This is a genomic window from Clostridium cibarium (genome assembly GCF_014836335.1).
Taxonomy (GTDB): Bacteria; Bacillota; Clostridia; order Clostridiales; family Clostridiaceae; genus Clostridium; species Clostridium cibarium.
Genome location: NZ_JACSRA010000008.1, coordinates 115,344 through 166,177, shown reverse-complemented (window position 1 = coordinate 166,177; position 50,834 = coordinate 115,344). Strand labels below are relative to the sequence as shown.

Annotated in this window: 44 protein-coding genes and 1 tRNA gene (1 of these 45 only partly in view); 41 read left to right on the top strand and 4 right to left on the bottom strand. The window is 31.2% G+C overall.

What is annotated here, in order from left to right:
• Window positions 1–230: 230 nt before the first annotated feature.
• Window positions 231–977: a peptidylprolyl isomerase gene (locus H9661_RS07155; RefSeq protein ID WP_191768003.1), complete on the top strand. Its 747-nt coding sequence runs from the start codon at window positions 231–233 to the stop codon at window positions 975–977.
• Between the two features lie 64 nt (window positions 978–1,041).
• Here H9661_RS07155 and H9661_RS07150 read toward each other — a convergent pair whose 3' ends face one another.
• Window positions 1,042–1,686: an HAD family hydrolase gene (locus tag H9661_RS07150; protein WP_191768002.1), complete on the bottom strand. Its 645-nt coding sequence runs from the start codon at window positions 1,684–1,686 to the stop codon at window positions 1,042–1,044.
• A gap of 67 nt (window positions 1,687–1,753) precedes the next feature.
• Window positions 1,754–1,829: transfer RNA gene (locus H9661_RS07145), tRNA-Pro, on the bottom strand.
• Window positions 1,830–2,113: 284 nt separating this feature from the next.
• Between H9661_RS07145 and H9661_RS07140 the strand changes: the two genes are divergently transcribed.
• The 3 genes from H9661_RS07140 to rsmI all read left to right on the top strand — a co-directional run bounded on the left by H9661_RS07140 (window position 2,114) and on the right by rsmI (window position 5,084).
• Window positions 2,114–3,364 carry a C40 family peptidase gene (locus H9661_RS07140; protein ID WP_143315993.1) on the top strand — a complete coding sequence of 417 codons (1,251 nt, stop codon included), beginning with the start codon at window positions 2,114–2,116 and terminating at the stop codon, window positions 3,362–3,364.
• Window positions 3,365–3,483: 119 nt separating this feature from the next.
• Window positions 3,484–4,230 (top strand): tRNA1(Val) (adenine(37)-N6)-methyltransferase, encoded by a 747-nt coding sequence (locus tag H9661_RS07135; RefSeq protein ID WP_191768001.1) that lies wholly within the window; start codon window positions 3,484–3,486, stop codon window positions 4,228–4,230.
• Window positions 4,231–4,232: 2 nt separating this feature from the next.
• Complete coding sequence (gene rsmI / locus H9661_RS07130; RefSeq protein ID WP_191768000.1) at window positions 4,233–5,084, top strand: 16S rRNA (cytidine(1402)-2'-O)-methyltransferase; 852 nt, start codon at window positions 4,233–4,235, stop codon at window positions 5,082–5,084.
• Window positions 5,085–5,150: 66 nt separating this feature from the next.
• Here the strand turns inward: rsmI and H9661_RS07125 are convergent, their stop codons facing one another.
• Window positions 5,151–5,396 carry an AbrB/MazE/SpoVT family DNA-binding domain-containing protein gene (locus tag H9661_RS07125; RefSeq protein ID WP_143315991.1) on the bottom strand — a complete coding sequence of 82 codons (246 nt, stop codon included), beginning with the start codon at window positions 5,394–5,396 and terminating at the stop codon, window positions 5,151–5,153.
• 467 nt (window positions 5,397–5,863) lie between these two features.
• On the opposite strand from H9661_RS07125, the gene H9661_RS07120 reads away from it, so the two are divergent.
• The 37 genes from H9661_RS07120 to H9661_RS06940 all read left to right on the top strand — a co-directional run bounded on the left by H9661_RS07120 (window position 5,864) and on the right by H9661_RS06940 (window position 50,278).
• Window positions 5,864–6,454: a DUF1836 domain-containing protein gene (locus H9661_RS07120; protein ID WP_191767999.1), complete on the top strand. Its 591-nt coding sequence runs from the start codon at window positions 5,864–5,866 to the stop codon at window positions 6,452–6,454.
• A gap of 52 nt (window positions 6,455–6,506) precedes the next feature.
• Window positions 6,507–8,798, top strand: coding sequence for an ATP-dependent DNA helicase (locus tag H9661_RS07115; RefSeq protein WP_243129564.1), 2,292 nt, complete (start codon window positions 6,507–6,509; stop codon window positions 8,796–8,798).
• A gap of 52 nt (window positions 8,799–8,850) precedes the next feature.
• Window positions 8,851–9,699, top strand: coding sequence for a YihY/virulence factor BrkB family protein (locus tag H9661_RS07110; RefSeq protein WP_143315988.1), 849 nt, complete (start codon window positions 8,851–8,853; stop codon window positions 9,697–9,699).
• Between the two features lie 69 nt (window positions 9,700–9,768).
• Window positions 9,769–10,122 carry a single-stranded DNA-binding protein gene (locus H9661_RS07105; RefSeq protein ID WP_143315987.1) on the top strand — a complete coding sequence of 118 codons (354 nt, stop codon included), beginning with the start codon at window positions 9,769–9,771 and terminating at the stop codon, window positions 10,120–10,122.
• Between the two features lie 598 nt (window positions 10,123–10,720).
• Window positions 10,721–11,017, top strand: coding sequence for a DUF6514 family protein (locus tag H9661_RS07100; RefSeq protein WP_143315986.1), 297 nt, complete (start codon window positions 10,721–10,723; stop codon window positions 11,015–11,017).
• A 64-nt stretch (window positions 11,018–11,081) separates the two neighbouring features.
• Window positions 11,082–11,456 (top strand): holo-ACP synthase, encoded by a 375-nt coding sequence (gene acpS, locus H9661_RS07095; RefSeq protein ID WP_191767998.1) that lies wholly within the window; start codon window positions 11,082–11,084, stop codon window positions 11,454–11,456.
• Complete coding sequence (locus H9661_RS20000) at window positions 11,457–12,956, top strand: NAD(P)H-hydrate dehydratase (RefSeq protein WP_191767997.1); 1,500 nt, start codon at window positions 11,457–11,459, stop codon at window positions 12,954–12,956.
• 64 nt (window positions 12,957–13,020) lie between these two features.
• The gene (locus H9661_RS07085) at window positions 13,021–13,623 is read left to right on the top strand and encodes a germination lipoprotein GerS-related protein (protein WP_143315983.1); all 603 of its coding nucleotides are present in this window, start codon (window positions 13,021–13,023) and stop codon (window positions 13,621–13,623) included.
• Window positions 13,624–13,883: 260 nt separating this feature from the next.
• Window positions 13,884–14,117 (top strand): hypothetical protein, encoded by a 234-nt coding sequence (locus H9661_RS07080; protein ID WP_143315982.1) that lies wholly within the window; start codon window positions 13,884–13,886, stop codon window positions 14,115–14,117.
• A gap of 8 nt (window positions 14,118–14,125) precedes the next feature.
• Window positions 14,126–14,479, top strand: a complete 354-nt coding sequence (locus H9661_RS07075) for a type II toxin-antitoxin system PemK/MazF family toxin (protein WP_143315981.1) — start codon at window positions 14,126–14,128, stop codon at window positions 14,477–14,479.
• Window positions 14,480–14,769: 290 nt separating this feature from the next.
• Window positions 14,770–15,594: a transketolase gene (locus H9661_RS07070; RefSeq protein ID WP_143315980.1), complete on the top strand. Its 825-nt coding sequence runs from the start codon at window positions 14,770–14,772 to the stop codon at window positions 15,592–15,594.
• On the top strand, window positions 15,594–16,535 hold the full coding sequence (locus tag H9661_RS07065) for a transketolase family protein (protein WP_191767996.1): 942 nt from the start codon (window positions 15,594–15,596) through the stop codon (window positions 16,533–16,535). The genes H9661_RS07070 and H9661_RS07065 overlap by 1 nt, the downstream gene beginning before the upstream one ends.
• A gap of 258 nt (window positions 16,536–16,793) precedes the next feature.
• Window positions 16,794–17,642, top strand: coding sequence for a YitT family protein (locus tag H9661_RS07060; RefSeq protein WP_143315978.1), 849 nt, complete (start codon window positions 16,794–16,796; stop codon window positions 17,640–17,642).
• A 14-nt stretch (window positions 17,643–17,656) separates the two neighbouring features.
• Window positions 17,657–18,502 carry a YitT family protein gene (locus tag H9661_RS07055; protein WP_143315977.1) on the top strand — a complete coding sequence of 282 codons (846 nt, stop codon included), beginning with the start codon at window positions 17,657–17,659 and terminating at the stop codon, window positions 18,500–18,502.
• Between the two features lie 139 nt (window positions 18,503–18,641).
• Window positions 18,642–19,328 (top strand): cell division ATP-binding protein FtsE, encoded by a 687-nt coding sequence (ftsE, locus tag H9661_RS07050; RefSeq protein WP_143315976.1) that lies wholly within the window; start codon window positions 18,642–18,644, stop codon window positions 19,326–19,328.
• A complete protein-coding gene (gene ftsX, locus H9661_RS07045) occupies window positions 19,318–20,208 on the top strand; it encodes a permease-like cell division protein FtsX (protein ID WP_143315975.1) in 891 nt (296 codons plus the stop codon). Before ftsE ends, ftsX begins: the two co-directional genes overlap by 11 nt.
• Before the next feature lie 68 nt (window positions 20,209–20,276).
• Complete coding sequence (locus H9661_RS07040) at window positions 20,277–21,518, top strand: S41 family peptidase (RefSeq protein ID WP_191767995.1); 1,242 nt, start codon at window positions 20,277–20,279, stop codon at window positions 21,516–21,518.
• Window positions 21,519–21,531: 13 nt separating this feature from the next.
• Complete coding sequence (locus tag H9661_RS07035; RefSeq protein WP_143315973.1) at window positions 21,532–22,815, top strand: PDZ domain-containing protein; 1,284 nt, start codon at window positions 21,532–21,534, stop codon at window positions 22,813–22,815.
• A gap of 142 nt (window positions 22,816–22,957) precedes the next feature.
• Window positions 22,958–24,925, top strand: coding sequence for an excinuclease ABC subunit UvrB (gene uvrB, locus H9661_RS07030; RefSeq protein ID WP_191767994.1), 1,968 nt, complete (start codon window positions 22,958–22,960; stop codon window positions 24,923–24,925).
• A 29-nt stretch (window positions 24,926–24,954) separates the two neighbouring features.
• A complete protein-coding gene (uvrA, locus tag H9661_RS07025; protein WP_143315971.1) occupies window positions 24,955–27,783 on the top strand; it encodes an excinuclease ABC subunit UvrA in 2,829 nt (942 codons plus the stop codon).
• A gap of 90 nt (window positions 27,784–27,873) precedes the next feature.
• Window positions 27,874–28,311, top strand: coding sequence for an FHA domain-containing protein (locus H9661_RS07020; RefSeq protein ID WP_143315970.1), 438 nt, complete (start codon window positions 27,874–27,876; stop codon window positions 28,309–28,311).
• A 22-nt stretch (window positions 28,312–28,333) separates the two neighbouring features.
• Window positions 28,334–29,554, top strand: a complete 1,221-nt coding sequence (locus H9661_RS07015) for an FtsW/RodA/SpoVE family cell cycle protein (RefSeq protein WP_191767993.1) — start codon at window positions 28,334–28,336, stop codon at window positions 29,552–29,554.
• A 3-nt stretch (window positions 29,555–29,557) separates the two neighbouring features.
• Window positions 29,558–31,024 carry a peptidoglycan D,D-transpeptidase FtsI family protein gene (locus tag H9661_RS07010; RefSeq protein ID WP_191767992.1) on the top strand — a complete coding sequence of 489 codons (1,467 nt, stop codon included), beginning with the start codon at window positions 29,558–29,560 and terminating at the stop codon, window positions 31,022–31,024.
• A gap of 101 nt (window positions 31,025–31,125) precedes the next feature.
• Window positions 31,126–32,988: an excinuclease ABC subunit UvrC gene (gene uvrC / locus H9661_RS07005; protein ID WP_191767991.1), complete on the top strand. Its 1,863-nt coding sequence runs from the start codon at window positions 31,126–31,128 to the stop codon at window positions 32,986–32,988.
• Between the two features lie 134 nt (window positions 32,989–33,122).
• Window positions 33,123–34,037: a UDP-N-acetylmuramate dehydrogenase gene (murB, locus tag H9661_RS07000; RefSeq protein WP_191767990.1), complete on the top strand. Its 915-nt coding sequence runs from the start codon at window positions 33,123–33,125 to the stop codon at window positions 34,035–34,037.
• Window positions 34,038–34,207: 170 nt separating this feature from the next.
• The gene (gene rapZ / locus H9661_RS06995) at window positions 34,208–35,086 is read left to right on the top strand and encodes an RNase adapter RapZ (RefSeq protein ID WP_143315965.1); all 879 of its coding nucleotides are present in this window, start codon (window positions 34,208–34,210) and stop codon (window positions 35,084–35,086) included.
• Entirely contained in the window at window positions 35,083–36,432 is a 1,350-nt protein-coding gene (locus H9661_RS06990) for a gluconeogenesis factor YvcK family protein (RefSeq protein ID WP_143315964.1), read from the top strand. The genes rapZ and H9661_RS06990 overlap by 4 nt, the downstream gene beginning before the upstream one ends.
• A gap of 141 nt (window positions 36,433–36,573) precedes the next feature.
• A complete protein-coding gene (gene whiA / locus H9661_RS06985; RefSeq protein WP_143315963.1) occupies window positions 36,574–37,521 on the top strand; it encodes a DNA-binding protein WhiA in 948 nt (315 codons plus the stop codon).
• 29 nt (window positions 37,522–37,550) lie between these two features.
• Window positions 37,551–41,129, top strand: coding sequence for a DNA polymerase III subunit alpha (locus tag H9661_RS06980; RefSeq protein ID WP_423738978.1), 3,579 nt, complete (start codon window positions 37,551–37,553; stop codon window positions 41,127–41,129).
• 422 nt (window positions 41,130–41,551) lie between these two features.
• Entirely contained in the window at window positions 41,552–42,511 is a 960-nt protein-coding gene (pfkA, locus tag H9661_RS06975) for a 6-phosphofructokinase (protein WP_143315962.1), read from the top strand.
• 86 nt (window positions 42,512–42,597) lie between these two features.
• Window positions 42,598–44,016, top strand: a complete 1,419-nt coding sequence (pyk, locus tag H9661_RS06970) for a pyruvate kinase (protein WP_143315961.1) — start codon at window positions 42,598–42,600, stop codon at window positions 44,014–44,016.
• A 253-nt stretch (window positions 44,017–44,269) separates the two neighbouring features.
• Window positions 44,270–45,670 (top strand): glycoside hydrolase family 1 protein, encoded by a 1,401-nt coding sequence (locus tag H9661_RS06965; RefSeq protein WP_191767989.1) that lies wholly within the window; start codon window positions 44,270–44,272, stop codon window positions 45,668–45,670.
• Window positions 45,671–45,772: 102 nt separating this feature from the next.
• Window positions 45,773–46,480 (top strand): GntR family transcriptional regulator, encoded by a 708-nt coding sequence (locus tag H9661_RS06960; protein WP_143315959.1) that lies wholly within the window; start codon window positions 45,773–45,775, stop codon window positions 46,478–46,480.
• Between the two features lie 207 nt (window positions 46,481–46,687).
• Window positions 46,688–47,047 carry a DUF1540 domain-containing protein gene (locus H9661_RS06955; protein WP_185966754.1) on the top strand — a complete coding sequence of 120 codons (360 nt, stop codon included), beginning with the start codon at window positions 46,688–46,690 and terminating at the stop codon, window positions 47,045–47,047.
• A gap of 132 nt (window positions 47,048–47,179) precedes the next feature.
• On the top strand, window positions 47,180–48,553 hold the full coding sequence (gene rlmD, locus H9661_RS06950) for a 23S rRNA (uracil(1939)-C(5))-methyltransferase RlmD (protein WP_191767988.1): 1,374 nt from the start codon (window positions 47,180–47,182) through the stop codon (window positions 48,551–48,553).
• Between the two features lie 340 nt (window positions 48,554–48,893).
• Entirely contained in the window at window positions 48,894–49,223 is a 330-nt protein-coding gene (locus H9661_RS06945) for a helix-turn-helix domain-containing protein (RefSeq protein WP_063442202.1), read from the top strand.
• 2 nt (window positions 49,224–49,225) lie between these two features.
• Complete coding sequence (locus H9661_RS06940) at window positions 49,226–50,278, top strand: DNA cytosine methyltransferase (protein WP_035355261.1); 1,053 nt, start codon at window positions 49,226–49,228, stop codon at window positions 50,276–50,278.
• A 42-nt stretch (window positions 50,279–50,320) separates the two neighbouring features.
• On the opposite strand, the gene H9661_RS06935 is transcribed toward H9661_RS06940, so the two are convergent.
• On the bottom strand, window positions 50,321–50,834 hold the 3' portion of the coding sequence (locus tag H9661_RS06935) for a restriction endonuclease PLD domain-containing protein (protein WP_082831366.1). 443 nt of this gene lie beyond the right edge of the window; 514 of the gene's 957 nt are visible here — the last part of the coding sequence; the start codon falls outside the window, past its right edge; it ends in the stop codon at window positions 50,321–50,323.

Here is a 50,834-nt window from a genome sequence, read left to right as displayed (position 1 = left end):
GCTCGATAGCTCAGTCGGTAGAGCAGAGGACTGAAAATCCTCGTGTCCCTGGTTCGATTCCTGGTCGAGCCACCAGGATAAGCACTAACTTAGGTTAGTGCTTTTTTATATAATGTTAGAATAAAATATATTTATATAAGAGATAAAAGGAAAAAAATTAAGTTGTTGTTATAATCAATATATATTGATAAAATGTATCTATACTATTTTAAATAAAAAGGAGATAAACAATGGAGAATAAAGTATGGGCAGTTGTTGCAGGAAATGAAATAACAGATAGGGATCTTGATGAAATAATTATGAGATATCCAGAAGATAAAAGGATGTATATGAATAACGAACAAAGTAAAAAGCAATTATTAGAACAAACTATAGCTTTTGAATTATTCGGAAAGTTTGGGGAAGAAATAAAATTAGATGAAACAGATGAATATAAAGAAACTGTAAAAAAGTTAGCTAAAGAAATTCTTATTCAAATGACAATTAATAAAGTTTTATCAGAAGTAACTATTACTGATGAAGAAGTTCAAAACTATTATAATGAAAATAAAGAAAAGTTTATGGATCAACCAACAGCAACAGCTAAGCATATATTAGTTGCTACAGAAGATGAAGCGGCTAGTATTAAGGCAGAAATAGAAGAAGGTAAGATAACATTTGAAGATGCAGCTAAAAAATATTCAACTTGTCCATCAAAAGAGCAAGGAGGAGATCTTGGATCTTTTGGTAGAGGAATGATGGTACCTGAATTTGAAGATGCAGCTTTTGGAGCTGAAATAGGAAAAGTAACAGATGTTGTTAAGACTCAATTTGGATATCACTTAATACTAGTAGAACAAAAAAATGAGCCAAAGGAAAAAAGTTTTGAAGAAGTTAAAGAGACTGTTACAGGACAATTAATTCAAGAAGCTCAACAAAGAAAATATCTTGATGTGGTTAAAGAATTAGAGACGAAATATGGTGTAGAAAGAAAATAAAAAAAACTCCTTTACAGGAGTTTTTTTTGTACATGTATATAAGTTACATAGTGTTTTTTTACAATTATAAAAGTTCTCTAAAATCATATATGTATTTGTCAGCATTTGATATTAATTCATTTTTTTGATATGATGAGGATTTATCATAAACAGCAACTACCTTCATATTAGCTAACTTTGCTCCTTTTACAGCTTCTAATATATCTTCAAATACAATACAATTTTCAGGAGAAACATTTAATTTTCTTGAAGCCAATAAATATACATCGGGCTTACTTTTATTACTTTTTGTTTCGTCGGTAGTTGTAATTGAATCAAAATAATGGTCAATACCAGTAGATCTTAATGCTGCATTTAGCAAGGTAGTATTATTACTTGTGGCTAGGGAAATTTTAATTTTTAAGCTCTTAAGGTAATTTAAGAATTGTATTACTCCAGGTTTTAAAGTAACATCATTAGAATAATATTCATAAGCCATGTTATTCCAAGTGGAGAGGATTGTCTCTATGGAATCATCTAAATTAAATCTTGATTTAAAATATATTGCAGTTTGTTCAAAACTTAGATGACTAATTTCATCTTTAAGGTTAGGAGGAAGATCAATGCCTTTTGAATTAAGATAATTAACATCAATCTTCTCCCATATCCACATTGAATCAATAAGAGTTCCATCTAAGTCAAAAATTGCAGCATTCATATTTCTTAACATATTTCACCTCAAATATTTTATTATAGTAATATAATAAAAAAGGCAGACAAATTGTCTGCCTTTTTTATGGTCGGGGTGACAGGTCTCGAACCTGCGACCTCATGGTCCCAAACCATGCGCGCTACCATCTGCGCCACACCCCGTGGTACATATATCATTATATATTGATGAGTATGATATGTCAAATGGAAGTTATAAGATAATTTGAATGAAAAGTGTCATAAATAAATGATGAAATTATTTACAATATAGAGGATATAGTAGAATTTCATAGGATAATGGAATATATGTAGGGTAATAAAAGATAAAAAAGGCTCATAAATACTTAGACAAGTTGTTTGATAATGAATATAATGATATAATCTATTATATAATTAAGAATATACTGAGTTTAGGAAGGGAGGGATGGTCTAAAAGACCATTGTGAATGAAGAAAAAAATATTATCTGCATTTATAGCAGGAATACTTGTTCTTACAACAGTAGTGCCGCCGATTCAGGTTAGCGCAACACCTACAGATCAGGAGTTAACTAACGTACATGATGATTATGAAAAGTTACAAGCAAAAGTAAATGAAACAAATCAAAAGGTTCAAGAATTTGATAATCAAATAAGTGGGTTAGCTATAAAAATTAACGATAATAATAGTCAAATTGATAACATAAATAAAGAAGTGAAAAACACAAATAAAGAAATTGATCAAGCTAAGGTAGATATTTCTGAAAAAGAAGATGTATTAGGAAAAAGATTGAGAGAGGTATATAAGTCTGGTGGACAAACTAGTTATCTTTCTTTAATATTCTCAGCAGATAGTTTTAGCGATTTAATTAGTAAGATTGATACAGCTGGAAGACTAGTTAGCATAGATAAAAAAGTTGTACAAGACCTAACTGATAATAAAAAGAAGCTTGATGAGAAAGTGACTTCATTAGGAACAAAGGCAAATGAGATTGAAGATCTTAATGAAGATATACAAGAACAAAAATCTAAGCTTGATGAGAAGAGATCAGAACAGCAAGTTTTTGTTGAGCAAGCTAAAGCAGAGCAAGATGAGTTTAATAAAAAGTTTATGACTCCAATGGAGCAAGCAATTGTGCAGGGTGACATTGATGCGCTGAACAATGCAATGAATGATCCAAATAGTACATCTAGCTCAATTATGGATATTGTTACTAGATTAAGACTAGTTAGAGATAAACAATTGAAGAGTGAATCAGTTATTAAAAATGTAAATGATATTATAGAAAAAGCTAAAGATGTAGCTGCAAGAAAGAAAAAGAATGAAGAAGCTGCAAGAACAAACAGGGGAGTAGTAGTAGGTGGAGTACGTCAATCAGGTAGTACATCAGCTATTGTAAACTATGCATATCAATTCTTGGGATTAGCATATATATATGGAGGAACAACTCCAGCTGGGTTTGACTGTTCAGGATTTACACAGTATGTATATTCACATGCAGCTGGAATTGATATAACAAGAACTACGTATACTCAAATTAATCAAGGAACACCAGTTTCAAGGGATGAATTACAACCTGGGGATTTAGTATTTCCACATGCAGGACATGTAGGAATATATATAGGTAATGGTCAGATGATACATTCACCACAAACAGGAGATGTAATTAAGATATCTCCAGTATATGCATTTATGGCAGGAAGAAGAATATTAAATTAGTATTATAAGGATAAGCTATTTCAAATGAAATTGATATTTCATTTGAAATAGCTTTTTTATTTGTGACTTTCAGAGTATTAATGTATAATAATATGTATCATTTTTGCGGAGTTGATTAGATGTATAATAATGAAATATATAAAGATGAATCCATTGATGATTTACAGTTAAAGGGATTAAAATTAATCCAAAAAAAAGATGCATTTAGATTTGGAGTTGATGCAGTTTTATTATCAGATTTTGCTAATGTAAAGAACAACTTTAGAGTTATTGATCTATGTACAGGCACAGGAATAATACCATTTTTGATATGGGGAAAATATTCGCCTAAAGAAGTTGTAGGGATAGAAATACAAGAAGATATTGCTAATATGGCTCAAAGAAGTACAGAACTTAATTCAGTTCAAGATAAAATTAAGTTTTATGCTGAAGATTTAAGAGATTTGGAGTTCTTAAAAAGCTTGGGAAGATTTGATGTGGTTACAGTTAATCCACCATATAAATTAAATAGTACAGGAATAGTTAATCCATCAGATAAGTTAGCTATAGCAAGACATGAAGTTATGTGCACGCTAGAAGATGTCATAATAGCTTCTAGGACCTTACTGAAAGATAATGGCCGCATCTATATGGTTCATAGACCAGAAAGGTTAGTAGACATACTAAATCTTATGAGAAAGCATCGTGTGGAGCCTAAAAGAATAAGAATGGTCCATCCTAATACCAAAAAAGCACCAAATATAGTTTTAGTAGAAGGGCAAAGGGATGGAGGAAAGTTTTTAAAGTGGGAAGCCCCTTTATATGTTTATAACGATGAAGGTGGATATAGCGATGAAATAAATTCAATTTATGGAAGGAACGAATAGCAATGAGTGAAGGAAAAGTGTTTCTAGTACCTACGCCTATTGGAAATCTAAAAGATATGACATTAAGAGGGTTAGAAGTGTTACAAAATGCCGATATTATAGCAGCAGAAGATACACGTCAAACATTAAAATTATTAAATCATTTTAGTATACGAAAAACTTTAATAAGTTATCATAAACATAATGAACAAACTAAAAGTGAAGAGATATTAGATTATGTAGAGAAAGGTAAGGTAATAGCTATTGTAACTGATGCTGGAACTCCGGGGATTTCAGATCCAGGGGCGGTCATCGTTGAAAAATGTATAGAAAATAATATAAATTTTGAAGTTCTTCCAGGAGCGACAGCGATAACAACTGCTCTTGTATACTCTGGTTTGGATACAACAAAGTTTCAATTTAGGGGGTTTATATCAAGGGAAACCAAGGAGAGAAAAAAATTATTTCAAGATATTAGAGAAGTAACAGAGTCTTTGATTTTTTATGAATCCCCACATAGATTACTGAGCACATTAAGTTTATTATGTGAGGAATTAGGAAACAGAAGAATAGCTGTTTGTAGAGAATTGACCAAATTGCATGAAGAAATAAAAAGAGGACGTATAAAAGAAGTTATTGAGTACTTCTCTGAAAAGGGGATAAAAGGTGAATTTGTACTAGTTGTTGAAGGTAAGCAGCAGGAAGAGATAGAGAATGAAAATAAAGAGAAGTGGAGAGATTTAACTATAGAAGAGCATATAATACTACTTGTAAAAGAAGGATTAAGTAAAAAGGAAGCGGTAAAAAAGGTGGCAAAAGATAGAAGCTTAGAAAGAAATATAGTGTATAAGGTCTCAACAGAATTAGAAATATAAAAAAAGTACCTCTAGGGGATAGAGGTACTTTTTTTATATTAAAATATTAATATATGTATCTGTATATTATCTTCCGTTCTTCATTTCTTCAAGACAATTTTTGCAGATATTCTTACCTTTATAGTTTATAACATCTCTAGCATCACCACAGAAGATACAAGCTGGTTCGTATTTCTTTAATATGATTTGTTCACCATCTACATAAATTTCTAAAGCATCTTTTTCTGCGATATCTAAAGTCCTTCTTAATTCTATAGGAATAACAATTCTTCCTAATTCATCCACTCTTCTTACTACACCTGTTGATTTCATTTAAAATTCCTCCTTATATTTGCATTGTTCGACATTTTACTATGTTATGTTACCAAGTTTGTAATATAAAGTCAACTAAAAATGTGAAAAATATTTTTATATTTACAAATTTCTCTCTAAACTATGTCTAAATTGAATATACTACCATTTTTTGAAAATGTCAATAGTTTACATTTAAAAAATATATTTATGATTAGTTTTTTTTTTAGATAAGAACCTATAATTACAGCAATTCAGCAAAAACCAAAACATGGAAATAAAATCATAAAAAAAGCGATAAAATTAAAAATGATAAAAATTGACATTGGCTTATGAAAACAAAGAATATTTGTCGAAATATGTATATGTATAATATACTATTAATTTAAAAAAATAGCAATAAAAATAATATAGTTAATGTAACTTGTAATAAGTTTTTTTGTACTATATAATATAATTAACGATAAACATTTAAAGGTGGGATATATATGGGTAATAAATTTGATTCTAATTATATAGAAGAACTAGCAAATGAGCCATCAAGTAGTAGTACAATTCCATATAGTGATTTACCACAATATGATTTGTTTTTGTCACAAGTAATTGATTTTTTAAATGATAAATTTCCTAACGATAAGTATACCAGCAATGTTGTTCAAAATTATATTAAAAGTGGAGTTATAACTAAGCCAGAGGATGGTAAGAAGAGAGGTTATACTAAAATACATTTGGTGCAACTTGTACTTTTGAGTTATATGAGACCAGTATTGACAACAGAAGAAATTAAGAAAGTATTTAGTTTAGCATTTAATGAAATAAATGATAGAAATGATGATATAATATCATGGGAGTCTGCATATAAAATATTTGAAGAAATTCAGCAGGAAAGTTATGGCTCGATTTTAATGAATTCTACTGGGGATTTAGGAAAATTAGATAAAATTATGGACTCGCTTGAATTGGATAAAAAAGATGAAGAGCGTATAAGAGTGTTTGTTAGTGTGATGGCTTTGCTTTCACAAGCAAGTGCAATAAAAAAACTGGTACAAAAAATTGTTAATGACTACAGTACGGAATAGGAGAGCGTAGTTCTCCTATTTTTTTATTTATATAGAATTAAGGTGAAGAATGATGGCAGTTGAAGTAAGAAAGTCAGTACGAGAATTTGTTGAAGTAATTTTAAAATCAGGAAGTTTAGATAATAGATTTAAAACCAATGCTAGAGCTTTGGAGGGAGTAAGAGCCCATCAAAAATTACAGAAAAGTAATGAAGAAATTTATAAGGAATATGAAAAAGAAGTTTATTTAAAGACAGACATAGATATGGATGATTTTATTTTACATTTAGAAGGTAGATGCGATGGAATTATAAAAGATGGAGATAATATAATAGTTGAAGAAATTAAATCTACATATGTACCGCTTAGAGATATATATGATGATTTTAATATTATGCATTGGAGTCAAGGAAAAATATATGCGTATATGATAAGCAAAGAAAGATGTATCTCTACTATATATGTTCAACTAAGTTATTATAATTTGGAAACAAATGAAGTTAAGTCGTTTTTAAATAGATATGAATTTGAAGAATTAGCAACATATATAGAAGAGTTAGTAGGTTACTATAAGAAATATGTACTTGTTGAAATTAAACATAAAGAAATGCGAAATAAAACTATAATGGGCATTATATTTCCTTTTAATGAATATAGAGCAGGACAATTAGATCTTATAAGAGCTTGCTATGGAACTATAAAAGAGGGAAAAAAGATATTTCTGCAAGCTCCTACAGGGATTGGGAAAACAATTTCAACTCTTTTTCCAAGTATTAAGGCAGTAGGGAAAGGTTTAGCTGATAGAATATTTTATTTGACTGCCAAAAATGTAAATAGAAAAGTCGCAGAAGATACATTGGAGGACTTAAGAAGACAAGGATTAGTATTTAAATCAATTTCACTAACAGCGAAAGAGAAAATATGTCGCAATGATAAGGTTGAGTGTAATGAAGAAATGTGCCCTTATGCAAAGAATTACTATGATAAAGTGAAGAATATTATTTTCGAAGTGTTAGAAAATGAAGATTTTATTTCGTATCGGGAATTGATTTATTATGGAGATAAATACAAGATTTGTCCATTTGAATTATCTCTAGACTTAGTCAAATGGTGTGATGGGGTAATTTGCGATTATAATTATATATTTGATCCAAAAGTTTATCTTAGGCGCATAGTTGATGATGAAGGGGAAAATAATATTATTCTTGTGGATGAAGCACATAACTTAATTGATAGAGGAAGAAGTGGATATAGCACTAAATTAAGTAAAAGTGAATTTTTGAATTTACGAAGAGAAGTTAAGGGAGTATTACCTAATATATATAAGATTATAAATAAAATTAATAAATTATTTATAGAAGAGAAAAGAAATTGTGAAGCTCAGGATAAAAATTCAATATTTTATAAGGAAGTACCTAAAGAACTTTGTAAAATATTAAGAAGCTTTCATAGAGAGTCTGAAGAAGTACTTGTAAGAAAAGAAAAGTTTAGATTTACTGATTTATTGTTGGATATATATTTTGATATAAATAGTTTTTTGTCTATTTCAGAATTATATGGGGATGATTATGTAACGTACGTTAATATAGAAAGAGATGATGTTATTATTTCCATGTTTTGTGTAGATCCAGCAGAAAAACTTAAAAGTACTATGGATAAGTTCAAAGCAACAATACTTTTTTCAGCAACTTTAGCTCCTTTTCAGTATTTCATTAAAGTGTTAGGAGGAGATATTAATGATTATAGACTTAAACTAAGATCCCCTTTCCCAAAAGAAAACCTTGAAGTTTATTTATATAAGGGGAATACTAGATATTCGGCTAGGGATAAAACATTACCTCAAATTTGCAATAAGATTTTTGAGTTTATAAACATACAAAAGGGAAATTATATGATTTTTTTTCCTTCATATGAATATGCTAATAAGGCAAAATTCTATATTGAAGATAATTTTCAAGTTAATAATATAATTTCTCAAGAAGCTAATATGGATGATGAAGATAGAAAAAGGTTCTTATCTAGATTTGAAGAAGGAGAAGATGTAATTGCTTTTTGTGTAGTTGGAGGATTGTTTTCAGAGGGAATTGACTTGCCTGGAGATAAACTTATAGGAGCTATAGTAGTAGGTGTGGGGTATCCTAAAGTTTCATTAGAAGGAGAGATTATAAAGAATCATTTTAGCGAAGAAGGAGAAAGAATAGCATATATATATCCAGGAATGAATAAAGTTATGCAGGCTGTAGGACGTGTAATTAGAACTGAAGAGGACAAAGGTAGGGTGTTACTTATTGATGATAGATATACAAATTCAGAGTATTTCAATCTAATGCCAGAGGAATGGCAACCATTAAAAATTATAAAATAGAGAATAATAGCATAAAATAAAAAAAGTAATAAAAGGATAGATTGGTGATTATATGAATAATGAAAAAAACTCCAAAATGGATTTACTAATACACTTAATAGTTAAGGTAAAAAGAGATGATATATTTGCTCTAGCATCACAATTGGCATACTATTTAGTTCTTTCATTTTTTCCATTCATAATGTTTTTGCTTACACTGGTTGGATTTATTCATCTAAATTCTAAGGAGGTTCTAGAGGGATTGAGAACTATATTACCAATATCGGTAATGGAACTTACAGAAACTACAATATTAGAGGTTCTTGGATCACAAAACACAGGTTTATTGGGAATATCAATTATATTAGCCGTATGGACAGCATCATCAGGATTTAGAGCTGTAATGAAAGGGATTAATAAGGCTTATAATATACATGATGAAAGAACCTATATAAGAAGAGCAATGGTATCATTTATTAGTACTATAGCATTAGCATTAACAGTTCTAATGGCATTGGCTTCATTGGTGTTCGGAAGAGTTATTGGAAACCATCTAATAGAAATGCTACCTCTTAAAGAAGTTATAGGAGTTATATGGAATGTGTTAAGATATGGAGTAATTATTTTTGTTTTAATTTTTGTATTTGCAGCAATATATAGATATACACCATCTAAAATGTTAAAATGGAAAGAAGTTTTGCCAGGAGCTATTTTTAGTACTATAGGGTGGTTGATGATTTCAATTGTTTTTTCATTCTATATTAATAATTATAACAATTATTCGAAGTTTTATGGGAGTTTAGCTGCAGTATTTATTTTAATGATATGGTTATTTTTGTCGTCTATAATTTTCATGTTTGGGGTAGAAATTAATTCGGTTTTAGATATAAATAGGCAAAGAATAAAAAAATTAAATAAATAGGAAAAATAGTTGAATATTAATCTTTGTTCATGGAAACACTTAAAATGAAAATATTCAGGAGGTGTTAACATGAACAAAATAATTATATTAGGAAGACTTATAAAAGATCCTGAACTTAGAACTGTAGAGGCTGGAGATAAAGTATTTACAAAGTTCATAGTTGCTGTCGATAGAAATTTTAAATCCCCAGATGGGACTAGGAAAGCAGATTTAATTCCAGTAACAGTTTGGGGTAAAAAAGCCGAGGTAGTATGTAAATATTTAAAAAAGGGCAATTATATTAGCTTAAGCGGAAGATTACGAACAGGAAGCTACGAAGATAAAGAAGGAAATAAAAAATATATTGCTGAAGTTATTGCAGAAGATTTCAAATTTGTTGGGGGAAGAAGAAACGAGAGTGATGAGGCTACAAATGATCAATAAATAAAACTGCATTCTAATATAATATGAAAAACAAAGGATAAAACATTGATATTTTAAATAAATGTGCTATAATTAAACTGTGAATGATAACGTATTCATGTTTCAAATGTGGTATATTTGAGAGGTTTAAGGGAAATAAAAAAGCAGGCTGTAATAGCTTGTTTTTTTATTTCCCTTAAATTTTTTTGTTTATAAGTATATTTTGAAATACTAAAATAAGAAGTTTTTGGTTTCATAAGAAAATTAAATTGGTTTGATAAGAGATAATGGAATATAACTTATATAAATAAGAAATATATGTTTTTATACTGTTCAATAAAACTTGCTGAGAAAGTAATTTACAAGTGGGATAACATATATGAAATTTAGAAAGTTAATTTATTAAATTAAGTAATAATAACCTATGAATCGACATATATCAATATCTAGATTAATTGAAAATAGAAAGTTAAAAAAGAAGAAAGGTATAATAAGTTTTTTTATGTCATTAAATAAATAATAATTTTTAGAAAAAGAGGACAGCCTTTGACAATGTTTTCTTATTGGGTATGATAATATTAATTTATAAAAGGGAGAAAAAATAAAAGGAGATGGGAGAATGTTATTAAATAGAGAGGTTACAACTCAATATTCACACAATAGTGAAAGAAAGTATATTTATAGAATAACAGAAGACTTATTAGATGGAATCAAGGAATATGGGATAGAAGTCATAAGAGAAGATAAAAGTGAAGGCATAATTACTAGATGTGTTAGAGAAGAGGTAAAACATATTTCGTCAAAAAAGGAGTGGGTATTTCAAATATTGAGTATATTATCGAGAAATGAAGTATCGCCTATACACTTAGTAGATGTAATTGGAGAATATATGGATAGTAGTTCATGCTTAGTATAAATATTGTATAGTATCAGAATATAGAAAGTTTGATATAATATACAATATTAGAAAGGTGATGCATATGATAAGGGGAATAGGTACTGATATTGTAAAGATAGAAAGAATAGAAAAGATAATTAATAGGACGCCCAGGTTTTTAGAAGGGGCATTTACATATTTAGAGATATGTTATTATAAAACAAAAAAAAATAATTCAGAGAGTCTTGCTGGTATTTTTGCAGTTAAAGAGGCAGTAAGTAAAGCTCTTGGAACTGGGTTTAGAGGATTTGGATTACAAGATATAGAAGTAATTCATGATGATTTAGGAAAGCCTAGTGTGGGTATTAATGACAAAATTACAGAGAAGTACTGTCTTGATAATTGCAAAATACATGTTTCTATATCACATACAAGTGAGGATGCCATAGCATTTGTAGTGATTGAAGAGGTGAGATAAGTGGAAGTTTTATCAGTAAAAAATGCTAAGGAATTAGATCAGTATACAATTGATGAAATTGGAATTCCGTCTATTATTTTAATGGAGAATGCTGCACATGAAATGGCTTGCAATATGATTAATAAAGGAAATAAATTTGTGTTTTTTTGCGGTACTGGAAATAATGGCGGAGATGGTCTTGCAATAGCTAGAAAATTGATAATAAAAGAAAAAGAAGTTAAGATTTATGTGGTTGGAGACCTAAAAAAAAGCAGTTTTGAATTTAAAGTTAATTATGAGATATTAGTAAAAATGATGGCTGAAATAGAAATTATAAATAGTGAACAAGATATAATCAAAGTTCAAAGCAAAGTAAAATATGAAGATATTTTAGTTGATGCAATTTTGGGAAGTGGAATTAATAGACGAGTTGAGGGAGTAATACTCAAGTTAATTGAATTTATAAATGAAAATGCAAATTATGTTATATCAATTGACAATCCATCTGGACTTGATGGTGATACTGGAGAAGTGCTCAATGCATCAATAAAAGCCAATGAAACGTTTGTGGTTGAAGTACTGAAAAAAGGATATTTTAATTCAGGAGTGAAAAATTATTTGGGGGGAATTACCATTGTAAAAATAGGTATACCGAATAATGTTAAGGAGAAGTTTAGTGAAGGCATTAAAATATTAGATAATGCTCAATATAGAAAAATGATACCAGAAAGAAATTTGTATGGGCATAAAGGCAACTATGGAAGAGTTTTAATTTTAGCTGGAAGGTGTGGATTTACAGGAGCTGCCTATTTGGTTACTGAGGCAGCGGTAAGAACAGGGGCTGGGCTTGTAACATTATTAATAGAAAAAGATATACAGCCGATACTTGCAGGCAAATTAGTTGAATCTATGACTGTTTGTTATGATGATAAAGATAGAGTAGATGAACTGATAAAGCAGGCAGACGTTATAGTTTGTGGACCTGGGCTTGGAAATGGTAGTAGCAATAAGGACATGTTAAGAAACTGTATATTTAATAGCAAATGCCCTATTTTAGTAGATGCAGATGCAATAAGTATAATAGGTGAAGATGTTAAGCTATTAGATAGTATATGTGGAAGAGGGATATTTACCCCTCATCCAGGAGAAATGTCTAGATTGATCAGAAAAAGTATTCAATATGTCGAGGCAAATAGAATTGATATTTGCAGAAGTTATTCGAAAAAATATGGAATTATAACTGTGTTAAAAGGATACAACACTATTATTTCAGATGGTGACTTGGTAGTAATAAACAATACAGGAAGTAGTAAGATGGCGTCTGGAGGAATGGGAGATTGTCTTTCGGGAATAATTGGAGCATTGATAGCCCAAAAAATAAGCCTATTTGATTCTGCCAAGTTAGGTTGTTATATGCATGGAATGATTGGAGATGTTTTAGGTAAGGAGAGATATGTTGTTAATGCAAGAGACATTATCGAGGAAATTCCTAAAACTATGGAATATATGTTAATAAAATAGAATAATTCCTCTGATGAAATAATATTAGTATTAATGAGTAATTTTAATTGGAGGATCTGCGAAGGTGGAAATAAAAAAAAACAATATATTATTATTTTTATTAATAATACCGTTCATTTCAATAATATTAGTTATTATTTTTAGACATTTATATTACCCAACAAATGAAGAGATACTTGAATCTGTGAAAAATGCGAAATCATATTCTTCAAAAGTTGAATATATAATAAAGAATACTAAGGGAGAATATAAAGATGAGGCAAATATTTATTATTTTAAAGAACGAGGGATGAGAATAGAATTTGGTCAAGAAAGAGTTAAGATTTATAAAGATGGCTATATTAACATGAATGATAATGGGGATGAATATAAGATTGATGGAGATTTAGATGAAGTTTATACATTAGCATTTACTAGTAATTTGCTATCAAATGAGATCAAAAATGTTGAAGAAAATGCAGAAGAATGGGGGGATATAAAATATTTGGAGGTAGAAATTGCTCTTCCTTTTAAGAATAGTCACATGAATTCGGCTAAGTTATATATAAACAAAAAAGACAAAAGTCCTATGGTAACAAAAGTTTATGATATAAACGGAGATGAAAAGTTAACAATTGTTTACAAAGATTTTAGATATACAGAAGAAATGGATACAGAACTATTTTGATAAATGAACATATGAGAGATATAAAGTGAGACAAAAATAAAGTCTGTAATTAATATTGGCTAGAATAGATAAAGTGATGGCTGGAAGTGGTAGAAACTATTTAAAATATGATTAATTAATTTATCATAAAGAAATATTATGCATTACTAAATAAATATTTTGTAAAAATAGGAAAAAGATCATCAAACCCTTTGACATGTTGACATTATTTGCAATATAATTTAATTATACATAAACTCTTACTACCAGGAGGGAAAGATATGTCATCGTCATGGGAATCAAAAACAAAAAAAGAAGTGCAAAGTGTAAAAAGTAGGTCATTATTTGATGGTAATCTAATACAATGTAATGAAGAAAAAAAATCCTTGGAAGATTTTGAATCAATGAGAAATGGATATATAGAGATGGGCCAAATAAACTTACAACTTGCAATTGATAATGAAAGTGAACTAGCTGATATTAAAAATTATGAGACATGGCTTTGCGGAGTGTGATTTTTCAAATGACGACTATGGTAGTAAAAAGAGGAGATATTTTTTATGCTGATTTAAGTCCGGTAATAGGCTCAGAACAGGGAGGAATCAGACCTGTGATAATAATGCAAAATGACATTGGCAATAGATATAGTCCAACAGTGATTGTAGCAGCAATAACATCACAGATTAATAAGGCCAAATTACCTACTCATGTAGAAATATCATCTGAAGAATATGGGCTGAATAGGGATTCTGTAGTGCTTTTAGAACAAATAAGAACCCTCGATAAAAAAAGGTTGAAGGAAAAAATAGGACATATGACTGAAAGTGATATGATAAAGGTAAATAAAGCATTACTAATTAGTTTAAGTTTAGGGTAAATAAGTACAAGCTAAAAAGATGGTCGAGATAGAAATCTATCTCGATTTTTTTATTTATAAATTATTTCCGTGAATTACATATTAACTTTGGTATAATTATTTTTAATAAAATGCATAAAGAGTATCACAATTAAATAAAAGTATATACTATATAAAATGTTTACATTAAAAAGTGATCATAATAATTGGATTAGAGTATTCAAACAGATTTATTTATGTTAAAATAATATTATTAATTTAGGGAAAAAATAGAGAATATATTATACAGAATTTTTTAGGAGGATATTGCAATGAAGAAAAGTAAAGAAGAATTAATTAAAATTTCTAAACAAATTAGGCAAGATATAATAGAAATGTTAACTGCATCAGGATCAGGGCATCCAGGAGGATCACTATCAGCAACTGATATTGTTACAACATTATTTTTTAATGAATTAAACATTAATCCTGAAAATCCTAAAGATGAAAATAGAGATAGATTTGTATTGTCAAAAGGGCATGCAGCGCCAGTATTATATAGTGCTCTTGCAAGAAGGGGGTATTTTGATCCAAAAGAGTTAACTACTTTGAGAAAGTTAGGTTCAAAATTGCAAGGACATCCTAATATGAATGATGTACCAGGAGTAGATATGTCTACAGGATCATTAGGACAAGGAACATCTGCTGCTGTAGGTATGGCTCTGGCTGCAAAATTGGATAAAAAGAGTTATAGAGTATATGCAGTTTTAGGGGATGGAGAATTAGAAGAAGGTCAAATATGGGAAGCTGCAATGTCAGCAGCTCATTATAAATTAGATAATTTAACTATATTTATAGATTTTAATGGATTACAAATAGATGGAGATATAACTAAGGTAATGAATCCATCGCCTATTGACAAGAAGTTTGAAGCTTTTGGATGGAATGTAATTACTATAGATGGACATAATTATGACGAAATATTGGAATCTATAGAAAGTGCTAAGAAATATAAGGATAAACCAACTGCTATATTATGTAATACTGTAAAAGGCAAAGGTGTTTCTTTCATGGAAAATGAAGCAAGTTGGCATGGGACAGCTCCAAATAGAGAAGAATGTGAAAAGGCAATTAAAGAATTAGGAGGGGATAGATAATGGGAAACAAAGTAGCAACTAGGGAAGCATATGGAAAAGCATTGGCAGAACTAGCAAATGAAAATGAAAATGCAGTGGTTTTAGATGCAGATCTTTCAAAATCTACGAAGACAGCAAATTTTAAGACTGTTGCTCCAGAAAGATTTTTTAATATGGGAATTGCAGAAGCAAATATGATGGGGGTTGCAGCAGGACTTTCAACATGTGGAAAGATACCTTTTGTTAGTACTTTTGCTATGTTTGCAGCAGGTAGAGCTTTTGAGCAAATTAGGAACTCAATTTGTTATCCTAATTTAAATGTTAAGATATGTGCAACTCATGCAGGGCTAACAGTTGGTGAAGATGGAGCATCGCACCAAGCTATTGAAGATATATCGCTTATGAGAAGCATACCAAATATGATAGTAATAAATCCCGCAGACGATGTAGAAACTGAGGCTGCTATAAAAGCTATAGCTAATGTGAAAGGCCCTTGTTACGTAAGGTTAGGAAGAATGGCTGTTGCAACAGTTAATGATGAAAAAAAATATAAATTTGAGATTGGTAAGGGTGTTACTCTTTCAGAAGGAACTGATGTTACTATAATTGCTACTGGGATTATGGTAGAAGCAGCTTTAGAAGCGAAAGATATATTAGCAAAAGAAGGAATAAGGGCTAAAGTAATAAATATACACACTATTAAGCCAATAGATAAAGAACTTATAATTAGGGCAGCAAAAGAAACTAAGGCAATAGTTACAGCAGAAGAACATAGCATAATTGGAGGACTAGGATCGGCTGTTTCAGAAGTGATATCTGAAGAATTTCCTGTACCAGTTTTGAAATTAGGAGTTAATGATGTTTTTGGTGAAAGTGGAAAGCCAGGTGAATTATTAAAAGCGTATGGATTAACATCTGCAGATATAGTGGTAAAAGTTAAAAAGGCAATTGAGATGAAATAACAATAAGTAGGTATAATTTGAATTATATAAGATAGAACTTAATGTACAATTAGCAATTTGCAGTGAAAGGTAATTTGATTTAAACTTTATCTTTTATTGGGATTTGCTTATTGTACATTTATTTTTTTAGAAACATAGGCAATATATTGTATAATATATTGGGAATTATAAAAATATAAAACATTTGTTTAGGATATTTTTTTTCCACAATAGGAATTATAATGATATATGAGAATGTTAATATGGAGGAATAAGTATATGACTAAAAAATTAATTAAGGATTACATGCTAATTACTTTTGGAATTATATTAGTTGCATTATCAGTAGAGTACTTTTTTGCACCTAATAAGTTAGCAGCAGGTGGAGTAACTGGGATAGCTATAGTTCTAAATAACTTGGTGCCAAACTTAAGTGTAGGAGTTATAACACTTGTTTTAAATTTAGCATTATTTGCAGCAGCTTTTATGCTAATAGGAGGAAATTTTGGTGCTAAAACTATATTCGCAAGTTTAGGATTATCAGTAGTTATGTGGGGGATAGAAAAGTTTTTCAATCCGTTTGCAATTACTACTGATTTGGTAATAGCGACCGCATTTGGAACAATAATATCAGCTTTTGGAATGGCTATTGTTTTTAATTGTAATGCATCAACAGGAGGAACAGACATTTTAGCAAAAATTTTGAACAAGTTTTTTCATATTAATATTGGAAAGTCATTGTTGATAGTAGATATTATAATAACATTTGCAGCGGCTATGGTTTTTGGGCTAGATATCGGATTTTATGCTATGTTAAGTGTTATTATTTTAGGGATTACTATAGATAGATTTATTGACGGATTTAATTCAAGCAAGGAAATAGTGATAATTAGTGACAGATATGAGGAAATAAGCAAATTTATTTTAGAAGATTTAGATAGAGGATGTACATATCTAAAAGGGGTAGGAGTATATAGTGAAAAAGATATAAAAGTAATTTATACAGTTATAGGTAGAAGTGAATTTATAAAACTAAAAGAATTTATAAAAGGAATTGATAAAAGAGCCTTTATTACTGTAAGAGAGTCATATGAGGTTCTAGGTGAAGGTTTTATGGAAATTGAATAGCAAGGAGAAAACATATGAAGAAGTTCAAAGAATATTTACTAATTACTATAGGAATTATTATTGTTGCAGTTGGATTAGAATTTTTCTTTTTCCCAAATAAAATTGCATCAGGAGGGATAGCTGGGTTAGCTTTAGTCCTTCAAGATATATTTAATTTAGATGCTGGGCCAGTCATGTTTATTTGTAATGGGATACTTTTTGTTTTAGCGTTCTTTTTTATTGGAGGGAATTTTGGTGTAAAAAGTATTTATGCTGGATTTGGAGTGTCAATAATTCTTTCAGCTATTGAAAAGTTTGGGTTAGCTACAGCAATTACTGATAATTTAATGCTAGCTACATTTTTTGGAAGTGCAGTGACAGCAGTAGGATCTGCAGTTGTGTTTTCTCAAGGGGCATCTACTGGAGGAACAAGTATTACTGCAAAATTACTTAGCAAATATTTTTCTATGGACATAGGAAAAGGGTTATTAATATCAGATTCAGTAGTAATTTTGTTGGCCATGTATAACTTTGGTATAGAGCTTGGGTTGTTTGGATTGTTAAGTGTATATCTAAGTAGTACATTAATTGATAAATTTATTGATGGGTTTAATTCATGTAAGCAAGTTATTATATTTACAGATCAGGAGGAATTAGTTGTAAATTATATTATGAAAGATGTCGATAGAGGTTGTACAGTATTTAATGGTAAGGGTGGTTATACTGGTGAAAGCAATTCCGTTATATTTACAGTATTAAATAGAAGGCAATTTATACAGTTGAAGCAATTTATGAAAGCAGAAGACCCAAATGCGTTCATTACAGTAAATGAAGCTCAAGAGGTTTTAGGAAAAGGATTTGGGAACATAATTGAAGATTAGCAATTAATAGTATTTGAAAAAATGCAAAAAAAATATATAATATAGGCAGGGATGGTCGTTTGTTGAAGTGTTATGTTATAATGGCACTATGGAAAAGGATGAATAATGGATGCTTACATAAAAACTAAGGAGTGGTAATGTGATTAGGTTTAAAAATGTTTCTAAAATATATGATAATAATGTTAAGGCACTGTCAGATGTAAATGTGGACATAGAAAATGGAGAGTTTGTATTCCTTGTAGGGCCATCAGGAGCAGGTAAGTCAACTTTTATAAAGATGTTACTTAAAGAAGTTGAACCTACTACTGGGAAAATACAGGTTGATGATACGGAATTAGGGAACCTATCAAGAAAGGAAGTACCTTATTTTAGAAGGAAAATAGGTATGGTGTTTCAAGATTTTAGATTAATACCAAATTTAAACGTGTATGAAAATGTTGCATTTGCTATGAAGGTAGTAGAAGCGTCACCAAGAGAAATAAGAAGAAGAGTTCCAATGGTGCTTTCTCTAGTTGGACTTTCACACAAATACAAGATGTTTCCAAATGAATTATCCGGAGGAGAACAACAGAGGGTATCTTTAGCAAGAGCTATAGTAAATAATCCAAATGTTTTAATAGCAGATGAACCAACAGGAAATTTAGATCCTGAAACTGCAAAAGAGATAATGTCATTATTAGACGATGTCAATAAATCAGGGACTACAGTATTGATGGCGACACATGCAAAAGATATAGTTGATACCATGAAGAAAAGAGTTATAGCAATGGAAGCTGGCGAAATAGCGAGAGATGAGAAAAGAGGGATGTATCAAAATGAAGATTAATACGATTAGCTATTTAATAGGTGACGCATTTAAGAGTTTAAGGAGAAATAAGACGATAAGTATTGCATCGACAATAACTGTATTAATTACTTTTATGGTTTTGGGAATTTTCTCAATTGTAGCAAAGGATGCTAGTTTGGCAATACAAGGAGTAGAATCAAAAGTAGAACTTAAGGTATTTCTAACAAATGATATAAAATTGATTGATAAAAGAGAGATTGAAGTTAAGCTTAGAGAACAACCTGGAGTAAAAGATGTAGAATATGAATCTAAGGAACAAGCTTATAATAATATCAAGGAAAGTATGAGTGAAAGTGAGGGCTTATTACAAGGGTATAATTTTGATAATAATCCATTCCCAGAATCGTACATAGTTAAACTTGAAGATCCAAGCTATGCACAAGATATAAGTGATGCGGTAAAAGATTTAGAGGGTGTTGAAAGTGTAAATGATCAACAAGAAATAATCAATACAGTTCAAAATGTAGTTAAAGGTATTAGGATAATAGGAGTAGTTTTATTTGTAATTTTAATAGGAGTTTCTATTTTCTTAATAATGAATACTACAAAATTAACAGTATATTCAAGAAGAAGAGAAGTTGGAATAATGAAGTTTGTTGGTGCTACAGACTGGTTTATAAGGTGGCCATTTATAATAGAAGGTATGGTTATTGCACTTTTTGGAGCTATTTTTTCAACAATAGCAGTATTTTTAGTGTATAAGGCTTTATTTGCATTTATTGCATCTAAGTTGTTAATGGTAAACTTAGTAGTTCCTAGCTATGTATTCACTAATCTATTATGGAAGTTTATCTTAGGATCTATAGTTGTTGGTGGAACTGCAAGTTATGCAGCTTTAAGAAAGTTCTTAGTAGTATAATTATAAAAAATAAGAATAGAATATTTACTGTACAAATCTAATCTTGTGTTGGAAAGGAAGCTTTTGGAATGAACCAATTTAAAGAAAAAAAAATGAAAGAAAGTAAGGGGAAATCTTACGTTGCATTAGGGAGTATAGGTGTAATATTAATATCATTTTTTGCAGGGAATTTAGCTGCAAGATTTGGATTGTTTATAGGCCCTAATGCAAGTCAGTATTCAAAAGCTGTAAAGTATTCACAAGATTATAGCAAATATGCTGGATTATTTGAGGCTAGACAGACTTTAATTGATAATTATAATGGTGATGTAGAAGATGATGTTTTGTTAGATGGAGCAATTAAAGGGATGACAGCTAGTTTAAAAGATCCATACACCGTATATATGACTAAAGATGAGTATAAGAAATTTAATCTGTCTAATTCAGGGTTGAGGGTTGGAATAGGTGTTAGCATACTTGCAAAAGATAATGCAGTTGTGATAGTAGATGTTGAAGCTGATAAGCCAGCAGATAAAGCTAAACTTGTAGCTGGAGATATAATTGTTAAAGTAGATGGAGAAGAAATTGGTAGCGATTCAGGTAAAGCAATATCATTGATTTCTAATGCAAATAAAAGTAGTACAAAACTTACTATTTTGAGGGAGGGAAAAAATACATTTGATGTTGAACTTACAAAAGAAGAAATTAAGACAGAGTCGGTTTTTGGAGAAATGGTTGAAGATAAAGTTGGATATATAAGATTAAAAGATTTTAATGAAGATGCATCAACATCATTTATTAATACTTTGTCTGATTTGAAAAGTTCTGGCATGACTGGCTTAATTTTAGATATTAGAGGAAACGGTGGTGGATTTCTTACAGAAGCTGAGAGTATCGCTTCACAGTTTATCCCAGAGGGTAAAGTCATTACAACATTAAATAATAAGTTTAATAAAGAAAAGAAAAGTTTATCAAAGGGTGGAATAGGGCAAGAGATGCCTGTTGTTTTATTGATTGATGGAAATACAGCTAGTGCTTCAGAAGTTCTCACAGGGGCGTTAAGAGATTATGGAATTGCAGAAACTGTGGGTATGAATACTTATGGAAAGGGTGTTGCTCAAGCACCATTTACCCTTAAGACGACTGAAGGTGCCCTTAAAATAACAATAGATAATTTTTATACACCTAATGGGGAAAATATTCATAAAGTTGGCATAAAGCCTGATTATGAAGTGAAGTTATCAAAGGAAGATGTTGATAAAGAATACTCTAGAAAAACAGATCCTCAATTTAAAAAAGGATTAGAGGTAATTAGGGAAAAGATTAAATAGGAGGCTCACTTTTATGGATTTAATTATATATACATTAAGATCTGTGGCGTATGTAATTGTAGAGCCCTCTTTAATGATTATGTTGATTATATTAGGAATAGTTTTTTATAGTAAAAATAGGAAACTAGTTGCAATGCAAAGAATGGTAATAGGTGAAGAGGTCAATTCTTCACTTGAATTAACATTATCTCAAATAGTTTTAGGTATATTTGCAGGAATATTGGCGAGTATTATTTTAAGTTATTTAGGGGTAATATTTGATGAAAATTCAGGAATAGAATTCTTGTTTATGATTTCAATACTTCTAATGTTTATAAAGCCTAGGTTGGTATGTTTTTCATATTCAGGGGCAATATTAGGCGGAATAAGTTTAATATTTTCTTATTTTAATATAAAAACAAGTGATGGAACTGCATTATTTAATTTGGATATAGTTATGTTAATGACTTTTGTAGGTGTTATGCATATTGTAGAAGCATTATTGGTTATGTTTGATGGATCTAGAGGGGCAGTGCCGGTATTTTCTAATAAAAAAGGAAAGATTTTAGGTGGATATGCATTTGGTAGGTACTGGATATTACCGGTGGCTATATTTATTGCATATAGAACAATAAGTAGCGGTGGGGTAGGAACGGATAGTATTGGAACTCCTGAGTGGTGGCCTATACTAAGATACGATAATATAGTTAATTTGGTTAAATCAGCAATATTGAGCTTATCTCCATTATTCGGAGTGCTAGGATATTCTTCGTTGACATTTACAAGAAGAAAAAGAGAGAAGGCTGTATCTTCGGGGATATTCATATTGGCATATGGAATAATTTTAGTTTTGGTAGCTCAACTTGGAAGTTTAGGTATGATAGGAAAGATTGCAGTAATCATATTTGCTCCCCTAGCCCATGAAGGGATGTTGGTAATTCAACGAAAAATTGAAGAAAAGAGAATACCTTTATTTGTTAGTGATGAAAGTGGAATAGCTATATTAGATGTTGTTCCTTTTTCAAAAGCTCATGAGATAGGATTAAAAGCTGGGGATAGAATAGTATCAGTAAATGATAAGGTAATTGATACTGAAGCTGATATTTATTCGATAATTAAGGAAAGTTTGAATTGTCTAAACCTAAAAATTAAAGATAAAGCTGGAGAAATAAAGGAATTTTCTTTAAAGCAAGAAAATAACAGAAGATTAGGAGTTGTTTTGGTTCCTAAGTTTGTTGATGTGGGAAAAATAGTTTCTTTTGATAATGATAAGTTTTCAGAAGTGTTAAAAAATATAAAAGATAAGAATAAAAAATAAGTTTTTAGAAAAAACTCTTTTGGAGGCAGTAAGTACTGCTTTTAAAAGAGTTTTTGTTATTTCAATTTTCTTGACTATGAAAGTGAGAAAAAGTAAAATAAGAATACGAATATAAGTTCGATTAAAAGAAAAAGGTGATAGTATGGGAAAATTCAGAATACATTCAAAATATAAGCCTACAGGAGATCAGCCACAAGCTATTAATGAATTAGTAGATTCAATAAATGGTAATAATAGGAGTCAGACTTTACTAGGAGTAACAGGCTCTGGAAAAACATTTACTATGGCAAATATAATAGAAAAATTACAAAGACCTACTATAGTGTTAGCTCATAACAAAACACTGGCAGCTCAATTATGTGCAGAATTCAAAGAATTTTTTCCTGATAATATTGTTGAGTATTTTGTATCTTATTATGACTACTATCAACCTGAAGCATATGTGCCTCAGACTGATACTTTCATAGAAAAGGATGCATCAATTAATGATGAGATTGATAAGTTAAGGCACTCAGCAACATCGGCATTATTTGAGCGAAGAGATGTTATAATAGTTGCTTCAGTATCTTGTATATATGGATTAGGTAATCCTGACGAATATAAGAAGTTAACTCTTAGTTTAAGAGTGGGGATGGAAAAAGAAAGAGATGAAATTATTAAAAAACTTATAGAGATTCAGTATGAAAGAAATGATATTGATTTTTCTAGAGGTACTTTTAGAGTGAGAGGGGATTCTTTGGATATAGTTCCCGTTTCATTATCGAATAAAGGTATAAGAATAGAATTTTTTGGAGATGAAATAGATAGAATAAGAGAATTTGATGTGCTTACAGGGACTATTTTAGGAGAAAGAGATCATGTGGCAATTACTCCTGCTTCTCACTTTGCTACTTCTTCAGAAGTTTTAGAAAAATCAATTAGTAAGATAGAGGATGAATTAGAAGAGAGATTAAAAGAGCTTAATGCTCAAGATAAGATATTAGAAGCTCAAAGACTTAGACAGAGAACTAATTTTGATATAGAGATGATTAGAGAAATGGGATATTGCACTGGAATAGAAAATTATTCAAGAGTATTTGATAATAGAGATCCAGGAACTCCTCCAAAAACACTTTTAGATTACTTCCCAGCAGATTATTTAATGTTCATTGATGAAAGTCATGTAACATTACCACAAGTAAGAGCTATGTATGCAGGAGATAGGTCTAGAAAAAATACCTTAGTGGAATATGGTTTCAGATTACCTTGTGCCTATGATAATAGACCTCTAAAATTTCCTGAGTTTGAGAAAAAGATAAATCAAGTTGTGTTTGTAAGTGCAACTCCAGCTCAATATGAATTGGATAATTCATCAGTGGTAGCGGAACAAATAATTAGACCTACAGGTTTATTAGATCCAGAAATTATAATTAAGCCAGTAAAAGGACAGATAGACGATTTATATGGAGAGATAGTAAAGACAACAGAAAGAGGATTTAGGACTTTAATAACAACTTTAACTAAGAGAATGGCAGAAGATTTAACAAAATATCTAACAGAACTTGGTGTGAAAGCAACTTATATGCATTCTGATATTGAAACTATAGAGAGAATGAAAATAATAAGAGAATTAAGGCTAGGAGAACAAGATGTTTTAGTTGGAATTAATCTTTTAAGAGAGGGACTAGATATTCCAGAGGTAGCACTTGTAGCAATATTAGATGCAGATAAGGAAGGATTTTTAAGGTCAGAAACTTCTCTTATTCAAACAATAGGAAGAGCAGCAAGAAATGCAGAAAGTAAGGTAATAATGTATGCAGATAATATTACAGGATCTATGGATAGAGCTATTAAGGAAACTAATAGAAGAAGAAAGATTCAAGAAGAATATAATAATGAACATGGAATCGTACCAACTACGATAATTAAGGATGTTAGAGATGTAATAGAAGCTACAAAAGTATCAGAATCAGAAGAAAATTATGTGGCTGAAGAGGAAACAAAGAAGTTAACTGCAAAAGAAAAGAAAGCTTTAGTTAAAAAATATACAGAAGAGATGATGGACGCAGCCAAGAATCTGCAATTTGAAAGAGCAGCAGAACTTAGAGATTTAATTGAAAAGTATAAATAAAATATAGAAATGTGGAAGGAAACATAAATATGAAAGATAAAATAATTATTAAAGGTGCTAAAGTAAACAATTTGAAAAACGTAGATTTAGAAATTCCTAGAGATAAACTAGTGGTATTTACTGGACTTTCGGGTTCGGGTAAGTCATCGCTAGCTTTTGATACATTATATGCAGAAGGACAAAGAAGGTATGTTGAATCACTATCAGCTTATGCAAGACAATTTTTAGGGCAAATGAATAAGCCAGATGTAGAATATATAGAAGGATTATCACCAGCTATTTCTATAGATCAGAAGACTACAAGTAAAAACCCTAGATCTACTGTAGGAACTATAACTGAAATATATGATTATTTGAGATTACTATATGCAAGAGTAGGAACTCCTTATTGTCCAAAGTGCGGGAAAGAAATAAGTCAACAATCTGTTGACCAAATTGTTGATAAAGTTATTGCTCTTGGGGATAAAACAAAAATTCAAATTTTAGCTCCGATAATTAGGGGAAGAAAGGGTATGCATGAAAAGGTTCTTGATAATATAAAGAAAAATGGATTTATAAGAGCAAGAGTGGATGGGAAAATATATGACCTTACTGAAGAAGAAATAAAGTTAGAAAAAAATAATAAGCATAATATTGAAGCTGTAGTTGATAGAATAGTTGTCAAAGAAGGGATCGAGGGAAGATTAAGTGACTCGTTAGAAACTGCGTTAAAACAGGGGGAAGGATTAGTTTTAATAAATATAGTAGGCGGCGAAGATATCATGTTTAGTGAAAAGTTTGCTTGTCCTGATTGTGGAATAAGTATAGATGAGCTTGCACCAAGATTATTTTCTTTTAATTCACCATTTGGTAAATGTGATTGTTGTGATGGGCTCGGAACTTTATATGAGATAGATGAAGATTTAGTTATACCTAATAAAGAATTAAGTATAATGGAAGGTGCGATAGCAACTTGGGGAGAAGGCAGATTAAAGGAGGAGTCGTGGACTTTTGCTATTTTAAAAGCATTAACAAAAGAATATGATTTTTCTTTACACACTCCGGTTAAAGATTTGTCACCTAGCATAATTGATATATTATTTTATGGGACTAAGGGGAAAAAGCTTAAGGTTGAATATGTGAAAGAAGGAGTGAAATCTGTTTATAATCATGCTTATGATGGTGAAATTAATTCATTAAAAAGAAGATATAACGAGACTAACTCTGATTTGATTAAAACTGAAATAGAACAGTATATGAGTGATAACTATTGTCCTAAATGCCATGGGGATAGACTTAAAAAGGAAGCATTAGCAGTAAGAGTTGGTGGAGTAAACATAAGTGAATTTACTAAATTACCGATAAAAGAAGAATTAGATTTTATAAATGGCATAGAATTTTCTGAAAAGAATAAAATTATTAGTGAACAAATTGTAAAAGAAATTAAAAGTAGATTGCAATTTTTGGTTGATGTTGGCTTAGATTACTTAACTTTAGCGAGAAGTTCAGGAACATTGTCTGGTGGAGAAGCTCAAAGAATTAGGTTAGCAACTCAAATTGGATCATCCTTAATGGGAGTGTTATATATACTAGATGAACCAAGTATAGGCCTTCATCAAAGAGATAATGATAAGCTAATTAAAACTCTTAAAAACTTAAGAGATGTAGGAAATACTGTTGTAGTAGTTGAGCATGATGAAGATACAATGAGAGAATCAGATTATATTGTAGATATAGGTCCGGGAGCAGGAGAGCATGGTGGAAAGATAGTGGCAACTGGAACGCTTCAAGAAATTATGGATAACGAAAATTCTATTACAGGGCAGTATTTAACTGGAAAGAAAAAAATTGAGCTGCCTAATGCTAGACGTAAGGGGAATGGAGAGAAAATAACAATAAAGGGGGCGAAGGAAAACAATTTAAAGAATATTAATGTATCTGTGCCACTTGGAACACTAACTATGGTAACAGGGGTATCAGGATCAGGTAAGAGTACTCTAATTAATGAAATATTATATAAAGGATTAAATAAATTAGTAAATAGGAGCAAGAACCCTGTTGGAAATCATAAGGAGATTTTGGGTTATGAAAATATCGATAAAATTATAGATATAGATCAAAGTCCAATAGGAAGAACTCCACGTTCTAATCCAGCTACTTATACTGGAACATTTGACATAATAAGAGAATTGTTTGCGCAGACACCAGAAGGAAAAATGAGAGGATATAAACCAGGAAGATTTTCATTCAATGTGAAAGGTGGAAGATGTGAAGCTTGTTCAGGTGATGGCATAATTAAAATTGAGATGCAGTTTTTATCTGATGTATATGTTCCATGTGAAGTTTGTAAAGGTAAGCGTTATAATAGAGAAACTTTAGAAGTAAAGTATAAAGGAAAAAATATTGATGATATATTAAATATGACAGTTGAAGAAGGATTAACTTTCTTTGAAAACTTACCAAGAATAAAAAATAAATTACAAACATTATTTGATGTTGGACTTGGGTATGTTAGATTAGGTCAACCTTCAACACAATTATCTGGAGGAGAAGCCCAAAGAATAAAATTAGCTTATGAATTATCTAAAAGAAGTACAGGAAAAACTCTATACATTTTAGATGAACCAACAACAGGTCTTCATATTGATGATGTTAAGAGATTAATAGAAATACTTCAAAGATTAGTTGATGTAGGAAATACTGTTGTAGTAATTGAGCATAATTTAGATATGATAAAGTGCGCAGATTATATTATAGATCTTGGACCAGAAGGTGGAGATAAAGGTGGTACATTAGTGTGTCAAGGAACACCAGAAAAAGTTGCAGAAAACGAAAAATCTTATACTGGAAAGTATCTAAAAAGGATTTTAGTTGATTAATAGGAGATAATTTGTAACATAAGGATTAGGGTTTTACTTAGTTTTGTTGTATAATCTATTTAGGCAAAAAAATAGATTTGAGGTGGAGATATGGATTTTTCGAAATTTTCAGCTATAGTATTTGGTATAGCGTTTATAATAATCTTGTATGTAATAATATATTTTGCACTTAAAATAATGTACAAGGATGTAAAAGGCGGAGGGCGTAGAAAACGACCACAAGGAAAGAAGAGTTACGGAATTGAAGTTTTGGAAGTAGACGGAAATGAGAACTTAAAAAAGGGAACTGTAATACCTGTTAGAGGTGTAGTTACTTTAGGAAGAAAAGATGATAATTCTGTTATTCTATCAGATCAACATGTATCAGGAAATCATGCTAGATTTGTTATAAAAAATAATATTTTATTTATTGAAGATTTAAATAGTACAAATGGAACTTTTGTGAACGGAAGAAAAGTGGCTGGGAAAGCAAAACTTTTTGGTAAAGATGAGATAAAAATAGGATCAACTAGTTTTAAAGTACTATAGAAGCAACAATTGAGGTGATTATATGAAGATGCGAAAAGATGAATTGAAGCTATTATTAATTACTTATATATTTTGTATAGTTCTTTTCGGAAAATTAGCGATAAAAGATAATCCTATTGATAGAAAAGCTCTTATCATGGGAGGAGTTTTGTGTGTTGTAATAGGATTATCACACTTTGTAATAAGAAAATTCTATCCAGATGGAGATAAATTTTTGCTTATCTTTGCCTGTATATTATCAGTAGTAGGTATAGCTATGATATATAGACTTGATCAGGATCAGGCATTAAGCCAAGTCGTTTGGGTTAGTGCAGGTATTACTATTTATATATTATCAGTTATATTATTGCCGGACATGGGGAAACTGTCAAAGTGGAAATATATATATCTAGGAACTACAGCGTTTTTTATGCCATTGGCTCTGCTCTTTGGTACTAAAACTTATGGGGCAACTAACTGGGTTTATATTGGAAGTCACGGATTTCAACCATCGGAATTTGGTAAAATTGCATTAGTTTTATACTTAGCTTCGGTACTCAAAGATTTTGATAATGAGAAAAAAGGATTTGCTCATATAAAACAGTTAATAGAGCCAGCTATTGTAGTTATGTTAGTTCTAGGATGTTTGGTACTGCAAAAGGATTTAGGATCAGCTTTGATATTTTTTGGGGTAGCAGTTTCGGTTCTTTATGTTGCTACATCAAAGAAAAAGTATGTATTTGCATGTTTGGGCTTGTTTGCATTAGGGGCGACTTTAGCATATAAATTATTTTGGCATGTCAGACAAAGAGTTATGATATGGAGAAATCCATGGAAATATTCCAATGAAGATGGGTATCAACTTGTTGAGGGGTTATATTCAATATCATCAGGTGGAATGATTGGATCAGGATTAGGGCAAGGGTATCCGGGGTTTGTACCAGTAGCTACATCAGATTACATATTTGCAGCTATATGTGAAGAATTCGGTATGGTTTTCGGAATAGGTATTATGATATTAATGTTTTTGCTATTTTATAGAGGAATAAGGGTAGCTTTTATAACAGACAATAAGTTTTCTCAAATAACTGCAGTAGGATTAAGTACTATGATAGCTTGTCAGGCTTTAGTTATAATTGGTGGTATATTTGCAATTATTCCGCTTACAGGTATAACACTTCCTTTTGTTAGTTATGGTGGTAGTTCTATTTTGACTGCTTTCTTCGCATTGGGAATATTACAAAAGATTTCAGAGGAGGGCTAGAATATGAATGATTTTAGAAATAGTGTAAAAAAAGTAATGGTAGTATTTCTATTCTTTTTTGTAGCCCTTATTTCATATATAGCTTATTTTCAAGCTTTTCAAGCTCCAGATCTTGCAGCAAGTACTGGAAATAAAAGATTGTGGGCAAAGAGAAATGAGGTTTTAAGAGGAACTATTTATGATAGAAATGGAACTGCGTTAACTACAGGTGAAAAGACTGGAGATTTAACTCAATCTCGTAAATATGTTAATGGAGATTTATATACTCATGCATTGGGGTATGTAAATCAAAAGTATGGGCTTACAGGGCTAGAGGATGCATATGATGCTGAATTGTCTTCTTATAGCAGTGTTGAAACTGGTCTAAGGACATTTTTAAAAGATTTTAGCATAGATTCATTAAAAGAGGCTTTTAAAACAAGAGGAGCAGAGGAAAAAAAGGTTGGAAATGGAGTTATTACAACATTAGATACTAATATTCAGAAAGTGGCTTATAATTCGCTGGGAGATCGTAAAGGGGCTGTAATCGCACTTGATCCAAAAACAGGAGAAGTATTAGCGATGGTTTCAAAGCCTACATATGATCCTAATAACTTAGATGCAGCAATGGCAGCTGCTAATTCAGGGGCTTCAGAAAATAGTCCTTTTATGAATAGGGCTGTTGCAGGGTTATATCCTCCAGGTTCAACATTTAAACCTATTACTACAGCAAGTGCTCTTCAGAATATATCAGGAATTCAAAGTAGGATATTTAATGATACAGGTAAACTTGTATTTAATTCTAAACAATCCCTTTCTAATGCTCTGGGTGTTGCAAATGGAGATATAAACTTAAAGACTGCTTTTGTTAAATCAAGTAATTTTGTGTTTGGTACTTTGGCTGGAGAACTTGGAAATGATAAGTTGAAAGCTACTGCTGAAAAGTTTGGATTTAATAAGACTATACCAGCAGAAGGATTTCAAATATCACAGAGCAAATTTCCAACATTGAATAATAGTGAAGTTGGAATGATAGCACAATCAGGAATAGGGCAAAGTAGCATACTTGCAACACCTATGCAAATGGCTTTAGCTGCTAGCAGTATTGCAAATGATGGAATAATGATGGAGCCAACTCTAGTTAAAGAAGTGGTAGATAAAAATAAAAATTCAGTGAAGAAAGTTTCAGCAAAGAAGTATGGGCAAGTATTAAGTTCATCTGATGCGGCTACAATAACTGAATATATGAAAGCTTTAGTATCAACTAATTTATCATCTGCTTTTGGAGGATTAAATGCGGCAGGAAAAACAGGAACTGCTGATCATACAGATGCTAATGGGAATCTTGCAACTCCACATTCGTGGTTTATAGGTTTTGCACCAGCTGACAATCCTAAAGTGGTAGTGGCTGTAATAGTGGAAAATGGTAACTGGGGGGCTACATCAGCAGCTCCAGTAGCAGCTGCTGTTATACAAGCTGCTTTAAAATAGTTATAAAGATTTTGGAAACAATCATAAAGGTGGCTGCCTTAAAATAAAATTTATTTTATTTAGGCAGCCTTTAACAATTTTCATAAGGAGGAGGTGTTGTTATGTTTGATTTTGAACATCAATTAAAAATATTACCAGATAAGCCGGGAGTATATTTAATGAAAAATTCTCTTGGAGAAATTATATATGTTGGAAAAGCTAAAATCTTAAAAAATAGAGTGAGGCAATATTTTCAAAATTCGAAAAATCATTCTCAAAAAGTAAAAAGCATGGTGAAAAATATTTCAGAATTTGAATATATAATTACAGATTCAGAAATGGAAGCGTTAATTTTAGAAGGAAACTTAATAAAGAAATATAGACCTAGATATAATATAGCATTAAAAGATGATAAGTTTTATCCTTTTATAAAAGTCACTTTAAATGAGGATTTCCCAAGAGTATTTATGACTAGAAATTTTATTAAGGATGGGAATAAATACTTTGGACCTTATACCAATGTAACAGCAGTCCATGAAACTATGGGATTAATTAGAAAGATATTTCCTATAAGAACTTGTAAGATGAATATTCAAGAAGGAATGAAAGATGTTAGACCTTGTTTAAATTATCATATAAAAAAATGTACAGCACCTTGTGGTGGATATATTTCTAAAGAAAATTACAGTAAGATAATTAATGAAATTGTTGATATATTAAGTGGAAAAGATAGGACTATAGTAAGCAGATTAAAAGAAGAAATGCAAAAAGCCTCTTCGGAGCTAAATTTTGAAAAAGCTGCATCTTTGCGAGATAAAATGTTAGCTATCAATAACTTAGTTGAAAAACAAAAAGTATTCAGGGTTGTTGAAGGCGATGAAGACTTTATTAATTTATATAAGGATGAAAAAGATTCTTGTATCCAAGTATTCTTTATGAGAGAGGGAAAGGTAACTGGTAGAGAACATTATATTATAGAAAATAGTGCAGATGAAGAAGATGGAGAACTTTTATCTCAGTTTATAACTACTTTTTATTCTGGGGCGGCTAAAGTATCAAAAACTATATATGTACCAGTAATTGAGGATATAGAACTGTTAGAAGAGTTTCTTACAATTAAAAGAGGTTCTAAGGTGTGGTTGAAGATTCCTCAAAGAGGGGAAAAGAAAGATCTTTTAGAATTGGTAAAAAATAATGCAAAACTTACATTAGAACAATTTAAAGATAAAATACTTAAAGAAAAAGAAATTAATCGCATAGCTTTAAGTGAACTTGAAGAGGTACTAAATTTAGATGAAGCTCCTTATCGAATAGAGGCATATGATATTTCAAATATTCAAGGAGCTGATTCTGTAGGAACTATGATAGTATTTGAAGATGGAAAAGCGAAGAATAGTGATTACAGGAAATTTAGGATAAAGACAGTAAGAGGTACCGATGATTATAGTAGTATGAGAGAGGTATTGACTAGAAGATTTGAGCATGGACTAAGAGAAATTGAAGAGATTAAATCTAGAAATTTAGAATTTTCCAAAGGAAAGTTTTCTAATTTCCCGGATCTAATTATGATGGATGGAGGAAAAGGTCAGGTTAATATAGCTCTAGAAGTTTTGAAATCTTTAGATATAAATATAGATGTTTGTGGCTTGGTTAAGGATGATAAGCATCAAACTAGAGGGATTATCTACAATAATGAAGAGATAATGATAAATAGAAATTCAAATTTAATGCAACTTATAAGAAGAGTTCAAGATGAAGTGCATAGGTTTGCTATTACATATCATAGAGCTGTTAGAGATAAAAGAGTATTACATTCTGTATTAGATGATGTGCCTGGAATTGGGGAAAGAAGGAGAATAATGCTTTTGAAGAAATTTGGAAGTGTCGAAAATATAAAAAAAGCTACACTGGAAGAACTTATGGATACACCTAGCATGGATAAGAGATCGTCTGAAAGTATAATAAGTTATTTTAAAGAAAAGTAACAATATTTTAAGTATTTGCTATAATAAATACCAAAAAAGAAAGTTGTACCTTGTTTAATACAATGTTATACTTTATACTTAGTAAATGAAAGTTTTAAATTTTTAAGCTTAATAATAATTTCAAGGAGCTAAATATGAATCAATATTTTAAATTTAAAGATTTTTTTAAAGAGATTTATTTAGAAAATGAGATAAAGATAAATGAAAAAATGAGTGAGCATATATATTTTAAAGTTGGAGGTCCAGCAGATATATTATTAAGTCCAACAACTGTTGAACAATTGGTAAGCTCTATAGAAGTATGCAAAGAGAATAATATTCCTTATTATATTATAGGCAATGGATCTAACCTTTTAGTTAAGGATGGGGGTATAAGAGGCGTAGTAATAAAGTTGACTAACCTAAATAATATCCAGACAAAGGGTAATTTTATTAAAGCAGAAGCTGGAGTATTACTTAAAGACGTATCGGCTAAAGCTTTGGAAAAGTCATTAACTGGATTTGAATTCGCATGTGGAATACCGGGAACTGTAGGTGGAGCTGTATTCATGAATGCGGGAGCCTATGATGGAGAAATAAAAAATGTAATAAAAGAGGCAGAAGTAATTGATAGTAATGGAAACATTATAGTAATTGATAGAGATGAGCTTCAATTAGGGTATAGAACTTCAAAGGTTATGAAGGAAAAGTTTGTTGTAGTGAGTGCTATATTCCAGCTAGAGTTGGGCGAAGAGGAAGCTATTATGAATAGGGTAGATGAACTTACTAGAAGAAGAGAAGAAAAACAACCATTGGAATATCCATCTGCTGGAAGTACATTTAAAAGACCAGAAGGATATTTTGCAGGTAAGTTGATTCAAGATGCTGGGCTTAAAGGTTATTCTATAGGTGGTGCAGCCGTTTCAGAAAAACATTCTGGGTTTGTTATAAATAAAGGTGGAGCTACAGCCAAAGAAATTTTAGATTTGATAGCTCATGTTCAAGATAAAGTTAAGAAGCAGTTCGGTGTGGAGTTGCATCCGGAAGTTAGAATATTAGGTGAAGATTAAGATTTTAGTTGCTGTCTAAAATAGAGATTCAATTTCTATTTTAGATGGCTTACTTTTTATAAAAAATCAATAAAAATTTAAGAACAAAACATTGATTGTAAATTATGAAATGATTAATAAATATATGATATAATATAACTGAATAAAGAGATAGGATTAGGAGGAAAAGTATGAGATTTATTATAGTTACAGGACTTTCAGGAGCTGGAAAAACTGAAGCAACAAAAAGTCTAGAAGATATAGGATATTTTTGCGTAGATAATTTACCACCTAAGCTTATTCCTAAATTAGCAGAAGCATGCAGTGGTGGGAATATAGAGAAGGCTGCATTAGTAATAGATATAAGAGGCGGAGTATTCTTTGATGATCTTTTTGAATCATTGATGTATTTGAAGAAGAGTGAGTTTGAGTATGAGATATTATTCCTAGATTCTTCAGATGAAATATTAGTGAAGAGATTTAAAGAGGCAAGGAGAAGTCATCCATTATCTCCAGAAGGTAGAGTTATTAATGGGATTAATGCTGAGAGAAAGAAGCTTAGAGAGGTAAAAGATAGGGCAGATATAATAATAGATACATCTAAATATGCAATAAGGGATTTAAGAGGAAAGATAAACGAATATTTTGGAGATGCAGTAGTACCAGAAAAGCAACTTTCTGTTACAGTATTAAGTTTTGGATTTAAATATGGCATACCTGTAGATTCTGATTTAGTGTTTGATGTTAGATTTATACCAAATCCATTTTATATACCAGAACTTAAAAAGTATTCTGGAGATGATGAGCCTGTAAAAAAATATGTTTTAGATCAAAAAGAAACAAAAGGATTTATAACAAGACTAGAAGATATGTTAAAGTTTTTAATTCCTAATTATATAAAAGAAGGAAAGAGACAATTAATTATATCAATAGGATGCACAGGAGGAAGACATCGTTCAGTGGCTATAGCTAATGCTGTTCACGAATTGTTATCTAATGATGGATTTGATGCAAAGATAGAACATAGAGATATAAGTGAGGATCTTCATAAAGGAGTAAAGAAACTATGAGGTTTACAGATTGGTTAAAACCTGGTATTAAAGTTAAGCGGTGGATAGTTTTTGGTGTTTTAGGAGTTTTACTTATAGCTTTTGGGTTTACAGAATTAGTGACTCGTAGAGTTTATGATATATATTATCGAGTTTTTTATATTTTTCTTAATATAACAGGGATATTTGTAATATATACTGCTGTTACAGAAACTATGAAATCAATAATAGTTATGATTAATAAAGGTTACTTAAAAGTATCTTTAGATAGCAAAAAGATAGAAAGTCTTATTTATGAAAAAAGACTTTTAGTTAAAGGGCCTAAAATAGTAGTAATAGGTGGTGGAACTGGACTTTCAACCATGCTTAGAGGGTTGAAATATTATACATCTAACATTACAGCCATAGTAACAGTAGGTGATGATGGGGGAGGTTCTGGTGATCTAAGAGAAGACCTAGGGATGCTTCCGCCAGGGGATATAAGAAACTGTATATTAGCTTTAGCAGATACAGAGCCTTTAATGCACGATTTGCTACAGTATAGATTCCAAGATGGGAGATTAAAAAATCAAAGTTTTGGTAACTTGTTTCTAGCAGCAATGGCAGGCATATCAGATAATTTTGAAGATGCTGTACAAAAAATGAGTTCTGTACTGGCAGTAACGGGAAAAGTTTTACCTGTAACACTAGATGATATGCAATTAGTTGCAACACTTGAAAATGGAAAAACAGTTTGTGGGGAATCTCAGATTCCAGAAGAAGCTATTAAACAAAAATCGAGAATAAAAAGGTTAATAATAAATCCGGAAGATGCAGAACCTTTACCAGAAGCTTTGCAAGCAATTAAGGAAGCAGATGCTGTAGTAATAGGACCTGGGAGTCTTTATACTAGTGTTGTTTCTAACTTGCTGGTTAAAAAGATAAGTACAGCAATTAGAAGAAGTGAGGCACTAAAAATATATATTTCAAATATAATGACTCAACCAGGAGAAACCGATGGATTTACTGTTTCAGATCATTTAAAGGTAATAAAAAGGTATGGTGGGCGAGATATAGTAGATTGTGTTATAGCTAATTCCGGCCAGTTATCCGATGATGTTAAAGATCAATATCAGGAGGATAATTCTATACCAGTGAAAGTTGATGAAAAGGAAATTAAAGATTTAGGGGTACATCTAGTTTTATCCAATATAGCAAAAGTTAATAACAATACGGTGAAACATGATTCGGAAAAGTTAGCAGAAGTATTGATAGATACAGTAATGGAAAAGAAATTGTTATATGATAAAAAGAAAATATTTGAATACATGTACTTATCTCAAAGAATTAAAGAAAGAGAAAAAGAAGAAAAGAAGCACGAGAAGTAATGAATTTGTGCTTCTTTTTAGTATTATTGATATGAATATAGGATAAATTTGAATAGTACAAGAATTATTGTTTTATGCTATAATTAAGTGTTATAAAAAGAAATAAATTTGGATATTAAGTATAGATTAAAGGAGATTAATATGTCATTTTCAGCTAAAGTTAAGGGAGAAATAGCAAGATATACAGAGCTAAGTAAATCAGAAGCATTAGCACAAATTTCGGCTATAATGAAGGTAAGTGGGACTATTAGTTTTAGTGGGAAGGGATTATCTTTTAAAATTACAACAGAAAATCCTTCAAGTGCAAGGTTGATATTTACTTTGTTAAAAATACATTTTAATATTCACTCTAAGCTAATGGTGAAAAAAAGTAATTCATTAAAGAAAAATAACATTTATATGGTTGTTATTGATGAAGAAATGGGAGTAAGAACTTTACTTCAGGATACAGGAATACTAGCAGAAGTAGATGGTGTTATGAGTTTAAATTATCGAATACAGGAAAGCATGATTAAAGGTGAAGCGGAAAAAAGAGCATATGTTAGAGGAGCTTTTCTAGGGGGAGGAAGTGTAAGCAACCCTGAAAGAACTTATCATTTAGAGTTTGTTACTCATAGTGAAGAGTATGCTTTGGATTTATGTAAACTTATTAATAGTTTTGGTTTAAACTCAAAAGTCATACAAAGAAAAAATTCTTTTATTATTTACATAAAAGAAGGTGAGCAGATAGTGGATTTATTAAATATTCTTGGGGCTCACACTTCATTGTTAGAGTTAGAAAACATTAGAATAATGAAGGAAATGAGAAATAATGTTAATAGACTTGTAAATTGTGAAACAGCAAATCTTTCTAAAACAGTAAATGCAGCAGTTAGGCAAGTGGAGAGTATAAAACTTATACAAAGTCAAATAGGATTAAAGAGATTGCCTAAAAATTTAAGAGAGATTGCAGAACTTAGACTTAATTATCCAGATGAGTCCCTAAAAGAGTTAGGTGAAATGTTAGATCCACCTGTTGGTAAGTCTGGGGTAAATCATAGACTTAGGAAAATAGAAAAGATTGCAGAAGAATTAAGAGCAAGTCAATAGGTATCAATATAGTTAAGGAGATGATGAACTTGGGTGAAAAGAAATTTTGCCATCTTCATCTTCACACAGAGTATAGCTTGTTAGATGGGTCAGGGAAAATTCCTAAACTTATCAAAAAGGCTAAAGAGCTTGGGATGGAAAGTATAGCTATTACAGACCATGGAGTTATGTATGGTTGTGTAGAGTTTTATAAGCAAGCTAAAGAGCAGGGCGTTAAACCAATATTAGGTTGTGAGGTTTATGTAGCAAGTAAATCAATGGATATAAAGCAACCTGATAAAGAAAATCGCACAGCTCATTTAGTGCTTCTAGTGAAGAATGAAGTTGGTTATGAGAATTTAATGAAGATAGTTTCAGAAGCTTCAATTAGAGGGTTTTACTATAAGCCAAGGGTTGATCATGAGTTTTTAAGTAAACATAGTGAAGGGATAATAGCTTTAAGTGCTTGCCTTGGTGGAGAAGTTCAAAATTATTTACTAAGAGATGAATATGATAGAGCAAAAGAAGTTGCTTTATTGTATAAAGACATTTTTAAAGAAGGATTTTATTTAGAAATTCAAAATCATGGCATGGAAGAGCAGAGAAAAGTTAATGAAAATAATATAAAAATATCTAGAGAAACAGGAATCCCTTTAATTGCAACTAATGATGTTCACTACATAAATCAAAAAGATTCAAAATCACATGATATTTTAATGTGTATTCAAACAGGTAAAACAGTTGATGATGAAAATAGAAGAAGATACCCTTCTGATCAATTCTATCTAAAGTCTCCTGAAGAAATGTGGGATATGTTTTCATATGTTCCAGAGGCTTTGGAGAATACAATAAAAATAGCAGAAGAGTGTAATTTTGATTATAAGTTTCATGATTCAAAATTACCTAAGTTCCCGCTGCCTGAAGGGGTAGAAGCCTTTAAATATTTAAGGGACAATTGTTATAAAGGTTTAATTTCTAGATATGACGTATTTCAAGATTTAAATAAAAAAGAATATAACCTAGAAGCAATAAAAAAGTTTGCAGAAAGTAATGAAGAAGCAAAGAGCTATGTTGATAGGCTTGAATATGAACTTGGTGTTATTAAGCAAATGGGATATGTAGATTACTTTTTGATAACTTGGGATTTTATAAGATTTTCTAATGAAAAAGGAATACCTACAGGCCCAGGTAGAGGATCAGCTGCAGGATCTATAGTTGCATTTACTCTTGGCATAACTAAAATTGACCCTATAAAATACAAACTTATCTTTGAGCGTTTTTTAAATCCGGAAAGAGTAAGCATGCCTGATATAGATTCTGATTTCTGCTATGAAAGAAGACAGGAAGTTATAGATTATGTTGTAGAGAAGTATGGGGTAGACGATGTTTCACAAATAATTACGTTTGGTACTATGGCGCCAAGAATGTGTATAAGAGATGTTGGAAGAGCTATGAATTATTCATATGCAGAAGTTGATAGAATATCAAAAATGATACCTACTATGTTGGGAATAACAATAGATAAGGCATTAGAATTAAATCCAGAGTTAAAATTAGTCTATGAGAGTGATGAGAGGGTAAGAAACCTTATAGATATTAGTAAGGATTTAGAAGGGCTTCCAAGGCATTCATCAACTCATGCAGCGGGGGTTGTTATATCATCTAAACCTTTAGTTGAGTATGTACCACTTCAAAAAAATGAGGATATGATAGTAACTCAATTTGGAATGACAACATTAGAAGAACTAGGTCTTTTAAAGATGGACTTTCTTGGACTAAGAACTCTTACTGTTATGAATGATGCAGTTAAGATGATTAAAGAAAATAGAGGTATAGAGATAGATTTAGATAAGATAGACTTTGATGATAAAGAAGTTTATAAAATGATAGGAGAAGGAAAAACAGCAGGTGTATTCCAATTAGAATCTCCTGGGATGACTTCCTTTATGAAAGAGTTAAGGCCAGATAATTTAGAAGATATCATAGCTGGAATATCATTGTATAGACCAGGTCCTATGGCTGAGATACCAAAGTATGTGGAATGTAAAAGAAATCCTAGTAAGGTGCAGTATCTAACTCCTGAACTTGAAAGTGTTCTAGATGTAACATATGGCGTTATGGTATATCAGGAACAGGTTATGGAAATTGTAAGAAAGCTAGGGGGATATTCTTGGGGGAGAAGTGACCTTGTTAGAAGAGCTATGTCAAAGAAAAAACATAAGGTCATGGAAGAAGAAAGAAAGAATTTTATATATGGAATACTTGATGGTGAAGGGAATGTTGAAGTTCCAGGATGTATAAGGAATGGAATTAGTGAAGAAATAGGAAATAAGATATTTGATTCTATGATGGATTTTGCGTCATATGCATTTAATAAGAGTCATGCTGCAGCCTACGCTGTTGTAGGATATCAGACAGCCTACTTAATGAAGTATTATCCAGTGGAAACTATAGCGGCTATGCTTAACTCTGTTATGGGGACAAGTGAGAAAGTAGCTCATTACATAAAGTTTGCTGAAAGCTTAGGAATACAGGTGTTACCTCCTGATATTAATGAAAGTTATTCGAAGTTTACTGTTAAAGGAGATAGTATAAGGTTTGGTTTAGGGGCAATAAAAAATGTAGGATTTAATGCAATTGAAAGTATAGTAAAGGCAAGAGAAGAAAAAGATACTTTTAATTCATTAGAAGATTTTATTGACAAAATAGATATATCATCTGTAAATAAGAGGGCAGTAGAAAGTTTGATTAAAGCAGGAGTCCTTGATAACTTTAATGTTTTCAGATCCAAGTTGCTAGCTGTATATGAGAAGGTAATGGATGGAGTATCAAGTGAAAGAAAAAGAAATATAGATGGACAGATTAGTCTTTTTGGATTAGCAGAAGATACAATAGATTTACCTAAAGTGAATTTCCCAAACATTAAGGAATTTAATAAAAAGAATTTGCTAGCTATGGAAAAAGAGATGACTGGGTTATATTTGTCTGGGCATCCATTAGATGAATATAAAAAAAGTTTAGATTTACAAACTTCAACCAGTATAGAAACTGTGTTTAAGTCTTATGAAATGCTTCAAGAAAGTGTATCCAATGATATTGATGGAGAATTATTAATAGAGGATCCTCCGTTAAATGATAATGATACAGTTATTATTGGTGGGATACTTACAGACGTTAAGCAAAAGGTGACTAGAAACAATACTATGATGGCATTTTTGGTTTTGGAGGATTTAACTGATAGTATAGAAGTTATTGTATTCCCAAGAACTCTGGATAAACTTAGAGACTTAATCCAAGTTGATTCAATAGTTAAAATAAAAGGTAGAATAAGTCTTAAAGAAGATGAATTGCCTAAGTTAATTTGTGAAAATATAGAAGGACTAGAAAAGGTAAATTCTGAAAAAGTTTATATTAAGGTCGAAAATGAAGAGAAAGTTAGAGAAGTTAATAGAGAACTTAAGGGATTAATTGAAGGATTTGAAGGAAATACTGCTATTTATGTATTTGCAGCGGACAAAAAACAATATTATAGGTTGAATAGAGATAAGTGGATCAATTCTGAAAGTGAAGTCGTTGAAATGATAAAAGAAAAGTATGGCATAGAGAATGTGAAAATTGTAGATTTATAATATAATTTATATGACGGGATTTTGTAATTATTACGAAATTCCGTCATTATTTTATGTTGAAAAAATAATGAAAAAATACGGAATTAATTGAAATAATATTAAGAAAAACATTGGTAAAATGCGAAAAAGGTCAAAATTAGCATGCTAAAATTGATAAATACTTAAATGAAAATTATTACAATAATCAATTCGTGAAAAATATATAAATTATCTATAAAATTACTTTATGTAGGGTATAATATAGTTATGGTAAATAAAACTATAAATTTGTAGTTTTGTGCAAAAACAAGTGTAAAAGTTCTGCAAATTCCATTGATAAATCTTCATAATTTTTGTACAATAGAAGTCGGTAATTAATAAGTGGACAGATTTAACATATATGGGACTTTTGATGTCCCGGCTGTGTGTAAGGAGGAACAAAAATGAAAAAGATAGCTATTTTAACAAGTGGAGGAGACGCTCCAGGAATGAATGCTGCTATTAGAGCTGTAGTTAGAACAGCTTTAGAGAACGGACTTGAAGTAATGGGCGTTAAAAGAGGATATGCTGGATTAATTAATGGTGAATTATTCAACATGGACAGAACATCAGTATCAGATATTATCCAAAGAGGTGGAACAGTTTTAAGAACAGCAAGATGTCTTGAATTCAAACAAGAAGAAGTAAGAAAAAGAGCTGTTAAGATACTTAAAGCATATGGTGTTGATGCACTAGTTGTAATAGGTGGAGATGGTTCATTTATGGGAGCAAAACTTTTGTCGAAATTAGGAGTTAAGACAGTAGGACTTCCAGGAACCATTGATAATGATTTAGCTTACACAGATTATACAATAGGATTTGATACTGCACTAAATACTGTAATAGATGCAATAAATAAGATAAGAGATACTTCTACTTCTCATGAAAGAGTTTCAATAGTTGAAGTAATGGGAAGACATTGTGGAGATATAGCTGTTCATGCAGGAATTGCAGGTGGAGCAGAAGCTATATTGGTTCCAGAATTAGGTTTTGATAAAGATGCTTTATGCAGAAAGATTTTAGAAGGTAAGGCCGCTGGAAAGATGCATAACTTAATTATTCTTGCAGAAGGAATTGGTGGAGCATTTGATCTTGCTAAAGAAGTAGAAGAAGTAACAGGAATAGAAACAAGAGCAACAATTTTAGGACATACACAAAGAGGAGGAAGCCCAAGTGCTTTCGATAGAGTATTATCTTCAAAAATGGGAGCTAAGGCTGTGGAAGTTTTACTAGAAGGAAAAACTTCAAGAGTTATTGGAATCAGAGATAATAAAATTGTAGATGATGATATAGATGAAGCATTAGCTATTGAAAGAAAGTTTGATGAAGAACTATATAGTATCGCCGAAGTGTTGTCAAAATAATTAGTTATAAATTTAATTTATTATATATTTAATTTATTAATTCTTATAAAAGGTGAATTTGAAAACAAAGAAGGAGTGTAATTTTCATGAGAAAAACTAAGATGATCTGTACAATAGGTCCAGCTAGTGAAAGTGATGAAATTTTATCAAAGGTTATAGAAGCAGGTATGAATGCTTCAAGACATAACTTTTCACATGGAGACCATGCTGAACATGGCGGAAGAATAGAAAAGGTTAAGAGATTATCAAAGAAATATAACAGAGAAATAGCTATAATTCTTGATACTAAGGGACCAGAAATAAGAACTGGAAAGTTTGAACCAAGTAAGCTTGAATTACAAAAAGGAACAGACTTTACAATATATGCAGGAGAAGAAGTTATAGGTGATACTACTAAGTGTTCAGTAACTTATGCAGGTCTTGCAAAGGATGTTAAATCTGGAGACACTATCTTAATAGATGATGGTCTAGTTGGATTAACAGTTAAATCAGTAGAAGGAAATAAAGTTCATTGTGTAGTTAACAACACAGGTCTTGTAGGAACTCATAAAGGAGTTAATGTTCCTGGAGTTTCAATAAAACTTCCTGCTTTAACTGAAAAGGATGCAGCAGATCTTAAGTTTGGTTGTGAAATTGGAGTTACTATGATAGCTGCATCATTCATAAGAAAAGTTGATGATGTATTAGCTATAAGAAAGTTATTAAAAGAAAATGGTGGAGAACACATCCTAATTTGTTCTAAGATAGAAAACCAAGAAGGTGTTGACAATATAGATTCTATATTAGAAGCATCAGATGCAATAATGGTTGCAAGAGGAGATCTTGGAGTTGAAATTCCAATAGAAAATGTACCAGCAGTTCAAAAGATGATAATCCAAAAGTGTAACGCAGCAGGAAAGCCAGTTGTAACTGCTACACAAATGCTTGATTCAATGATTAGAAATCCAAGACCAACAAGAGCAGAAGTATCTGACGTTGCAAATGCTATCTTAGATGGTACAGATGCAATAATGTTATCAGGTGAAAGTGCTAATGGTTCATACCCAGTAGAAGCTGTTCAAACAATGGCTAAGATTGCTGAAGAAACTGAAAAGCAATTAAAGTATGAAGTAGCTGTTTCAACTGCTAAGACTCATAAGCCAGCAATTTCTGGAGTTATTTCAAGAGCTACTTGTAATGCTGCAAATGAATTACAAGCTGCTGCAATAATATCATCAACTCAAAGTGGTGCTACTGCTAAGAGAATATCTCAATGTAGACCAGAATGCCCAGTTATAGCTGTTACACCTTCTGAAAAGGTAGCTAAACAATTAGCATTCTCTTGGGGAGTATTCCCAATCGTTGCTGATAGAATGCAATCAACAGATGATATGATGGAAAAATCAGTATCAATAGCTGAAGAACATGGATTTATAACAAAGGGAGATACAGTAGTAGTAGCTGCTGGAGTTCCAGTTGATAAAATAGGTGCAACTAACTTAATGAAAGTTAGCGTTGTAGAATAATTTATCTTAAAAAGTTCCTGAGAAATCAGGAACTTTTTTTTATAATGAAGGAAGTTGAACTATATAAATTTGTTAGTAAAGCTAAGTGGTCTATGTAAGTAAAGTAAAAATAACTAAAAAATGACGAAAAAAGTCTTAAGGAAATCATTTACAAAGGCAAGAAAATACTATAAACTATATTTGTACCTATAAATTATATATATTACAATGAATTTTGTTTATGGGCAAAAATATAGTTAAGGAGGATTAATTGATGAAATTTCCAAAGGATTTTTTATTCGGTGCAGCATCTGCAGCTTATCAAGTAGAAGGTGCATGGGATGAAGACGGTAAAGGCGTTTCAAATTGGGATGTATTCTCTAAGATACCAGGAAAGACGTTTGAAGGAACAAATGGAGATGTTGCTGTTGATCACTATCACAGATATAAAGAAGATGTAAGGTTAATGGCTGAAATGGGATTAGAATCTTACAGATTTTCAGTATCTTGGCCAAGAATTATGCCAAATGGTGATGGAAAAGTTAATAAAAAAGGATTAGATTTTTATAATAACTTAATAAATGAATGCTTAAAATATGGAATTGTACCTTTTGTAACTCTTTATCATTGGGACATGCCTCAAGTATTAGAAGAAAAAGGAGGATGGACGAATAAAGCTACAATAGATGCATTTGTAAAATATGCAGAAACATGTTTTAAAGCTTTTGGTGATAGGGTAAAGCACTGGATTACATTTAATGAAACAATAGTATTTTGTAAATCAGGATATATGAGTGCAGCACATCCACCAGCTATTGAAAATGACCAAAAGAAATACTTCCAAGCAACGCATAATGTATTTGTTGCACATGCTAAATCAGTGGAAGTATATAAAAAGTTAAAACAGTATGGTGAAATTGGAATAACTCATGTATTTAATCCTGTGTTTAGCATTGATAATAATGAAGAAAATGTTGATGCGGCTGAACATGCTAATAATTTTGAATTATATTGGTATTACGATCCTATATTAAAGGGAGAGTATCCAGAATATGTTTCTAACATTTTAAAGGAAAGAAATGTTTTACCAGATATGACTCAAGATGAATTAGATGTATTAAAGAGAAATGCAGATAATAATGATTTCATTGGATTGAACTATTATCAACCAATGAGGGTAGCTAAAAATCATGATATAAATTCAAATGAAAAGCAAAGTCCTACTGGAGCTGCTGGTGGAGTGTATTTCGATGGATATTTTAAATCAGTTGTTATGAAAGATAAAAAATATACAAAGTGGGGATGGGAAATATCTCCTGAGGCTTTTGTTGATGGGACCAAAATGCTTAAGGAAAGATATGGCGATATAAAATTATATGTTACTGAAAATGGATTAGGGGACATAGATCTAATTATTGAAGATGAAATTTTAGATGTTCCAAGAGCTAAGTTTATTGAAGAACATTTAAGAGCTGTTAAGAAAGCAATTAGTGAAGGGGTTAATTTGAAAGGATATTATGCATGGTCTGTAATAGATTTATTAAGCTGGCTAAATGGGTATAAAAAGCAGTATGGATTTATATACGTAGATCATAATAACAATTTGGCAAGAAAGAAAAAGTATTCTTACTACTGGTATAAGAATGTTATAGAGACAAGAGGGGAAGAACTTTAGCATATCTTATGATAAAAAACTCTTTACATAATTTGTGAAGTGTGTTGCAATATAATTATGTAAAAGTTTTAAACTTAATTAGCTATGTAGGAGGAATAATAGGTGGCGATAAAATATAAAGAAATAGGAAATTCAATAGAAGAGAATATAATATCTGGAGTATATGAACAAAGTAAGAAACTTCCTACAGAAGAAGAGCTAATGAGAGAATATAAAGTAAGTAGGAATACTATAAGAAAAGCAATTAGTTTGCTCGCGGATAGGGGATATATATATCAGGTTCAAGGAAGTGGGATTTTTATTAGGGAAACGTCTAAGGAAGGATATATTACATTAGGTAATATGAGAGGATTAACTGGAGATTTTCCATCAAAAAAGATAACTACAAAGCTTCTTGAGTTAAGGGTAGAAGAAGCTAGTGAAGAAATTGCAGAGAAAATGAGGTGTGCTGAGGGGACAAACCTCTATTTTGTAAAAAGACTTAGATTTTTGGATGAGGAAAATTTTGCAGTGGAATACTCCTATTATAATAAGGATATTGTACCTTACTTAAATAATGAGATAGTGGAAAAATCTATATATGAGTATATACGTAAGGACTTAAAACTTAATATAGGTTTTGCGGACAAAATTATTTATTGTGATAAATTAGATGAAGAGCATAGTGAGCTTTTGTGTCTGGATGAAGGGGATCCAGCAACTATAATAGAGGATACTGTGTTCTTAACAAATGGGTTAATATTTGATATATCGAAAGTAATTTATAATTATAAGATGGCTAAGATGCTAAGTTTAGCAAGTTATAAGTAAAGTTAACAAAAAGTTTACAAATAGAGTTAAATATATTAGGATATAATGTATATTACAATATAAAATAAGGTATAATCTTATTATGGAATTAAATGGCAACTGATTCTGTACTTGCACCCGTAAGGGTGCATTTTTTTGTATTTAAGAATAATTTTTCATAATATGTTTAGACTAAAATATAAAATGAATATATTAGGAGTAAGTGAAATGGTTAAATTAAATTGTACAGCAAGAAGTTGTGTTTATAATGAAGGGGGATTATGTTCCGCTCAAGAAATATTGGTTCAGGGGATAAATTCTAATACAAGTGAGAATACATACTGCTCAAGTTTTAGACTTGATACAGTATCAAATGAATTCAGGGCCATAGGAAGTACAAATTTTCCTGGAGAAGTAATGCAAATTTTTTCTTCACAGGATGAAATAAAATTAAGCCCACTAGTAAATTGCCATGCTAGAAACTGCTTTTATAATGGAGGTGGAATATGTGGGGCAAGGGATATCTCTGTAATGGGAGATGGAGCTAGAGAAGAAACAGAGACAATGTGTGAAACATTTATTAAATAATAAGTTTATGGCTATTATATACAGAAATTTTCTGATTTATAATTTGAATTATATATTATTTACTAACCTAGAATCCAAATTAAAATATATATGATATAATTTATTGAAGTTAAATTTAAAGGGTGATTTTAATTGGTAGAAAAGAATAAGGAATATATTTTAGATATAATAGCTGAAGGGTATGAAGGAGAAGGTATAGCAAAATTAGATGGCTTTCCGATCTTCATAGAAGGCGCATTAGCTGGTGAAAAGGTTCGTGTTAAGATAGTAAAGGTAAAAAAGAGCTACGCATATGGTAAGCTTGAGGAGATAATAGAAAATTCACAAATGAGAGAAGAACCAAAGTGTGATCATTTTAAGAGATGTGGCGGTTGTTCTGTGCAACATATGAACTATAAGAAACAGTTAGACTTTAAGTGGGAAAGGGTAAGAGACTGTGTTTCTAAAATAGGTGGCTTGTCTAAGGAATTAGTTAAATATCCACTAGGAATGGAAAGTAATCCATATAGATATAGAAACAAGGTGCAGCTTCCTATAGGTAGAGTTAATGGAAAGATAGTAGTAGGCTTCTATGCACCAAGGAGTCATAATATAATAGATATAAACAGTTGCTTAATACAAGATGAAGTAGCAGATAGAGTTAGTAGAATAACTAAGGATTGGATTATTAAAAATAATATAGAACCAGCGACTTTAGATGGAGAATATAATCCTAAGGGAATAGTAAGGCATATCATGATAAGGAAAGGTTTTAAGACCGGAGAAGTAATGGTAGTCTTAGTTACAACCAATAAGGATGTACCTAACTTGGAGGAATTAAAAAAATTACTTATAGAGTCAATAGAAGGACTTAAAAGTATTGTATTAAATGTAAATCCTAAAAATACTAATGTTATATTAGGTGAAGAATGTAAAACTATATATGGCAGTGACACTATACAAGATTACATAGGTGAATTTAAGTTTAATATTTCACCATTATCATTCTTTCAAGTTAATCCAGTTCAGACAGAAGTTTTATATAATAAGGCATTAGAATTTGCTGGTCTTACAGGAGAGGAAACTGTATTTGATGCTTACTGCGGTACAGGAACTATAACTCTATTTCTATCTCAAAAGGCTAGGAAAGTATATGGTGTTGAAATAATAGAGCCAGCAATTATTAACGCTAGAGAGAATGCTAAGGTAAATAATGTGGATAATGTTGAGTTTACTGTGGGCAAATCTGAAGAAGTTATTCCAGCACTAATCAAAGATGGAGTGAGGGCTGATGTTATAGTTGTTGATCCTCCTCGAAAAGGTTGTGATGCTAAGCTATTATATGCTATAGGAGAAACAAAACCTGAGAGAGTTGTTTATGTTTCTTGTGATCCTAGTACTTTGGCTAGAGATTTAAAGATATTAGATGATGTTGGATATAGGACTGTGGAAGTTCAACCAGTTGATATGTTTCCACAAACGGCGCACGTTGAGTGTGTTGTCTTGATGTCAAGGGTGGAGAAATAGGGGCTACTCAAACGCTGATAAATAAAGGATTTCCAAGGTTGGAAGGTTTTCTGCCTGATGTCTGGCAGTGCCTTTCAATCTTGAAAATCCTTGTTTTTGTTTATTTGGGAAACATGTCGACCGTAAAAATGTGTGTAGGGTTGTGGAGACAGATTAGATGACTTCATAGGGTTGTGGAGATAGGATAGATAACAGATAGATTAAAATATCTGAATTGATTTATATAGTTTTTAGAAAAGGCTTTACATTTATTAATATGGTGCTGCGCTTATGCAGCGTAAACTATAAAGTTGCTTGACTTATTGCAGCGAGTATGTTATTCTTTCATAGAGGTGGTAGTATGTCTGAATTAGGCAATCGATTGAAAGAAAGTCGCAACAAAAGTGGTTTAAGCCTAAAAGAGGTATATGAAAAAACCGGTATAACAGATTCAAGACTTAGCAAAATTGAGAGAGGACAGATAGATTGTACTCCTGATGATTTAAAAAGACTTGCACATTTATATAACATTCAAATTATACCTCTTTATGAGTTGGCTGGTTACCTGACTAAAGAGGATATTGTAGAATATCAATTTGTGTTTCAAGGTGTTTCTTCTCTTGATGAAGAGGAAATGCAACACATTCAATCGCAAATCGATTTTCTTAACAAAAAAAGGAAGGTTGATTAGATATGATTTTTAGGCTTGGAGAATTATTTTGCGGTCCAGGAGGGATTGCGTGGGGCGCCATGAATGCTACTATTGAAGACCCAAACTTTTCGATTGTACACCAGTGGGCAAATGATTATGATGCGGATACCTGTGAAACATATAGATTAAACATATGTCCCGATGCTCCTCATACTGTTTACCATGAGGATATTCGTAAATTTGATATGTCAAAACTAGCCCCGATTGATGCGTTGGCATTTGGTTTCCCATGCAATGACTATAGTGTTGTTGGTGAGCAAAAAGGTATGGACGGGGTATTCGGTCCCTTGTATTCGTATGGTGTCAAAGCTCTAAAACTGTTTAAACCCAAGTGGTTTTTAGCGGAAAATGTTGGAGGACTTAGAAATGCAAATGATGGGAAAGCCTTCACTATGATCCTCAAGGAACTAAGGGAAGCTGGCTATACAATTAAACCTCATCTCTACAAGTTTGAGGAATACGGAGTCCCTCAAGCAAGGCACCGTTTGATTATCGTTGGCATACGGGATGACATCGATGTTGAATTTAAAGTCCCATCAACAGCGCCTTATGTCGGAATCGATAATACTTGCAAAAATGCAATAGAAAATCCCCCTATTCCAGAGGATGCATATAATAATGAATTGACAAGACAATCCGAAACTGTTGTTAGAAGGTTGCAGCATATTCTACCTGGACAGAATGCATTTACAGCAGACCTTCCAGAAGATTTACAACTTAATATTAGAGGGGCAAAAATAAGTCAAATATATAAGAGGCTCGATCCAACAAAGCCTTCCTACACGGTTACAGGAAGCGGTGGCGGAGGAACACACATTTATCATTGGGAAGAACCACGAGCATTGACTAACAGAGAGCGGGCTAGATTACAAACTTTCCCTGATACTTATAGATTTATAGGAAGTAAAGAGAGTGTACGTAAACAAATAGGAATGGCGGTACCTTGTCAGGGCGCAAAAATCATTTTTGAGGCAATTTTGAAGAGTTTTGCTGGAATTGAATATGAGAGCGTAGAACCAAGTATTAAAGAATGAGAAAGCAGTTACTTTGTAGTAAAAGCAAAGTAACTGCTTTGTTTATACATGGAAATCCATAAAGTACTGCTCATCGTCGATTTTGTAAAAGGTAACATCTGTTCTTCCGTAGTTTAGTAAATCTTGTTTTGTTACGAATGCGCCATTTCCAAGACCTAAACGGTTTCGAAAGTATTCTCCGAGCTGAGCATTGCTAAGAGGTGTTGTAATTGCCTTATCGTTTTGTTGCTCAACTCTTAGGAGCAGAGTATGCCCATCGTCTGTAATAACAGTAAAATGTTGTTTACCTAACGGGAAGAAATCACTTCTTGCAATTTTTGCAGGAAGATGTATATAAGCTTCGTTTTTATTTCTGCCCTTTCGTTGTCCCCAATTTAATCCAGACTTTTCTCCAACTTCACCCTTATTTGTGAGAAGCGATAGAGTTGTAGAAGTAATACCCTCGCCAGCCAAAGTGGTTAGAGGCTTGTTTTCAGCATCAAGAATTTGATGTGTTGGACGGAGAACGATATGGTCTTCGACCTCAGCATGGTTACAATAGATTGAATTTGCTTCA

Excerpts from the sequence above, each read along its gene's own strand:
- rapZ (WP_143315965.1), top strand. The coding sequence starts at position 34,208 with ATGAGATTTATTATAGTTACAGGACTTTCAGGAGCTGGAAAAACTGAA.
- H9661_RS06940 (WP_035355261.1), top strand. The coding sequence starts at position 49,226 with ATGATTTTTAGGCTTGGAGAATTATTTTGCGGTCCAGGAGGGATTGCG.
- H9661_RS07155 (WP_191768003.1), top strand. The coding sequence starts at position 231 with ATGGAGAATAAAGTATGGGCAGTTGTTGCAGGAAATGAAATAACAGAT.
- H9661_RS07075 (WP_143315981.1), top strand. The coding sequence starts at position 14,126 with ATGACGACTATGGTAGTAAAAAGAGGAGATATTTTTTATGCTGATTTA.
- H9661_RS07140 (WP_143315993.1), top strand. The coding sequence starts at position 2,114 with ATGAAGAAAAAAATATTATCTGCATTTATAGCAGGAATACTTGTTCTT.
- uvrA (WP_143315971.1), top strand. The coding sequence starts at position 24,955 with ATGAAAGATAAAATAATTATTAAAGGTGCTAAAGTAAACAATTTGAAA.
- H9661_RS07020 (WP_143315970.1), top strand. The coding sequence starts at position 27,874 with ATGGATTTTTCGAAATTTTCAGCTATAGTATTTGGTATAGCGTTTATA.
- H9661_RS07080 (WP_143315982.1), top strand. The coding sequence starts at position 13,884 with ATGTCATCGTCATGGGAATCAAAAACAAAAAAAGAAGTGCAAAGTGTA.
- H9661_RS07135 (WP_191768001.1), top strand. The coding sequence starts at position 3,484 with ATGTATAATAATGAAATATATAAAGATGAATCCATTGATGATTTACAG.
- H9661_RS07040 (WP_191767995.1), top strand. The coding sequence starts at position 20,277 with ATGAACCAATTTAAAGAAAAAAAAATGAAAGAAAGTAAGGGGAAATCT.
- rsmI (WP_191768000.1), top strand. The coding sequence starts at position 4,233 with ATGAGTGAAGGAAAAGTGTTTCTAGTACCTACGCCTATTGGAAATCTA.
- murB (WP_191767990.1), top strand. The coding sequence starts at position 33,123 with ATGAATCAATATTTTAAATTTAAAGATTTTTTTAAAGAGATTTATTTA.
- H9661_RS06945 (WP_063442202.1), top strand. The coding sequence starts at position 48,894 with ATGTCTGAATTAGGCAATCGATTGAAAGAAAGTCGCAACAAAAGTGGT.
- H9661_RS06990 (WP_143315964.1), top strand. The coding sequence starts at position 35,083 with ATGAGGTTTACAGATTGGTTAAAACCTGGTATTAAAGTTAAGCGGTGG.
- H9661_RS07115 (WP_243129564.1), top strand. The coding sequence starts at position 6,507 with ATGGCAGTTGAAGTAAGAAAGTCAGTACGAGAATTTGTTGAAGTAATT.
- uvrB (WP_191767994.1), top strand. The coding sequence starts at position 22,958 with ATGGGAAAATTCAGAATACATTCAAAATATAAGCCTACAGGAGATCAG.
- H9661_RS07110 (WP_143315988.1), top strand. The coding sequence starts at position 8,851 with ATGAATAATGAAAAAAACTCCAAAATGGATTTACTAATACACTTAATA.
- H9661_RS07055 (WP_143315977.1), top strand. The coding sequence starts at position 17,657 with ATGAAGAAGTTCAAAGAATATTTACTAATTACTATAGGAATTATTATT.
- H9661_RS07120 (WP_191767999.1), top strand. The coding sequence starts at position 5,864 with ATGGGTAATAAATTTGATTCTAATTATATAGAAGAACTAGCAAATGAG.
- H9661_RS07150 (WP_191768002.1), bottom strand. The coding sequence starts at position 1,686 with ATGTTAAGAAATATGAATGCTGCAATTTTTGACTTAGATGGAACTCTT.
- pfkA (WP_143315962.1), top strand. The coding sequence starts at position 41,552 with ATGAAAAAGATAGCTATTTTAACAAGTGGAGGAGACGCTCCAGGAATG.
- H9661_RS07070 (WP_143315980.1), top strand. The coding sequence starts at position 14,770 with ATGAAGAAAAGTAAAGAAGAATTAATTAAAATTTCTAAACAAATTAGG.
- H9661_RS07035 (WP_143315973.1), top strand. The coding sequence starts at position 21,532 with ATGGATTTAATTATATATACATTAAGATCTGTGGCGTATGTAATTGTA.
- ftsX (WP_143315975.1), top strand. The coding sequence starts at position 19,318 with ATGAAGATTAATACGATTAGCTATTTAATAGGTGACGCATTTAAGAGT.
- H9661_RS07010 (WP_191767992.1), top strand. The coding sequence starts at position 29,558 with ATGAATGATTTTAGAAATAGTGTAAAAAAAGTAATGGTAGTATTTCTA.
- H9661_RS07125 (WP_143315991.1), bottom strand. The coding sequence starts at position 5,396 with ATGAAATCAACAGGTGTAGTAAGAAGAGTGGATGAATTAGGAAGAATT.
- whiA (WP_143315963.1), top strand. The coding sequence starts at position 36,574 with ATGTCATTTTCAGCTAAAGTTAAGGGAGAAATAGCAAGATATACAGAG.
- acpS (WP_191767998.1), top strand. The coding sequence starts at position 11,082 with ATGATAAGGGGAATAGGTACTGATATTGTAAAGATAGAAAGAATAGAA.
- H9661_RS07105 (WP_143315987.1), top strand. The coding sequence starts at position 9,769 with ATGAACAAAATAATTATATTAGGAAGACTTATAAAAGATCCTGAACTT.
- H9661_RS07100 (WP_143315986.1), top strand. The coding sequence starts at position 10,721 with ATGTTATTAAATAGAGAGGTTACAACTCAATATTCACACAATAGTGAA.
- H9661_RS06965 (WP_191767989.1), top strand. The coding sequence starts at position 44,270 with ATGAAATTTCCAAAGGATTTTTTATTCGGTGCAGCATCTGCAGCTTAT.
- H9661_RS07065 (WP_191767996.1), top strand. The coding sequence starts at position 15,594 with ATGGGAAACAAAGTAGCAACTAGGGAAGCATATGGAAAAGCATTGGCA.
- uvrC (WP_191767991.1), top strand. The coding sequence starts at position 31,126 with ATGTTTGATTTTGAACATCAATTAAAAATATTACCAGATAAGCCGGGA.
- H9661_RS07060 (WP_143315978.1), top strand. The coding sequence starts at position 16,794 with ATGACTAAAAAATTAATTAAGGATTACATGCTAATTACTTTTGGAATT.
- pyk (WP_143315961.1), top strand. The coding sequence starts at position 42,598 with ATGAGAAAAACTAAGATGATCTGTACAATAGGTCCAGCTAGTGAAAGT.
- H9661_RS06955 (WP_185966754.1), top strand. The coding sequence starts at position 46,688 with ATGGTTAAATTAAATTGTACAGCAAGAAGTTGTGTTTATAATGAAGGG.
- H9661_RS07015 (WP_191767993.1), top strand. The coding sequence starts at position 28,334 with ATGAAGATGCGAAAAGATGAATTGAAGCTATTATTAATTACTTATATA.